General features: G+C 37.4%; 50 protein-coding genes and 1 pseudogene (2 of these 51 only partly in view). 19 read left to right on the forward strand and 32 right to left on the reverse strand.

What is annotated here, in order from left to right; all coding sequences use genetic code 11:
• The 4 genes in view from pilB to coaE are tightly spaced (at most 41 nt apart) and all read left to right on the forward strand, a layout consistent with a single transcriptional unit that may run on beyond the window.
• Window positions 1-19: the 3' end of a type IV-A pilus assembly ATPase PilB gene (gene pilB / locus B9T35_RS01405; RefSeq protein ID WP_086189343.1), read on the forward strand. 1697 nt of this gene lie to the left of the window's left edge; 19 of the gene's 1716 nt are visible here — the last part of the coding sequence; the start codon falls outside the window, past its left edge; its stop codon occupies window positions 17-19.
• Window positions 20-45: 26 nt separating this feature from the next.
• A complete protein-coding gene (locus B9T35_RS01410) occupies window positions 46-1272 on the forward strand; it encodes a type II secretion system F family protein (protein ID WP_086189344.1) in 1227 nt (408 codons plus the stop codon).
• A complete protein-coding gene (locus B9T35_RS01415) occupies window positions 1272-2132 on the forward strand; it encodes a prepilin peptidase (RefSeq protein ID WP_086189345.1) in 861 nt (286 codons plus the stop codon). The genes B9T35_RS01410 and B9T35_RS01415 overlap by 1 nt, the downstream gene beginning before the upstream one ends.
• A 41-nt stretch (window positions 2133-2173) precedes the next feature.
• A complete protein-coding gene (gene coaE / locus B9T35_RS01420) occupies window positions 2174-2776 on the forward strand; it encodes a dephospho-CoA kinase (protein ID WP_086189346.1) in 603 nt (200 codons plus the stop codon).
• 91 nt (window positions 2777-2867) lie between these two features.
• Here coaE and B9T35_RS01425 read toward each other — a convergent pair whose 3' ends face one another.
• The 4 genes from B9T35_RS01425 to B9T35_RS01440 all read right to left on the reverse strand — a co-directional run bounded on the left by B9T35_RS01425 (window position 2868) and on the right by B9T35_RS01440 (window position 6578).
• Window positions 2868-3785, reverse strand: a complete 918-nt coding sequence (locus B9T35_RS01425) for a DMT family transporter (protein WP_086189347.1) — start codon at window positions 3783-3785, stop codon at window positions 2868-2870.
• A 204-nt stretch (window positions 3786-3989) separates the two neighbouring features.
• Window positions 3990-4739: a 23S rRNA (guanosine(2251)-2'-O)-methyltransferase RlmB gene (gene rlmB / locus B9T35_RS01430; protein ID WP_086189348.1), complete on the reverse strand. Its 750-nt coding sequence runs from the start codon at window positions 4737-4739 to the stop codon at window positions 3990-3992.
• A gap of 130 nt (window positions 4740-4869) precedes the next feature.
• On the reverse strand, window positions 4870-5193 hold the full coding sequence (locus B9T35_RS01435) for a pyrimidine/purine nucleoside phosphorylase (RefSeq protein WP_086189349.1): 324 nt from the start codon (window positions 5191-5193) through the stop codon (window positions 4870-4872).
• A gap of 71 nt (window positions 5194-5264) precedes the next feature.
• A complete protein-coding gene (locus tag B9T35_RS01440; RefSeq protein WP_086189350.1) occupies window positions 5265-6578 on the reverse strand; it encodes a tetratricopeptide repeat protein in 1314 nt (437 codons plus the stop codon).
• A gap of 114 nt (window positions 6579-6692) precedes the next feature.
• Here B9T35_RS01440 and recN point away from each other — a divergent pair, with 114 nt between their 5' ends.
• The 3 genes from recN to ruvX all read left to right on the forward strand — a co-directional run bounded on the left by recN (window position 6693) and on the right by ruvX (window position 9459).
• Window positions 6693-8354, forward strand: a complete 1662-nt coding sequence (recN, locus tag B9T35_RS01445) for a DNA repair protein RecN (protein WP_086189351.1) — start codon at window positions 6693-6695, stop codon at window positions 8352-8354.
• A gap of 114 nt (window positions 8355-8468) precedes the next feature.
• Complete coding sequence (locus B9T35_RS01450; RefSeq protein WP_086189352.1) at window positions 8469-9023, forward strand: YqgE/AlgH family protein; 555 nt, start codon at window positions 8469-8471, stop codon at window positions 9021-9023.
• A complete protein-coding gene (gene ruvX / locus B9T35_RS01455) occupies window positions 9016-9459 on the forward strand; it encodes a Holliday junction resolvase RuvX (RefSeq protein ID WP_086189353.1) in 444 nt (147 codons plus the stop codon). Before B9T35_RS01450 ends, ruvX begins: the two co-directional genes overlap by 8 nt.
• 156 nt (window positions 9460-9615) lie before the next feature.
• Here ruvX and B9T35_RS01460 read toward each other — a convergent pair whose 3' ends face one another.
• Genes B9T35_RS01460 through B9T35_RS01470 form a run of 3 tightly spaced genes read right to left on the reverse strand, consistent with a single transcriptional unit; the run spans window position 9616 to window position 12980 of the window.
• Complete coding sequence (locus B9T35_RS01460; protein WP_086189354.1) at window positions 9616-10626, reverse strand: HlyD family secretion protein; 1011 nt, start codon at window positions 10624-10626, stop codon at window positions 9616-9618.
• Window positions 10627-10686: 60 nt separating this feature from the next.
• Window positions 10687-10893, reverse strand: coding sequence for a DUF1656 domain-containing protein (locus B9T35_RS01465; protein ID WP_086189355.1), 207 nt, complete (start codon window positions 10891-10893; stop codon window positions 10687-10689).
• A gap of 2 nt (window positions 10894-10895) precedes the next feature.
• Entirely contained in the window at window positions 10896-12980 is a 2085-nt protein-coding gene (locus tag B9T35_RS01470) for an FUSC family protein (RefSeq protein ID WP_086189356.1), read from the reverse strand.
• A 578-nt stretch (window positions 12981-13558) separates the two neighbouring features.
• Between B9T35_RS01470 and B9T35_RS01475 the strand changes: the two genes are divergently transcribed.
• Together B9T35_RS01475 and B9T35_RS01480 are read left to right on the forward strand one after the other, a co-directional pair.
• Window positions 13559-14359 (forward strand): IclR family transcriptional regulator, encoded by an 801-nt coding sequence (locus tag B9T35_RS01475; protein WP_086189357.1) that lies wholly within the window; start codon window positions 13559-13561, stop codon window positions 14357-14359.
• Window positions 14360-14713: 354 nt separating this feature from the next.
• A complete protein-coding gene (locus B9T35_RS01480) occupies window positions 14714-15415 on the forward strand; it encodes an NAD(P)H-dependent oxidoreductase (protein WP_086189358.1) in 702 nt (233 codons plus the stop codon).
• Between the two features lie 27 nt (window positions 15416-15442).
• On the opposite strand, the gene B9T35_RS01485 is transcribed toward B9T35_RS01480, so the two are convergent.
• The gene (locus tag B9T35_RS01485) at window positions 15443-16069 is read right to left on the reverse strand and encodes an alpha-ketoglutarate-dependent dioxygenase AlkB family protein (RefSeq protein ID WP_086189359.1); all 627 of its coding nucleotides are present in this window, start codon (window positions 16067-16069) and stop codon (window positions 15443-15445) included.
• 147 nt (window positions 16070-16216) lie between these two features.
• On the opposite strand from B9T35_RS01485, the gene B9T35_RS01490 reads away from it, so the two are divergent.
• On the forward strand, window positions 16217-18019 hold the full coding sequence (locus tag B9T35_RS01490; RefSeq protein WP_086189360.1) for an ABC transporter ATP-binding protein: 1803 nt from the start codon (window positions 16217-16219) through the stop codon (window positions 18017-18019).
• A 182-nt stretch (window positions 18020-18201) separates the two neighbouring features.
• Here the strand turns inward: B9T35_RS01490 and B9T35_RS01495 are convergent, their stop codons facing one another.
• From B9T35_RS01495 to B9T35_RS18755, 6 genes are all read right to left on the reverse strand, one after another.
• Entirely contained in the window at window positions 18202-19365 is a 1164-nt protein-coding gene (locus tag B9T35_RS01495; RefSeq protein ID WP_086189361.1) for a hypothetical protein, read from the reverse strand.
• A gap of 248 nt (window positions 19366-19613) precedes the next feature.
• A complete protein-coding gene (pgsA, locus tag B9T35_RS01500) occupies window positions 19614-20201 on the reverse strand; it encodes a CDP-diacylglycerol--glycerol-3-phosphate 3-phosphatidyltransferase (RefSeq protein ID WP_086189362.1) in 588 nt (195 codons plus the stop codon).
• Window positions 20202-20308: 107 nt separating this feature from the next.
• Window positions 20309-21103 (reverse strand): thioesterase family protein, encoded by a 795-nt coding sequence (locus tag B9T35_RS01505; protein WP_086189363.1) that lies wholly within the window; start codon window positions 21101-21103, stop codon window positions 20309-20311.
• Window positions 21104-21291: 188 nt separating this feature from the next.
• Window positions 21292-23091, reverse strand: coding sequence for an excinuclease ABC subunit UvrC (gene uvrC / locus B9T35_RS01510; RefSeq protein WP_086189530.1), 1800 nt, complete (start codon window positions 23089-23091; stop codon window positions 21292-21294).
• A gap of 173 nt (window positions 23092-23264) precedes the next feature.
• Complete coding sequence (locus B9T35_RS01515) at window positions 23265-24242, reverse strand: hypothetical protein (RefSeq protein ID WP_086189364.1); 978 nt, start codon at window positions 24240-24242, stop codon at window positions 23265-23267.
• A gap of 209 nt (window positions 24243-24451) precedes the next feature.
• The gene (locus B9T35_RS18755) at window positions 24452-24586 is read right to left on the reverse strand and encodes a hypothetical protein (protein WP_265733433.1); all 135 of its coding nucleotides are present in this window, start codon (window positions 24584-24586) and stop codon (window positions 24452-24454) included.
• Window positions 24587-25101: 515 nt separating this feature from the next.
• Here B9T35_RS18755 and fadB point away from each other — a divergent pair.
• Together fadB and fadA are read left to right on the forward strand one after the other, a co-directional pair.
• The gene (gene fadB, locus B9T35_RS01520) at window positions 25102-27255 is read left to right on the forward strand and encodes a fatty acid oxidation complex subunit alpha FadB (protein ID WP_086189365.1); all 2154 of its coding nucleotides are present in this window, start codon (window positions 25102-25104) and stop codon (window positions 27253-27255) included.
• Window positions 27256-27267: 12 nt separating this feature from the next.
• Window positions 27268-28440, forward strand: a complete 1173-nt coding sequence (fadA, locus tag B9T35_RS01525) for an acetyl-CoA C-acyltransferase FadA (RefSeq protein ID WP_086189366.1) — start codon at window positions 27268-27270, stop codon at window positions 28438-28440.
• Between the two features lie 47 nt (window positions 28441-28487).
• Here the strand turns inward: fadA and B9T35_RS01530 are convergent, their stop codons facing one another.
• From B9T35_RS01530 to B9T35_RS01540, 3 genes are all read right to left on the reverse strand, one after another.
• Window positions 28488-31490 (reverse strand): ATP-binding protein, encoded by a 3003-nt coding sequence (locus tag B9T35_RS01530; RefSeq protein WP_086189367.1) that lies wholly within the window; start codon window positions 31488-31490, stop codon window positions 28488-28490.
• Between the two features lie 216 nt (window positions 31491-31706).
• A complete protein-coding gene (locus B9T35_RS01535) occupies window positions 31707-32195 on the reverse strand; it encodes a hypothetical protein (RefSeq protein ID WP_086189368.1) in 489 nt (162 codons plus the stop codon).
• A 110-nt stretch (window positions 32196-32305) separates the two neighbouring features.
• The gene (locus B9T35_RS01540) at window positions 32306-32587 is read right to left on the reverse strand and encodes a DKNYY domain-containing protein (RefSeq protein WP_086189369.1); all 282 of its coding nucleotides are present in this window, start codon (window positions 32585-32587) and stop codon (window positions 32306-32308) included.
• Window positions 32588-32842: 255 nt separating this feature from the next.
• Between B9T35_RS01540 and B9T35_RS01545 the strand changes: the two genes are divergently transcribed.
• Window positions 32843-33427, forward strand: a complete 585-nt coding sequence (locus B9T35_RS01545) for an ester cyclase (RefSeq protein ID WP_086189370.1) — start codon at window positions 32843-32845, stop codon at window positions 33425-33427.
• A 92-nt stretch (window positions 33428-33519) separates the two neighbouring features.
• On the opposite strand, the gene B9T35_RS01550 is transcribed toward B9T35_RS01545, so the two are convergent.
• Window positions 33520-34278, reverse strand: coding sequence for a hypothetical protein (locus B9T35_RS01550; protein WP_086189371.1), 759 nt, complete (start codon window positions 34276-34278; stop codon window positions 33520-33522).
• A 196-nt stretch (window positions 34279-34474) separates the two neighbouring features.
• Between B9T35_RS01550 and B9T35_RS01555 the strand changes: the two genes are divergently transcribed.
• Window positions 34475-35176: a DsbA family oxidoreductase gene (locus tag B9T35_RS01555; RefSeq protein WP_086189372.1), complete on the forward strand. Its 702-nt coding sequence runs from the start codon at window positions 34475-34477 to the stop codon at window positions 35174-35176.
• 104 nt (window positions 35177-35280) lie between these two features.
• Here B9T35_RS01555 and B9T35_RS01560 read toward each other — a convergent pair whose 3' ends face one another.
• Complete coding sequence (locus B9T35_RS01560) at window positions 35281-35481, reverse strand: dodecin family protein (RefSeq protein WP_086189373.1); 201 nt, start codon at window positions 35479-35481, stop codon at window positions 35281-35283.
• A 347-nt stretch (window positions 35482-35828) separates the two neighbouring features.
• Window positions 35829-36230: an RNA-binding protein gene (locus tag B9T35_RS01565; RefSeq protein ID WP_086189374.1), complete on the reverse strand. Its 402-nt coding sequence runs from the start codon at window positions 36228-36230 to the stop codon at window positions 35829-35831.
• Between the two features lie 207 nt (window positions 36231-36437).
• On the opposite strand from B9T35_RS01565, the gene B9T35_RS01570 reads away from it, so the two are divergent.
• The 4 genes and pseudogenes from B9T35_RS01570 (at window position 36438) to B9T35_RS01585 (ending at window position 39888) form a co-directional block, all read left to right on the forward strand.
• Window positions 36438-36653 carry a hypothetical protein gene (locus B9T35_RS01570; RefSeq protein WP_086189375.1) on the forward strand — a complete coding sequence of 72 codons (216 nt, stop codon included), beginning with the start codon at window positions 36438-36440 and terminating at the stop codon, window positions 36651-36653.
• Between the two features lie 272 nt (window positions 36654-36925).
• Window positions 36926-37495, forward strand: a complete 570-nt coding sequence (locus B9T35_RS01575; protein ID WP_086189376.1) for a hypothetical protein — start codon at window positions 36926-36928, stop codon at window positions 37493-37495.
• Window positions 37496-37866: 371 nt separating this feature from the next.
• A pseudogene (locus B9T35_RS18525) lies at window positions 37867-38853 on the forward strand (hypothetical protein); the annotation flags it as partial.
• Window positions 38854-38919: 66 nt separating this feature from the next.
• Window positions 38920-39888: a hypothetical protein gene (locus tag B9T35_RS01585; RefSeq protein WP_086189377.1), complete on the forward strand. Its 969-nt coding sequence runs from the start codon at window positions 38920-38922 to the stop codon at window positions 39886-39888.
• A gap of 59 nt (window positions 39889-39947) precedes the next feature.
• Here B9T35_RS01585 and B9T35_RS18360 read toward each other — a convergent pair whose 3' ends face one another.
• From B9T35_RS18360 to B9T35_RS01615, 6 genes are all read right to left on the reverse strand, one after another.
• Complete coding sequence (locus B9T35_RS18360; protein WP_086189378.1) at window positions 39948-40298, reverse strand: hypothetical protein; 351 nt, start codon at window positions 40296-40298, stop codon at window positions 39948-39950.
• A gap of 76 nt (window positions 40299-40374) precedes the next feature.
• Window positions 40375-42294: a molecular chaperone HtpG gene (gene htpG, locus B9T35_RS01595; protein WP_086189379.1), complete on the reverse strand. Its 1920-nt coding sequence runs from the start codon at window positions 42292-42294 to the stop codon at window positions 40375-40377.
• A 93-nt stretch (window positions 42295-42387) separates the two neighbouring features.
• Window positions 42388-42735 (reverse strand): lysozyme inhibitor LprI family protein, encoded by a 348-nt coding sequence (locus tag B9T35_RS01600; RefSeq protein WP_086189380.1) that lies wholly within the window; start codon window positions 42733-42735, stop codon window positions 42388-42390.
• Between the two features lie 251 nt (window positions 42736-42986).
• Window positions 42987-43574 (reverse strand): OmpW/AlkL family protein, encoded by a 588-nt coding sequence (locus tag B9T35_RS01605; RefSeq protein ID WP_086189381.1) that lies wholly within the window; start codon window positions 43572-43574, stop codon window positions 42987-42989.
• Window positions 43575-43814: 240 nt separating this feature from the next.
• Window positions 43815-45185 carry a Na+/H+ antiporter family protein gene (locus tag B9T35_RS01610; RefSeq protein ID WP_086189382.1) on the reverse strand — a complete coding sequence of 457 codons (1371 nt, stop codon included), beginning with the start codon at window positions 45183-45185 and terminating at the stop codon, window positions 43815-43817.
• A 119-nt stretch (window positions 45186-45304) separates the two neighbouring features.
• A complete protein-coding gene (locus B9T35_RS01615; RefSeq protein ID WP_086189383.1) occupies window positions 45305-46177 on the reverse strand; it encodes an alpha/beta fold hydrolase in 873 nt (290 codons plus the stop codon).
• Window positions 46178-46295: 118 nt separating this feature from the next.
• On the opposite strand from B9T35_RS01615, the gene B9T35_RS01620 reads away from it, so the two are divergent.
• Complete coding sequence (locus B9T35_RS01620; RefSeq protein WP_086189384.1) at window positions 46296-46784, forward strand: DUF4442 domain-containing protein; 489 nt, start codon at window positions 46296-46298, stop codon at window positions 46782-46784.
• An 85-nt stretch (window positions 46785-46869) separates the two neighbouring features.
• Here B9T35_RS01620 and B9T35_RS01625 read toward each other — a convergent pair whose 3' ends face one another.
• The 6 genes from B9T35_RS01625 to rplJ form a co-directional block, all read right to left on the reverse strand.
• Window positions 46870-47226 carry a DNA transfer protein p32 gene (locus B9T35_RS01625; RefSeq protein WP_086189385.1) on the reverse strand — a complete coding sequence of 119 codons (357 nt, stop codon included), beginning with the start codon at window positions 47224-47226 and terminating at the stop codon, window positions 46870-46872.
• A gap of 331 nt (window positions 47227-47557) precedes the next feature.
• Complete coding sequence (locus B9T35_RS01630; RefSeq protein ID WP_086189386.1) at window positions 47558-48091, reverse strand: hypothetical protein; 534 nt, start codon at window positions 48089-48091, stop codon at window positions 47558-47560.
• A gap of 232 nt (window positions 48092-48323) precedes the next feature.
• Window positions 48324-52517, reverse strand: a complete 4194-nt coding sequence (rpoC, locus tag B9T35_RS01635) for a DNA-directed RNA polymerase subunit beta' (RefSeq protein ID WP_086189387.1) — start codon at window positions 52515-52517, stop codon at window positions 48324-48326.
• A 118-nt stretch (window positions 52518-52635) separates the two neighbouring features.
• Window positions 52636-56724 (reverse strand): DNA-directed RNA polymerase subunit beta, encoded by a 4089-nt coding sequence (gene rpoB / locus B9T35_RS01640; RefSeq protein ID WP_086189388.1) that lies wholly within the window; start codon window positions 56722-56724, stop codon window positions 52636-52638.
• A 304-nt stretch (window positions 56725-57028) separates the two neighbouring features.
• On the reverse strand, window positions 57029-57394 hold the full coding sequence (gene rplL / locus B9T35_RS01645; protein WP_086189389.1) for a 50S ribosomal protein L7/L12: 366 nt from the start codon (window positions 57392-57394) through the stop codon (window positions 57029-57031).
• Window positions 57395-57436: 42 nt separating this feature from the next.
• Window positions 57437-57671, reverse strand: partial view of a 50S ribosomal protein L10 gene (rplJ, locus tag B9T35_RS01650; RefSeq protein WP_086189390.1) — the 3' portion only. It continues 281 nt past the right edge of the window; the window shows 235 of its 516 coding nt (coding positions 282-516); its start codon lies off the right edge, out of view; the stop codon is at window positions 57437-57439.

The following is a 57671-nucleotide window of genomic DNA, read 5'->3' on the forward strand; positions in this document are numbered from 1 at the left end:
CCGCGTGACCAGTGAATAAAGAAAATACAAAAAAGGATTAAGGTTATGGCAATCAAAAAAGCTCAAATGATGCCGACATTTGCTTATGACGGGGTAGATCGTAAAGGGGTTAAAATTAAAGGTGAAATGCCAGCACGTAATATGGCTTTGGCGAAGGTATCTTTAAGAAAGCAAGGCATTACCATTAACAGCATTCGAGAAAAGCGTAAAAACATTCTTGAAGGCTTAATGAAAAAGAAAGTGTCCACATTAGACATTACTATTTTTACGCGTCAATTAGCCACAATGATGAAAGCAGGTGTTCCTTTAGTACAAAGCTTTGAAATTGTTGCAGAAGGTTTAGATAATCCATCAATGCGTGAAGTCGTTTTAGGTATTAAAGGTGAAGTCGAAGGGGGGAATACCTTTGCCGGTGCACTGAAAAAATATCCCCAGCATTTTGATAATCTTTTTTGTTCATTGGTTGAATCAGGTGAACAATCAGGTGCACTTGAAACCATGCTCGATCGTGTTGCAATTTATAAAGAAAAAAGTGAAATTTTAAGACAAAAGATTAAAAAAGCCATGAAATATCCGATGGCAGTAATAGCAGTGGCACTTATTGTAACAATTATTTTAATGGTCAAAGTTGTTCCAGTGTTTGAAAGTGTTTTTAGCTCCTTTGGTGCAGAGCTGCCTGCTTTCACCAAAATGGTCGTGAATATGTCTACTTGGATGCAAAAATATTGGTTTATTCTCATTTTAGTCATTGGAATTATTATTACTGCTTTTATGGAAGCAAAAAAACGTAGTAAAAAATTTAGAGATACTTTGGATAAATTGGCATTAAAACTGCCTATTTTTGGTGATCTTGTTTATAAAGCCATTATTGCGCGGTATAGCCGAACCCTTGCGACGACTTTTGCTGCGGGTGTTCCACTTATTGATGCGCTTGAATCTACGGCTGGCGCAACCAATAATGTGGTGTATGAAACTGCTGTGATGAAAATTCGTGATGATGTTGCAACAGGTCAACAATTACAGTTTGCGATGCGTGCAACCAATAAATTCCCTTCAATGGCTGTGCAAATGGTGGCTATTGGTGAAGAGTCTGGCTCACTGGATGCCATGTTGGATAAAGTTGCTACTCACTTTGAAAGTGAAGTGGACAATGCAGTTGATGGCCTAACATCAATGATGGAGCCTTTGATCATGGCTGTATTAGGTGTTCTCGTGGGTGGTCTTGTTATTGCCATGTATCTTCCAATCTTCCAAATGGGTTCCGTTGTTTAATGCACGATCTTATTTCATATTTTATCGATTCCCCTACCGCACTTTATTTCGCAGTAGGTATGATCAGTTTATGTATTGGTAGCTTCCTCAATGTTGTGATTTTTAGAACACCCAAAATGATGGAACAAGAATGGCAACAAGAATGCCAATTCCTACTCCATCCTGAACAAGCCATTATTGATCAGGAAAAACTCAGCTTAAGCCGACCTGTTTCAACGTGTCCCAAATGTAAAGAGCCTATTCGTTGGTATCAGAATATCCCTGTCATCAGTTGGTTATCTTTAAAAGGGAAATGTGGGACATGCCAAAACCCAATTAGTTTCCGCTACCCGTTTATTGAAATACTGACAACCCTCTGTTCTTTAGTGATAGTGGCAACTTTTGGCGCAACTGTTCAAATGCTCTTTGGGCTAATTCTGACTTGGATGCTCATTGCACTCACCTTTATTGATTTTGATACACAGCTTTTACCAGATCGTTTTACACTGACCCTCGCAGCTATTGGTTTAGCTGTGAATACATTCAGTGTCTATACGTCACCTGTATCTGCAATTTGGGGCTATGTGATTGGCTTCCTTTGCCTATGGATTGTGTATTACCTTTTTAAGATTGTTACAGGTAAAGAAGGCATGGGCTATGGCGACTTTAAGTTGCTCGCTGCCCTCGGTGCTTGGATGGGACCACTAATGCTTCCGTTGATTGTGTTACTTTCTTCTTTAGTTGGTGCAATCATTGGTATTATTTTACTCAAAATACGTAAAGAAAATCAGCCCTTTGCATTTGGTCCTTATATTGCCATTGCAGGATGGATTGCTTTTATTTGGGGTGAAAAAATCATGAAAGTATATTTGGGCGGTTAAAACATTTATCACAATTTTTCTGCAACAACTTGGATATCAATATGACATTTATTTTAGGTTTAACAGGCGGTATTGGCAGTGGTAAATCTGCTGCGAGCCAATGGTTTGAAAACCAAGGAATTCAAGTTGTTGATGCTGATATTGTTGCAAGAGAAGTTGTAGAAAAAGGACAACCTGCTTTAACACAAATTAGGAATACTTTTGGTGATTGGGTTTTACTCGAAAATGGCGAACTCAATCGTTCCGCTTTACGTGAACAGATATTCAAAGATCCATCTGCCCGAAAACAGCTTGAAGATATTACCCACCCTACTATTCGCACATCAATTGTTGCGCAATTAAACGCTTCAACAAGCCCTTATGTGATTTTGGTTTCACCGTTATTATTTGAAACCAATCAACATGAGCTCACCAATCGCACTCTCCTGATCGATGCTTCAGAAGAATTACAAATACATCGCGCATCTAAACGTGATGGGCAAAATATAGAACAGATTCAAAAAATTATTTTAGCTCAAATGTCACGCTCAAAAAAACAAGCTTTGGCCAATGATACACTACTCAATGATGGTCACTTAGATCATCTTTATGAACAGCTTAAGGCTTTACATTTAAAATATTTAGCGCAAAGTGAATTAAGTTAATTACTATTTAATTAAGCATTTTCCATAAGTAAAACGCTTTATTTGTCTTTGAAAAATATAAATTTAGAAGGATTTTTAAAAAATTAAATATTCAATTTTTCTTTTGTTGATCTAGACTCGCTTGAAGTGGATCTTTACGACCAAACCAACGCCAAGGCTGTAAAGCACCTATCGCCATGCCAACCAAACCACATACAATTGCAAGGCTTAGTGGCTCACCCAATAGTGGCACTGCAATAATGGCAGCAATAAAGGGCGCTAAAGTCACAATACTCCCTGTCTTAAATGCACCTAAACGTTTAATTGCCTCGATATAAGCCAGTGTCGCAATAATGACGACAAATACACCATGGAAGATGGTCTGCATCACTAAATGGGGCATGGTGACTTGATCTAAATGTTTAGGTAAAAATAGTAGATAAAACGGCACATAAATCATGGCTGACCAAATCGCAACCCCTGCCATAGAATGCCAAGCCGACAATTTCCATTGTTTCAATAATACGGTAAAAATCCCCCACCACATCGCACTGATAAAAAATAACAGATCACCAAAACCAAAGGCCACACCTGTTGCCTGATACATGAGATAGCTCATCACAGCAATTGAACTGAGCATAATGCTTAAGCTTAACCATGTATGCTTATCAAAAGGTTGCTTAAATAAGAAAAAGCCTGCAAGCGCAGTACACAGTGGGATACAACCATTCAAAAAAATAGCCGCATGAGCAGCAGGAACATAATGGAATGCACTATAGGACGTTAGACAATATGCGATACCACCAATCATTGCCAAAATAAAAGGTTGTTTAGCCCATAAAAATGCCGTGTCTTTTTTATAAATCAGAATCGGCATTAAAATACAGAATGCCAATGTAAAACGTAATGCTGTAATGTCCCATGCGCTAATATGCCATAATGCATTTAAACGCGATGTAATCGTGAAACCTCCCCAGATACACATGGTAATTGCTATATAAACATAGCCTTGCGTGCGGGAGGTCATCATGATCATTCTCAGGTACTAATTAAACTTTAATGTATAAATTAACATTTTATATATCATCTACATCATTTGATTATCTAATCAAAATAGAAATCATACACTTCTTGCCTAAAGCGACTTTATTTTCCTTAGCAGAAAAAATAAAGTGGTCGTTAATCCTTATGCAAGATGTCTATGGTCACTCATATAAAAAGCTTTGAAATAGGATTAGTGACTATTACGTTGACGACATGCTTCATACAACGTCATACCTGCAGCTACACTTACATTTAAGCTTTGTAAATTTCCAGCCATTGGAATATAAACCGTTTGGTCGCATTTAGACTGCGTAATTGGACGTAAGCCAGTGTCTTCCGCACCCATCACAATCATAATCGGCCCAGTGAAATCACATTCCTGTAAAGGCAATGCTTTTTCATCTAGCATCGTACCAATCACACGGACATTAAAGTTATCTTGAATTTGACCCAATGTACGCGCCAAATTGGTCACTTGGATAAATTTAACTTTTTCAGCACCACCCGCCGCAACTTTACGTGCAGTTGGAGTCAAACCTGCAGCACGGTCGCGAGGTACAACCACAGCATCCACACCCATCGCTGCGGCTGTACGAATACAAGCACCTAGATTATGTGGATCTGTCACTTGATCAAGTGCCAATAAAAACACATTATCTTTACTGCTGATCAAATCATCTAAATCTTTTTCACTTAGAACGGGATGTGCACGCACTGCGGCAACCACTCCTTGGTGAAACGGTAAACCTGCCAATTTTTCTAAGCTATCACGACTTGCTTGTTGCACACTAATACCAAATGGTGCAGACAACTCTAAAATACGTTTTAAACGCTGATCTTCGCGACCTTTTAAAGTAAATAAAGTCAGTACACGTTCAGGTTCTAGCTCCAATAATGACTCAACTGAATGAACGCCATAATAATATTCGGGTTTAGCCATGAACGACCTCTGTTCTTAATTTCATGATAGAAAAGAAAAATCCTGCAAAGCCAACTTTACAGGATTTCATTAGTACTTTAGTTTAACTGATTTAGGTTAAAAATTCTTTGCCTAAATCAATTCAAGCCGATTAACCTTCTAAATGGCAAACATAGTCTAAAACGTCATCGGTTTCGATTTTAAACTTGCTGTTACCAGGGACATAGAATGATTGCCCTGCACGAAACAATTCAGCTTCTTCACTATCTGCAATTTTTACACGGCATTCACCTGAAATAATTTCCATACGTTCAGGTACATGCGTTTCAAATGTTAATGCTTGTTCCGTTGGAAGAATTACCCCTAAGGTTTTTTTCGTTCCATCTTCAAATTGAACAGTATGACTAATGCATGAACCGCCAAAATAGACATTCGATTTTTTTATCACTGATACATGATCAAACTGTGATGACATGCGTATTCTCCAGATAATGCGCATTTATAGGAATTATGTTTGCAGTAGTTTAATTGCGCTCGGCGAACTAATCAATCTATGTTTTCAATTGGATTGACTTGTATTTTCCATGTTTTTTGTTTCAGATATTCTGCATATTTCCGAGGCATATCAATCTGTAGTTGACCTGCGTCATTTACGACTTGCTCATATTTACAAACTTCCTGCCCTTGCTCATCGACCAAAGTCCAATGCGCTTTTTGGTTTGGATGCGATTTAACTTCTGCAACAATCATCGAAGAACCTTCATTCATCCCCACATGAAATTGAGCATAGTGTTCATGCTCCATTTTTTGCTGATAATCAGGAAAATCTTGAGCGTCTACATCGAAGCCCTGACTGTCATGCAATAAAACACTTTGCCTCACCGTTGGCCAAATACAAAAGCGAAGAAAATGCTGATCAGCAACACGTGTATTTAAATAGTTTCCTGCTTTAAGGTATTGATCAATCATCGGCTCAAGTAAATGAAATACACCATGACAACCGCCCCACATGCCTGCCAAAATCAGCTCGGTATGTGAATAATAGTCATGCATGGTATGAAACCATTTATCACTCTTTAGCCACTCATCTACAGCTGCTTTTTCACGATAAGATACCAATGAATCCGCATCGCGAATTAAAAAGCGTTTCACCGATGCATCATCCATCACAAAAAAACGCCAAAATAAACCTGAAATTTTCTTTTGCTCTTCATTCACCAAAATTACTTGTGCCCCTTTGTCTTGCAAACGAGTACGCACAGATTGTGGAACACTTTCATCCACATAAAAGCGACAAATCCATTCAGGATAAATTTCTTTCGCCAAATCTACATTAATCACAGAGGTTTCACAGTAACGTGGATTTGCCCCAAACAAAGAAAAGGCAATAATATTTTCTGATGGATTCTCAGGATTAAAATGTGGTGGCTGCTCAGTAATGATTTTTAAAATGATTTGGCTTTCAACTTGCTGTTTTTTACTGTTGAGTGCAGCAGCGCCATATTGTCTTAATTCATCTTTTTTACCCAAATAATGGCAGACCTCAGCCAATCCATCATAAACATTGGTATCAGTTGCTTTCGGATTGAGTTTAATCACCTGATGATAGTGCTTATAGGCATCGTCATAACGTCCTAAACGCAGTTCTGTATAAGCCAAGTCCATCATTGCAACAACATGGTTGGGTACTAGTTTTAACACTTGAGATACAGCCTTATGTGCCTCTTCAAATGCACCTTTTGCTGTTGCAGCTTTAAACTGTCCTGAGAGTTGGTTTAACTTTTGGTTCAGTTGTGCAATATTTTTCTGATTAATTTGATTATTTATAGGAGGTTTAGGTAAAGGAAGTTTCATTTTCATATTAAAATTATTTAGAATGCTAAAAATAACTTCATATTAGAATATTTTCTGACTTGAGACAAAAACAAAACTTCACTATCTTAGAACCTCACTGTTCGCGGCTTGGATGCATTTATGCTGACACACTTAAATCTGATCAATTTTGCTTTAGCCGATAACCTAGCCATCGACATTGAACAAGGCTTTAATGTCCTCACAGGTGAGACAGGTGCAGGTAAATCATTGCTTCTAGATGCACTGTCAGCTTGCTTAGGAGAACGTACGGATACCAACTATGTTCGCTATGGTTCTGAAAAAGCAGATATCACCGCTATATTTAGTTACAAAGAAAAAAGTGCCGAAGCTGAATGGTTGAAAAACCATGAACTAGATGATGAATCAGGTGAAATCCATTTACGTCGTGTTATTTTTGCTACAGGTCGTAGCAAAGCCTGGATTAATGGTCGTCCAAGCAGCCTTTCTGAACTGAAAGAAATTGGCCGTTTACTGGTTCAACTGTATAGCCAACACAGTCAACAACAACTGTTAGAACCGCCTTATCCTAAACATTGGTTAGATCGTTATAGTAATTTTGCCCAGCCTGCACAAGATGTTCGAGATGCTTATAGCACGTGGCAAAAAAATATTCGGATGCATCAAGCCGCGATTGATGCTCAAACCAATCGTATCCAACGCATCGATACGCTTAAATTACAATTAGAAGAGCTTGAGGATATTGTTCGGATTGATTATAAAGACATTGAGCAAGAGTTTGATCGTTTAAGCCATCATGAACATATCATGCAAGACTGTAGTTATAGCATCAATGCTTTGGATGAATCAGAACAAAATATTTCCCAAGAAATTGCGTCTATTATCCGTCGTTTAGAGTCACACGCAGGTCGAAGTGATCTACTTTCTGAAATTTATACGTCATTATTGAATGCACAAAGTGAATTAGAAGACGCAACAGCAAATTTACGCCAATTTATTGATCGTCAAAGTTTCGATCCAGATCGTATGGATGAGTTAAATTCACAACTCGAAATTTTTCATCGTCTAGCACGCAAATATCGTAGCCAACCTGAATTATTAAAAGAACAATATGAATTGTGGCAACAAGAATTAGAACAGTTACATCAACTTGAAGATCCAGAAACGCTGGCTGAACAAGTTGAACTTTCACATCAAGTCTTTTTAGAAAAAGCACAACATTTAGATAATATTCGACGTGAAGCTGCTATTCCTTTGGCAACTCAACTCACAGAACAAGTGAAAATGCTTGCACTACCTGAGGCATATTTTGAATTTAAATTTGAACCTTTAGAACAGGTTTCAGCAGAAGGCTTTAGCTTTATTCAACTGCTATTCACAGCCAATAAAGGTATTCCTGCACAACCGTTAGCACGTGTGGCATCGGGTGGTGAGTTATCGCGAATTGCATTAGTTATGCAAGTGATGAATGCTGAAAAAACTGAATCTGAAGTTTTGGTCTTTGATGAAATTGACGTTGGCATCAGTGGTGGAACTGCTGAAATTGTCGGTCGATTACTCACAGGCTTAGGTCAGCACGTCCAAATTTTATGTATTACCCATCAAGCCCAAGTTGCAGCACAATCTGATCAGCATCTCTTGGTGAAGAAACAGCAAACAGATCCAGCAAGCAGTACGATTTTGAACTTAGAAGAAGATCAACGAATTTTAGAGCTGGCGCGTATGACAGGGGGTGTCGAAATTAGTGAAACGACATTGCAACATGCCAAACAATTACGACAACTCAAATTTCAGCATAATTAAAATATGTATTGAATTTTAAAAAACATTTGGTGAATTTCATTTCGTCCAGTATGTTGATAAACAGATGCTAAATTTAATTAGCAGACGGATATGTATTTTAGGAGAAGTGCCTAGGTGACCAAACAATACTTGATGCATCGTTGTCTCATTGCCCCACCCGATTTGGCGGATGATTTTTTTGCCAATAGTCTTATCTATTTGGCACGACATGATGCGGATGGTGCGCAAGGGATTATTATTAATCGTCCTTCAGGTTTGCAAATCAAAGAACTACTAAATGATTTAGACATTGAAGCGGACAATGTGAATCCGCATGATGTTTTACAAGGTGGACCTCTCCGTCCTGAAGCAGGCTTTGTATTGCATACAGGTCAACCAACATGGCATTCCTCTATTGCAATTGGTGAAAATGTCTGTATCACCACCAGTAAAGACATTCTCGATGCGATTGCCCAAAATCAAGGTGTGGGTCGCTATCAAGTTGCGTTGGGTTATGCAAGTTGGAGCAAAAACCAATTAGAACAAGAAATTTCTCGGGGTGATTGGCTCATCTGTGACTCAGATATGGATTTAATTTTTAATTTGCCTTATGACGACCGTTGGGATGCTGCATATCGTAAAATAGGGGTTGATCGCACTTGGTTATCTTCTGAGATTGGACATGCCTGATTTATCACAACCACAACTTATTCTTGCTTTTGACTTTGGTACACAAAAAATGGGGATGGCTGTAGGCTCTTCACTCATTGAAAGTGCAACGCCTTTAGCACTTTTCCCAATGAAAGATGGGATTCCCAATTGGGATGAGCTGTTAAAAATAGTCAAACAACATCAGCCTAATTTATTTTTAATTGGCCTGCCGCTGAATATGGATGATTCTGAATCTGAACTATCAACACGTTCACGTAAATTTGCACGACGCTTGCGCCATCAGACCAACATAGAAACATTAATGGTGGATGAGCGTTTGACCACTCGTGAAGCTCGTGATGAATTAGATCATTATCAAGCGCAAGGCAGAGCTAAAAAACTATCTGCTGATAGTATTGCTGCTGCTTTATTTATTGAAAGTTGGTATCGTAACCCTGAAGGTTTAACCCCTTAAAGACTAATGCAAAAATCAAAGATATACCCCTTATCTTGCATCAATGTTCATAATTTCTTTATTTTTTCCTTTACGAATCAATAAAAACTTTATACAACGTGCCATTAAAAAAGCTCATTTTTCAATGAGCTTTTTTGTTTGATGAAGAGAATAAATTTACTTTTTATCAGATTCCAAAATATGCACGGTCACAGTACGACCCGCAACAAAAGCCAATTCATTATGTGGCATTTCATCCAAAACAATTTTAACAGGCACACGTTGTGCTAAACGCACCCAACTAAATGTTGGATTAACATTCGCCAGCAAACCTGAAGATGAAGTACGTTCACGGTCTTCAATTCCTGATGCGACGCCTTGTACATGACCTTTTATTTTTTCAGAATCGCCCATCAATTGAATAGATGCAGGATCTCCTACATGAATTTTATTGAGTTTGGTTTCTTCAAAATAACCGACCACATAAAGTTGTTTACGGTCTAATAACGCAGCAACAGCTTGTCCAACTTTGACATAATTACCCACACGCATATCAAAATTAGATAATGTACCATCTGCAGGGGCAATCACTTCTGCACGATTCATATTCAGCATTGCCAAATGCACTTGGCTATTTGCCGCTTCAATCAATGCTTTCTGTTGCTTAATATTGGCTTGTGCTTGTTCTATTGCTGCTTCAAGTTGTACATGTTCTGCATGCGATTGATCACGTGTTGCAAACATTTGATCTTGCTCTTGCTTAGAAATTGCACCATCCATTAAGTCTGCATAACGATTGGCATTTTTATCAGCAAGTTTAATATTGGCTTGAGACTTCACCACATTGGCTTTGGCTTGGGCTAAACCTGCTTCAGCTTCTGCAAGCCCAGATTTTGCTTTGGCTAAATCGGATTTCGCTTGCTCTACATCTAATGCTTGACGTGCCAAATCAATTTTAAAAAGTACCTGCCCTTTTTTGACAGATTGGTTGTCTTGCACTAAAACTTCAGTCACTAAGCCTGAAATATCTGAAGAGACTTGAATCACGTCACCACGGACACGACCATCACGTGTCCATGGCTCTGCATTGTAGTAGTTCCAAATATGCACCACACAAAACAAAGCGATTACTGCAACCACTAACAAAGCCACGGGTCGAATAACTTTCCGTGCATCAAAAGTTTTCATTTTTTAACCTATTCAATCATCAAACCATCAAATAAACACTTCAACTTAACGTCAAGTGAACTACCCAAAATACACAATACTCAGCCAATGAATCAGCCCTAACAAAATAACGTAAAGACATAAGTTAAAAGCGCCAGGCAATGCAATCCAACCTTTGGCAATCAGCCGATCTGTCCCCAAACTCACAATATTCAGTAAGATATATGCCAAAATGGCTTGTATTAAAAAAATGGGAACATAGACACCATAAAGATTAAGTTCACCCATATTTATGCTCCCACCAACAACGTCATATCATCGGGTGTATCTATGCCATCATGACAAATACTGTTGCGAATATTATTTACAGAGATTTCTAAACGATGACGTATATCTTCATCACCAATTTGTAGTGCTGCTTGGTCAACATGATCCAATTGCAAAATTAAATTGTGTAATTGCGCTGTCGTTGTTTTATTTTTTTCTTTTGCTTGAAACCATTCAGCTAATAATTGTTGCAATTGTGCAATAGCTTTCACAACGTCAGATTCAGGTGCCAGTTTATTCCGTAATTCTTGTAAGCGTGTTAAATCAACAACTGTACTGGATTCAATTAAAGCTTTATTCATTTCTAAGCCTAAAGCTTTAGATTGCACTTGTTTGGTATTCAGCACACCTATTCGATCTAACATGCCACGTAAATGGATGCGAAATTCAGTCCCGTAGCTCATATATATTGCTTGTTCCATATCTTTATAATGTGCTGCTAAAATTCTTTGTGCACTCATATCGGGTGACATTGCTCGGACGAAGTGAATCACACAGACCGCAATAATCGGCCCCAAGATTGAACCAATAGAACCATCAAAAAACATGATTTGATCGAGCGAATATTGATTATGTAAATTTAGTCCCATGACTGTACTCATAACCAACGGTAAACCCAAACCCACCAACGGTTGATGTGTAAACATGGTTAGGAGGTAAATTATAAGGGGAGCTAATACCACAACCAATTGCCAGAAAGTCGTTACATGCGGAAAGATGCCATAAGCATAGATAAAAACAAAAAAGGCTGAATAAATTGTACCGCGTATAAAAATTTTTAAAGCAGGTACTGGATTATCCATTGCTGTCAAAATACATGCACAAATGGCGGCAAGTTGCGCCATCATAAATCCTGTTTTCCAACCACTTAAAATCCAAAATGCGGTTGCAACCAAGATCGTAATAAATGCTGAAATTCCGCCTCGTAGTGCTACACCATAATCACGATGTAAACTTGGATACTTTGTTGTTAAAGGTGTAATCACCTCTGGTAGAGTATTATCACCCTGTTGAATGCGTTGCCAAATCAATTTTACTGCACGTACATTTTGGATGAAATGACGAACATCCATTTTTACACTACCTAAAATGACTGACTGCTCAGGGCGCGCATCTTTAAAAATGAGTTCGAAATCTGCATCAAAGGTTGCAGGTAGATGTCTTAACTCATCTTCATGAATCGGATGTTCATCATTTAAAAACTCAGCTACATGATCATGTAATTTTCTTAAATTATGACGATAAGTAGCATCAATTTGATCGAGTTGTTTCAAGCGCTCTGACATGGCAACCAAATTAGCAACCAACATAGTGACTTGATGCAATAATTCTTGTAATGATTTGGTCATACCTTTAAATTTTGATTTTTCATAACTTAAATGTACCGCCAGTGCATGAATGTCGGAGGTATCACGAGTAATATTTGCCAATAGCGCGGTGTAATTATCTTGGTGCTTTTCATCCAATAAAATACTGTCAAATAATGCATTTGTATCAAGCATCGTTTTAGCAACACGTGTTTGTAATACTGGTCCTAAATGCAGTGGAAAAAGTGTACTCGACACTACAGCACTACAAACCACACCCAAGGTGATTTCTAAGAAACGCCCAATGGCCATATCAAAAATAGAAACGGTATCAATATAAGCAATTGAGTTAAAACAAATGATCACAGCGGTATAACCTGCAAGCATAAATAAATAGCTACGCGGTGTCCGATCTAACAAGGAAACATACAGACAAATACTGACCCAAGTCGCTAAAACCAAAGTAAATAAATACGGGGTATTAATCAAAAAAGACGTTACTGCAACCGCAAATATTGCACCGACCATCGTGCCTAAAACACGATATAAGCTTTTGGATGAAGTCATCCCTGCATAAGGGTTTGCGATAACAAACACTGTACCCAAAGCCCACATCGGATAAGCCAAATTCAAAGCAAAGGCAATATAAAGCGCAAACATCCCTGCGATAAATGTTTTAGTCGCAAAAAGAAGGTCAACTTTATTGGGACGAAATGCCACAACCTGTTTGAATAAAAACATGGACAAGATCCAATTGAATACAGAAAAATAGAGCTCTCTTCATGGCATGCCGATCTTTTTGATCAGCGCTAGAAAAAAGACATCTACTTAGACACAGAGTGTTTCACGATTTTCATACTGTTAAAATATGCGGATACAACATCTTTCAAATCTACTTTCACTTTGTTCAATAACGATGAATTCAGAGCTTTTTCATTCATGATGATGAAAGACCTCTCTTCAATACTGAATCAGTGCTTTTAATTTATTTGAGAAGATTTGTTCAACCGAACAATAAATTTGATGAATTTTAAAGCACAATTGCACAATTAAACTTTCATCATTAGATATTTATATTTTAATTTTTGCAAAAAAACACCAATTAGTCAACATAAAATATCTTATATTGATAATTTAAACAAAATTAAGTGTTATTTATTCATCAATTTCTTGTATATTGATCATTCTAAGATAAAGTTATAAAAAATCTTAAATGCTGATTCAGTGAAATAAATTGCTCGGCAATTCGGCGTGTTTTTGTTATAAAGTAACATTGATGTTTTTTATTTTTTTGCATCCACTGATTTAGCAGGTTCGAAATGGCACTTTCAAGTTTTGGGAAAATTCTTACAGTTCTCGATTTATTTTCGGTGTCACGGCCTGTTATTAATGTAGATGTGATTTGCGAAGAACTTGGACTGTCTAAACCGACCAGTTATCGCTATTTAAAAGAACTGGTTTCTGCTGATATTTTACAACGTTTAAGCGGAACTTCTGGGGATTATACCCTAGGACCAAAAATTGCGGTCATGGATTATATTTCTCGTACCACAGATCCATTGGTTCAAATCAGCATTCCCTTTATGCAGGAAATTTCTGAAAAAACAGAATTATGTTGTTTGCTGACCCATCTTAATAAAGATTATTGCATTGATATTCACCATGAAGTGTTCAATGAAATTAGCTTGCTTTCTTATGGTCGTGGTTGCCCTCGCCCTGTGTTTATGGGTTCTTCGCCAAAAGTGATTATGGCGCATTTATCCAAACAAAAAATTCATGAGTATTATCAACAGTTTTCTCACGAGCTCGATGAAGTCGGATTTGCTGAGAGTGAAGACGCTTTTATTGCGAAAATGAAAAAAATTAAGAAGCAAGGCTACTATTTATCTCGCGGTGAGCTTGATCCTAATATTTCAGGTTTATCTGTACCTGTAAAATTCTCAAGTAAAGAAGCACCTCTAGCCTTAACTGTTCTCGCATCTAAAAACCGTTTTGAATTTATTAATACAGATAAATTGATTGAGATTTTAAAAGAACATGCTGAACAAATTGAAAAACGCTTTTTAGCATTATCTGAAAACCATCAATTAACCGAATATCGTCACAATGAAGACCATTGATAATTTAAGAAAAATTTATATTTTTATCACTTGTAATATTAAATAAATTCTCATAATATGATTTTGTTCTTCAGTATTTAAATCATGCCGTTTCATGCATGTTAAAGTTTGTTTTTACGAAAACAAACTTTCCTCAGAGATAGAAAAGCTCATGTTATGACTATGGGCTTTTTTATTGTCGATCAAAATCTCAAGCGCTTCTATTTTCTCATATTTCCTTTTCAGACAAAACTCATCTCCATTTTGTCATTGGATGACAATCTCATTCTCTGAATAATATGAGATATTCTCATGCAAGATAAAACCACAACAATTGAAAAATAGCTTAGATTAAAAAACACTCAGGATAAATTGATGAAAATTCTTATTGTACATGTGCACCCAGAACCACAATCTTTTACAACGACCCTCAAAGATACAGCTATCGAAACGCTACAGAATTTGGGGCATCTCGTTGAGGTTTCAGACTTGTATGCAATGAATTTCAATCCAGTGGCTTCAAGAAATGACTTTACGGAACTGGGCAATCCTGATTATTTAAGCTATGCACTCGAACAACGTCATGCCAGTAAAAATCAACTGTTAGCCTCAGATATTCAGACCGAAGTTGAAAAAATTCAGAATGCAGATTTACTGATTCTCAATTTCCCAATGTATTGGATGTCAATGCCTGCCTTGTTAAAAGGTTGGATTGATCGTGTTTTTGTTTCAGGCATTTTTTACGGCGGAAAGCGTTTTTATAACCACGGTGGCATGGCAGGTAAAAAAGCCATGTTATGTTTTACCTTAGGTGGTCGTGAGCATATGTTTGGTGAGAATGCTATTCATGGTTCTATGCAATCCATTCTCGCGCCGATTCAGCGCGGTACATTGGCTTACGCAGGCTTTGAAGTTTTCCCCCCTTTTATTGCTTACCATGTTCCTTATATTTCACAAGAAGCACGTCAGAAAATGATTGCAGATTACCAAGAGTATTTAGAAAATTTAGAATCCTTACAGCCTTTAGATTTTCCGAAACTAGAACAATTTGATGACAAGCTCTATCCACTGAATTAGAACATGATATATATGATTTCATGTTGATTAATCATCTGGATAAAAATAACGAAAGGTTAAATTCACACGGGGTTCAATCACTCGTGTCGATTTTGCTAAAGCATGTTTCCAATACCCTTGTGTCGCACCACGCATCACAATAAGTTGACCCGCCTGTAAAAGTAAATCCACTTTTTCAGCTTTGAATTTATGTTTAAAGCTGAACTTACGCGTTGCACCTAAACTTAAAGAAGCAATCACTGTTTCCTTTCCAGTTTTAGAAATTAAAGACGGCTCATCATCGCTATGCCAACCGACTGCTTGGGTACCATTTTCATATAGATTTGCCAAACAAGAATTAAATTGCTGTCCTGTTAATTGTTCAATATGTTGTTTTAATCTGAACAATGCAGGATTCCAAACATGTGCTTGTTTTGCCATCCCTGAATAATGATATTGATAATTTTCATCGCCATACCACACCACTTTACGTTCAGTTTTGTAGTACTGACCATGTAAAATCACTTCATCCTGTTGCCATGACAAATGTTGTAGAAAATAGTTCAAATATTTCTGACTTTGTTCAGCATCTAAAATTGATCCAAAATCTTCTACTACTCCATCATACGGCAGTATATTTTCATTCGCTTCAGGTTCAAATAATTCTAAATTCATTGTTAATCAAGTCAGATTGTAATAGGTATTGATGCATCAATTTTAATCGATTTTGATCATTCACAATTCAAAACATTGTATATGCTTGTGACATTGATCTTTCAGGCATAAACTGAAAATAAGCTTCACAATAATAAACAACAGTATATGAATTTATTGCAACTCTTCCAAAAACTTAAACCCTTTGTGCGTCCTTATCGTTGGCTTGTCATCGCCACATTGCTTTTAACCTTAATTGGCGCTTTAACAGCACAGGTCAATGCACTCACGTTAAAATATGCGGTTGATAGTATTAACAAGTTAGTCGAAGCTGGGCAAGGTTTAGCGCAAGGTTGGCATATTCTCATTACCATTACTGCAATTTTATTGGGTAAAGAAATTATTAATGCCTTTGTACAATTTGGGCAAAAATTTTATGGGGAACGTTTGCGGATTTTTGTATCTCAAGATCTTGCACAAGGCATCATCGAAAAATTTCTGACTTATCGTTTAGCATTCTTCAATGAAGATAATAACCAAGCAGGTAAATTACAAACCCGTATCGATCGCGGCATCGGCTCACTTACACGCTTAGTTCAAATCTTTTTTATTGATATTTTGCCGTTATTTACCAGTGCAATTGTGGCACTTGGCTTAATGTACTATGCCAATTTTTATGTCGGTTTAGTTGCGACCATTATTGTTCCGATTTACTTTTGGCTGACCTACCAACAAGCACAGAAACTCGGAGGATGGCGTCGGAATTTACGTGATGGTCGTGAAAAGAAAAGTCAGGGAATTTTAGGCATTATCAATTCAATTACCGTGATTAAGTCTTTTAACCGTGAATCGATAGAAGCTGAAAAACAGCTCAAACTGCAAAGAGAACTGACTGATAACCAAATGCATACCCGTCAAATCAGCTTTATATTTGATGGATTAAAGACCTTTATTGAACAAATTGGTGTCGTGCTGATCATCATTCTCACGGCTTATTTTGTCTTAGATGGACAGATGAGTATTGGTATGATTATGTACCATGTACTTCTATTTAATAATGTTTCTGCACCGATTCGCTCATTACATCGCATCTATGATGAAATTAATGATGCCATGATTTATTCCGAAAGCTTTTTTACTATTTTAGAGGCTGACAATGAAATTGAATCAAGTGGCTCGTTAAAGCCTGAAATTCATGGCAAATTTGAACTACAAAATGTCGATTTTTCTTATCCCAATGGTTATCAAGCTTTACAACGCATCAATATGACTATTCAACCGAATAAAATCACAGCTTTGGTCGGTTTATCGGGTGCAGGGAAATCCACCCTGATCAGTTTATTGGATAAATTTTACTTGCCTGATTCAGGTCAAATTCTATTGGATGGGGTCAATATTGAAGATATAGATACCCAATATTTACGTGAGCACATTGGTTTAGTTCTACAAAAAAATCATATTTTCCAAGGTTCAATTTTTGAAAATATCCGTTATGGTAAAACCGATGCTTCACTTGAAGATGTCATGCATGCAGCAAAAAAAGCGTCTATTCATGATCAGATTTTAAAACTTCCTCATGCCTATGAAGCGGATGCACTGATGCTTTCAGGGGGGCAACAACAGCGTATTGCAATTGCGCGGATGTTCCTGAAAAACCCCCCGATTATTTTTTTAGATGAACCGACAGCCAGTTTAGATGCAATTGCCTCTGAACAAATTAAGCAAAGTTTAGATGAGATTAAACAAGGGCGAACCGTAATTATGATTTCGCATAGTTTGTCGCAAATTATTGATGCGGATTATACCTATGTGATGAAAGAAGGAAAAATAGTCGAACACGGCGAACATGATGCTTTATATCATCAAGATGGAACGTATAAAGAGATTTTTGATGCAATGGCAAAGAGTTTAAACATTGAAAAAATTGCCAAGACATTTGAAGATGATGCAGAGGAAGAAACGCATAGTTAGACAACACAATCTATAGACCTGTTGCGTAAGTCGAGAAATGAACAAATATTAATTAAAAACTAACTTATGTAAGAGATCTTATGAACTGATATTGCTCAGCAATCCATAATCTGAAAAATATTCAAATCTAAACTGGAATCTTGATACTCGACAAGATTCCAGCATCTTTATGACAAATCCAATCAACAAATAATCTTAGAAATCAGCTTATCTTCTATCAATAGCTTTTCAGTTTGATCTGGTAAAAGCTCAACCAAATACTTACCATTTGAATAGAAAATAGAATCATCTTTTAAAGCAAAGCTCATGACACCTTTTTTCAAAATGCTTAAATCACCTGAAGGTGAACGCTTGACCAACTCCCAAGTATTGGGAATCATTCCCGGATATTTTTCACCTGCTTTTTGATTACGCTCTAAATTCTGCTGAGCCTTAATTAAATTACCTTCCACAAAAAGCTCTTCTTCAGATTTTTGCTGTTTTTTTGCAGGATTATTACCTGATGTCGTTTTTAAAGATTCACCTGTATAACGCTGAGTAAAGAAATCTAGCCAACCGACAATGGCTCGAATAATTTTAAAAGGCGCAATCAGAATATCTTTGAGGGATGTAATGGGTGAACTACTATGTCCTGATGCGGTATAAGGTCGTTTCAGGAAGTAAAGATTACCCAAGCTGTCCATCTTCGGTTTAAAGAAATCAAACTTTACATTCGAAATGATTGTTTCTAAATCGCCTGTTTGCATATTTAAATGACAGATTTCTTTAGGGCCATATGCCACGCCATGATCACCATATGCCAATCCACAGGTATCATAATACAGTTGGTCACTGTCCCGAGGATCAAACATTGGATGACTATCGACACAATCACCTTCGGTTAAATACTGCGTTCGATTGGCATCCAACGGTAAAATACAAATATGTCGTTCATAACCAGACTGTCCATTCACAGATAAAGCCAATCTACGTTTTGTTTCGTCATAAGCCATATCATGCACAATAAAATCATTCTTACGTAGAATCAGACCTTCTGTTTCCTGCAAGTTATCCAATGATTTCAAATTAATAGAAGTACCTTCCTGCAAATATGCGGTATAAATCAATTTATGGTCAGATGTGATCACGGCATCGGCAGGGAAAATAAAATTTAGATCGGTATCTTCCTGTTCTGCACGCATCCCCATAAACTGAGCACCTGTGCCTTTCGACTTCCATTCTTTGCGTTGCTGAATTTCAACTAAATTCTTTTTATATTGATCAATCGCCTGACAAGGAACGGTGATGGATTTATTGTCTTGTAATAAATTTAATTTTTGATTGGATAAATACAATAACGATGACATGCAGGCTTTTCCTATTTTTTTATTTCGATGCGATGAAAACAGTATCTTCAAGACATCTTTTTTTAATTTATTTTGTGCAATATAACATCAAAGCAATGTCAAAAGTGCATTCCAATATGAACTGAGTTTTTCTATTTTTTAATTTCCGATTATCCTGAATCTTTATTTGTCATAAAAATACAAAATCTCTGATTTACACCCAATAAAAAGCCCTTCATCGAAGAAAGGCTATTCAATATCTATATGTATTAAGGCTGTTTTAAATATGGCCATGCTGCTTTTAAATAGATAATCATTGACCATAAAGTCAAGATCACAGCAGTATAAAGTAAGCCATACGCCAACATTTCAAGTGGCTTCCAATTCAACAGGAATACAGTCACTGCTATCATCTGAAAAGCAGTTTTATATTTACCTACGGTTGAAACAGCGACATTGGTTCTCGCACCCAGTTCAGCCATCCATTCACGTAAAGCAGAGACTGTAATTTCACGTGAAATAATCACAATTGCAGCAAAAGCCATGGCAATATTTGGTTGCCATTGTACCAATACAATCAGTGCCGCAGCGACCATCAACTTATCTGCAACAGGATCTAAAAACCGTCCAAAAGCAGAAGTCTGATTCAATGTTCTTGCTAAATAACCATCAAACCAATCTGTAATTGCAGCAACCACGAAAACTGCAGTCAAAATAATATGACGGGTCATACTACCTTCATGCCCACCCACACCAATTGCAGGAGGCCAATATGCGATGATCAGAAAAACAGGAATTAACGCAATACGAGCCAGCGTCAGGATATTTGGAATATTCAGGATTCGACCTGTAGTCATAGACACCGCCAATTTGTCCCCTCATTTATCTGCTAATACAGACAAAAATATGCAGAGATATACTCTATTTTGAACAATACTTTATACGATTCACATGAAACTGTCGACTAGGCAAATACAGTAACCGTCTGTCTATAGATTGCGATCAATCGGTTATTGCTGTCCCAAATATGTGCATATTCAGTGGAATAGCCATTTTCAGCATGATCTGTCACCACTTTATATTTAAACCAATCATGTAATTGATATTGTGTTGAACCAATAAACGTGACTTGCCAAGTCAATGAACTTGCAGGTAAAAAAGTCTTAAACATCGGCAATACACCTGGTGGCCACACATCAAACAGCGTCATAAAATCTGCTGTAGACATCTCACGGTTCTCATGCAAATTTGGATCAAAACGAAACCATCCACCAAAATCAGGTTTTTTACTGGCTGTACATGGATAATTCCCTTCAGCCCATGCCAATTCAAACTGCTGGAAACATTGTGGTGCAATCGCATTTTTAGGCAGAACATTTAATTGTTCTACAGGCGGATAGTCTGGTGCTGCTGTTTCATTACTGACCTGAATCGTTGATTCACGTAAGGTGCCAAAACTTGCCAATAAAATACTTTGTACAGCATTATCCTGCCAAATCCGTACTTCAATGGTTGTAACTGATTTACCCTGTCGCAAAATCTCAGCAGTTAATTTAACTTTGCTTTCCTGTACAGGGCCTACAAAAGTCACACTGGTATTTAAAAGTTGTTTTGATGGATCGTTAATCGTCAGTAATGCCTTATGCATCATCATGCCAGCAGCTAAACCACCGTAAATTGTGCGCCCTTGTAGCCATCCTTGCGGAATATCAACCCATTCATTTTGTTCAATGCTTTTAAATAATTGTGCTAATGACATGGTTTTCCTCAACCTAATGCTTTGTCCATTACTCTTTCATATTTAACATGTTGTTGTGAATGATCAGTGACTGTTGCGTCAATGAACATTTTGGCAAGTCTTCGTGATGATTAATATTTATACGACACGTTTATCATCACAAGCGAATAAGTATACTTTTTCTTTAAAAAATATAAGAGATTTTTCGATTACTCATGCAAAATTTTATAAATCGTTCGAGCCATCACATCACCTAAGCCCGGCACTAATTTTAAATCATTCTCAGAAGCTTTCAGCACACCCTGAATCCCACCAAAATGGGTTAATAAATCACGGCGACGCTTGGGTCCTAAGCCCGGAATGGCTTCCAATACCGAGCCACCTCGGCGTTTATCACGTTTGGCACGATGCTTGGTAATCGCAAAGCGATGTGCTTCATCACGCACCTGTTGAATCAAATGCAAAGCTTTATTGTCTTCAGGCAACTGAATTTTTGTGCCATCGGTAAAGTGCAAGGTTTCCAGTCCTGGCTTACGCCCTTCACCTTTTGAGACACCAATCATAAAGGCATCTAGCCCAAGTTCTTGCATCACATCCATCGCCATATGCAATTGCCCTTTACCACCATCAATCAGCAGTAAATCAGGCAACGGGGCTTTTTTATAACGACGAATTAACGCTTGGCGCATGGCAGCGTAATCATCGCCACCCGTAATATCTTCAATAGAGAATTGACGATAATCACGCTTGCGTGCACCACCTGCATCAAACACCACACAAGATGCAATGGTAGCTTCACCCATAGTATGTGAAATATCAAAGCACTCAATACTGTCAATCGGACGATCAACCACTTGTTCCAGTTGATGAAAGCGTTCATTCAACTCTAAATGATTGGCCAATTTCCCCTTAATCGCATGTTGCACATTCATCTGCGCAAGTTCGAGCCATTCCGCACGAGTTTCACGGACATTCGGCTTAATCTGAATTTTCTTTCCAAAATGTTGATGAAGTGCCTCCTCCATCTCTTTACGATCTGGAATATCGACATTAATAATCAACTCTGTTGGAATTTCATCGGCAACTTGAAAGTAAAAATTTGCCATAAAGTCAGAGAGCATTTGTCCTAAATCATCGCCTAACATATCTGGAAAATAGCTTTTCCCACCGAGCATTTTTCCGTTACGCACATGCATAATCTGCACGCACGTCACCCCTGCTTGATAAGCAATGGCAAGAATATCGGCTTCGCCTTTGAGTTTATAAATCGCCTGTTGTGACTGTACATCACGTAATAAAGCCATACGATCCCGATAGAACACTGCTTTTTCAAACTCTAATTGTTCGGCAGCTTGTTCCATTTTTTGGATCAATTCCTGATTCAATTCTTTGGTATCCCCCTTTAAGAATCGAATCGAATTTTCTACATCTTCGTTATATTCTTCAGGTGAAATCAGACCAACACATGGCGCAGTGCAACGCTTAATCTGATACTGTAAACACGGACGTTTACGCTGTGAAAAAAAACTATTTTCACACTGGCGCACATTAAATAGTTTTTGCAGAACAAGTAAGGTATCTCTTGCATTATAGGCACTTGGGTAGGGTCCAAAGAACTTACCGACTTGATGTTTACCTTTACCTCGCCCCGAAGCAATTCGTGGATATGGTTTATCTGCGGAAACAAATATATATACATAAGATTTATCATCCCGCAGCATAATATTGTACTGAGGACGATGTAATTTAATCAGGTTTTGTTCGAGTAATAAGGCTTCTGTTTCAGAACGAACGATTAGTGTTTCAATATCATAAATACGAGCCACTAAAGCCTGCGTTTTAGGATGTTCAATGGTTTTAACAAAGTAGCTTGATACACGATTTTTTAGATTTTTGGCTTTCCCGACATATAAAAGTTCACCGTCTTTCCCAAGCATTTTATACACGCCGGGAAGTTGGGTCATATTGGTTAAAATCTTTTCAATATTTTCACGTGCGTTTTCGTTCACAGTCGACTTTTTAAATTTAGAATATAAATAGATGATGTCGCTTGCTTCGTTGTTTTTCAAGTCTACTATTGATTCAATTTTAAATATTATCCTCTGCCACTCGTTTGATGAGTTATCCGCCTTCATTAATATTCCGATTGAAAGAATTTCAATCGGAATATTTTATTTATAAGTTAATCTTTTAAATAAAACTCAGGCCATTTATCCCAAACCTCTAGTCTTCTTAATTCAGTTATTGCATCTGGTCTGAACATAGCAGCCTTAAAAGCGGTTTCATTCATATAATCACAGGTCAATTGATTTGGTTCAATTGTAAATATTTCATTTAGCGGATGATAAAATCCCCAATAAATTTTATCATTAATACTGAGTTTTAGATTTGCTCTCTCTGGCTCATTATTATCTTTTTTATATTGTACCCAACTTACTTTACTCCATTGACCTGATTTATCTATTTCTGAATCCTCACCCACATGGCGGATAATCTTTTCTGGATAAAATTCAATATACTCTTGATTGGTTTGGGCGGATTGCTTTTGCCAACAAATCGATCCTTGAGGAAATAGCTTATTCGATTCAGGATAACCTATACCTAAGATTGCTGCCATAATTTCAGCATTTGGACTTTTCTTTATTGCATGCATTGGATTATTTTGATCACTTTCAATGGCCTTACCTGAAACATCTATTTTCTTATATTTCCAGGACAAAGCTAAAGGTCTTGATGTAACATAATTACTTACTGTATATTGCAGGTTTTCTCCATCAAAGTTGGCTTTTTCTCCTACTAAGTACTGAAAATGTTCTAATTGAGGTGGCATAATTGTCGAAATACCTTCCTCTGTAATGTAATGTTGCAATATTTCTGTTTTAAAAATAGGTCTATCACTATATTCTACAAAAAAATTATTATTTGAATCAAAATGATATGTTTTATAATTAAAATAAACTGCTGAAAAAACAAATAATGATGTTAAATCATATTCACCACTAAAAGTATCAGTACTATATATTGGCGTTGGCGTTGGCGTTGGCGTTGGCGTTGGCGTTGGCGTTGGCGTTGGCGGATGATAAACCGATGGCTCATCCGAACCGCTACCACACGCAGATAAAACTAGCGCACACATTGAGAAAATAATCGCATTTTTCATTCTGTAATTTCTTTTTGATTATATTTCACTATTATTAAAGAATAATGATTTAATATTCAAGTACTAACATATAAAGTTTTACTAACTTCTAAAATTTTTAAATACTATAAGTTAAACCCAATTATTTTAAATAGTTAGAGTTATTCCGAGCTTTACTCAACCCTTGATTAAAACCATGTAAAAGTGCCATAGATAATTCTTCAGCACTATTAATCCAAACCACCGCTATGTGATTGTTCTTGGATATGTAAACCTTTTTTATTTAGAAACTGTTGGATGCCTTCATGATCAGCATCAGCAATATCATTATTTTCAGTACGCATAAACATTAATGAAAAATCCATTTTACCTACTCCAACTCATTGAACTGATTCGTATCAGATTCACGCTTATGATCTTGTATGATGATGACCACCGACTTTATTTAGAATATAAATCCTTATTTTGTATAGAACCTAAAAGCCGAATACCTATATTTCAGCCTGTTTTGACTCATAGATATAACAATGTATTTTTAACATTTATGCTATCTATTGACCATTTTGACCAAACAACAACAATTGCTAAAGCCAAATTCCATTTCCTAAAATGCTTAAAAAATAAAAACTGTAGAATAAAAATATGAATTTAAACAAAAACTTCATCCTACTTTTTATGTTAAGTTCTATAGCAAAGCCATAAAGCACAAGGTATTGCTACAAAAAAATTCATGACCCTTGCGTCACGGCTTGATACAACTTGTTATGTTCTTTTTAGATATAGTTATCGTAAGATTAGTGAAGTAGAAATTGTGTGCGGGAAATGCATACATACTTCAAAACATCAACTTAGAAGTCCTCCAAAAAAAGGAGATCAGGGCATGATCCACGCTGGCAATGCCATTACCGTCCAAATGCTTTCGGACGGAATCGCAGAATTCCGCTTTGACTTACAAGGTGAGTCGGTTAACAAATTCAACCGTACAACGATTGAAGACTTTAAAGCCGCTATTGCAGCCGTTAAAGCTGATAGTTCAATCAAAGGTTTAATCGTAACGTCTGCTAAATCTACTTTTATTGTAGGTGCTGACATCACTGAGTTTGGTGAAAACTTCGCTCAAGGTGAAAAAGCAATTGTGGACTGGGCAATGCCTGTTCATGAGATTTTTAACAGTTTTGAAGATTTAGATATTCCTAAAGTCGCTGCGATCAATGGTATTGCATTGGGCGGTGGTTTTGAGATGTGCCTTGTATGTGACTACCGTGTCATGTCTGAAGCTGCTCAAGTGGGTTTACCAGAAGTTAAACTTGGGATCATCCCAGGCTTCGGTGGTACAGTTCGTTTAAGCCGTGTTATTGGTATTGATAATGCTGTTGAGTGGATTGCAACTTCTGCAAGCAAACGCCCTGCTGATGCACTGAAAGATGGTGCTGTAGATGCAGTTGTTGCTGCTGATAAACTACAAGATGCTGCTGTTGATTTGGTTAAACAAGCACTTTCTGGTCGTTTAGATTGGAAAGCAAAACGTCAAGAAAAATTAGAGCCTGTTAAATTAGACATGCTTGAACAAATGATGGCGTTTAACTCATCTAAAGGTGTGGTTCTTGCGAAAGCAAATCCTGCTCAATACCCTGCGCCAAAACTTCTTCTTGATTCACTTCAAGCAGGTGTTAGCCAGAAGCGTGATGAAGCATTAAAAATTGAAGCTGAAGCATTTGCTAAAGCTGCAGTAACACCACAAGCAGGTGCATTGATTGGCTTATTCATCAATGACCAAATTGTGAAAAAGGCATCTAAAAAACATGAAAAAGGTGCTCACCCTGTTAACCAAGCTGCTGTATTGGGTGCGGGTATTATGGGTGGCGGTATTGCTTACCAAGCAGCAAGCAAAGGCACACCAATTATCATGAAAGATATTGGTAATCCACAACTTGCATTGGGTATGTCTGAAGCGAATGGCTTGTTAACCAAACAGGTTGAACGTAAGCGTATGACCCCTGCGAAAATGGGTGAAACCCTTGCTCGCATCCGTCCAACTTTAAGCTATGACGAATTCAAAGAAGTCGATATCGTCATTGAAGCTGTGACTGAAAATCCAAAAATTAAAGAAGCAGTATTGAAAGATACGGAAAGCAGAGTTCGTGACAACACGATTATTGCTTCGAATACTTCTACAATTTCAATTACTCGTCTTGCAAAAGCTTTAGCGCGTCCTGAAAACTTTGTGGGTATGCACTTCTTTAACCCAGTTCACATGATGCCTTTGGTTGAAGTGATCCGTGGTGAGAAAACATCTGAAGAAGCAATTGCAACGACTGTTGTACTTGCTCAGAAAATGGGTAAAACACCAATCGTTGTAAATGACTGCCCGGGCTTCCTTGTGAACCGTGTATTGTTCCCTTACTTTGGTGCATTTGACCTTCTTCTGAAAGATGGTGCTGACTTCCAACAAGTCGACAAAGTGATGGAAAAATTCGGCTGGCCGATGGGTCCTGCTTATCTTATTGACGTTGTCGGTATTGATACAGGTGTTCATGGTGCTGAAGTGATGGCTGAAGGTTTCCCAGACCGCATGAAGCCTAGCTACAAAGGCGCGATTGAAATCATGTATGAAAACAAACGTCTTGGTCAAAAAAATGACGTTGGTTTCTATAAATATGAGCTTGATCGTAAAGGCAAAAAAGCAAAAAATGTTGATCCAACAGCGTATGAGCTTGTTGCTTCTATGGCGACAACTGAAAAACACGAATTTGATGCTCAAGAAATCATTGATCGTATGATGCTGACTTTCTGTAACGAAACTGTTCGTTGCTTAGAAGACAACATCGTTGCGACTGCTTCTGAAGCAGATATGGCGATGATTATGGGTGTTGGTTTCCCTCCATTCCGTGGTGGTCCATGTCGTTACATCGATCAAACAGGTGTAGCTGAGTATGTTGCTCTTTGCGACAAGTATGCACATTTAGGCAAGGCTTATGAAGCGCCACAAATGTTGCGTGATATGGCTACTAACAACAAAAAATTCTACGGTTAAGGAGCAACGTGAATGGCTACTTTAAATCCGCGTGACGTTGTCATCGTTGATGGCGTACGTTCTGCAATGGGTAAAACCAAAAACGGTATGTTCCGCAATGTACGTGCTGACAGCTTATCTGCTGAATTGGTTCGTGCTTTGGTTGCTCGTAACCAGTTTGATACCAACGAAGTTGAAGACTTAATCTGGGGTTGTGTTAACCAAACTTTAGAACAAGGCATGAACATTGGTCGTAACATTGCGTTATTGGCTGATTTACCAAAAACTGTTGCAGGTCAAACTGTAAACCGTCTTTGTGGTTCTTCTATGCAGTCTATTCATACTGCTGCGGCTCAAATTGCAACGAACCAAGGTGATGTTTTCATTATCGGTGGTGTTGAGCATATGGGTCACGTCGGCATGATGCACGGCATCGACTTAAACCCTGAAGCGTCTAAGCATTATGCGAAAGCATCGAATATGATGGGCTTAACTGCTGAAATGTTAGGTCGCATGAATGGTATTACTCGTGAAGAGCAAGATGAGTTTGGTGTGAAATCACATCAACGTGCTTGGGCTGCGACGCAAGAAGGTCGTTTCAAAAATGAAATCGTAGGTGTTGAAGGTCATGATCAAAATGGCTTCAAAATCTTATGTGACGTTGATGAAGTGATTCGTCCTGATGCAAACATTGAAGCATTCCGTTCGTTACGCCCTGTGTTTGACCCTAAAGGTGGTACGGTCACTGCTGCAACGTCATCTGCTTTGTCTGATGGTGCTTCTGCAATGTTATTGATGTCTGCTGAACGTGCTCAAGCTTTAGGTCTTAAGCCACGTGCTGTGATTCGCTCTATGGCGGTTGCAGGTTGTGATGCTGCGATTATGGGTTATGGTCCTGTACCTGCAACTCAGAAAGCGCTTAAACGTGCTGGCTTGAGCATGGCTGATATTCAAACAATTGAATTGAATGAAGCATTTGCAGCTCAAGGCTTGTCTGTAATGAAAGGCTTAGGCATTTATGACAAACAAGACATCATTAACTTAAATGGTGGCGCGATTGCATTGGGTCACCCATTGGGTTGCTCTGGTGCACGTATCACGACCACATTACTTAACGTAATGGAGCAACAAGATACGCAAATTGGTCTTGCGACCATGTGTATCGGTCTTGGTCAAGGTATTGCAACGATTATCGAACGTGTTTAATTTTTAAACACTAAGATAAAGAAACCCCGCTTATTGCGGGGTTTTTTTTATTTTTGAATCCAATCAGGATAAACAGCTTCAACAAGTTCTATTATTTTTTCCTCTAATCCTTGATATAGTTTTTGATAAGATTCTAAAGTTTTATCTTCATATTCCTCTGTCCTAGCCTTCCAAGTAAAGTTCACTAAGTCATTATTATCTAAATAGTCTATTCTAAGATTTGGCTTTTTTTCGAGATCTTTGGAAAAAATATAGAATGGCAATATTAGATGCCTAACATTTAAATGTTTTAGTCCAACTAACCTTTCTACTAAAATAGATTTAGTAAATAATGGTTCATATTCTTTGAAAAATTTTTCATCCAACCATTCATCATTAAAATTGATTCTTTTTCTATCACTTTGAATAGCATTTTTTATTTGATTGATTATTCTCATTTTATTTTCATCAGCACCCTCATATGCTTCTTTTGTGTATCTAATAATCTCAGCCCCTTTTACTTTTTCATTAAATACAAACCCACCTTTATCAATCCATTCTTGATCAAAAATTTGCTTAAACCAACCATTAAATGAATTAGGATAGACCAAGTCATTTTTTGATAACTTTGACATATCAAAATCAGGATTCAAGAACTGATCTACGCAATAAAAATTAAATTTTTTTAATTTTGTTAGTTCGGTAAAGCTTTTATCATAAATATTACATTTATTATTTTTATATTTATAATTTATCAAACTTTCTGTACCAAAAATTTTCATATTTTTCCATAAGATTTTGCTTTTATCATTATTATAATAAAACTCAAATAGCTCAACTAAACTATCATCTTTTAAAATATTACTTAATGGAATTTTATATTTTTCTAAGATATGTCTACATAACTCATGCAAGAATTTATCATCAATAAATTTATTTTCAAAACCCTTGCTCCACTCATTTCGATTTGTTTGTAGCGTATTTTTGGCATCAAAACCAAAAAACATCAGATATATACTAAATACCTGCTGATAATATCTAATAGAACCAACATCTTGCCCTTTGAAGCCTCCATTTAAACTACCATAAAATTCATTTAAATTTGATCTATTCGATCCACTAATTACAAAATAGAGGCTGTACTTCTCAACCCATATAGCATTTCTAAAACTTTCCTCATTTGGAGGAAAAATAACATTCAACTTCGTTTGCCAATTTTCATTAAATTCATAAGGAAAACATATTTTTTCCAACACATCATTTTTGATACTCTCTATTTGAGTAGCTATGTTAAAGATATCAAACATTTCTTCTTTTAGTGGATCATGATCAGCATACAAAAACTGATATAATTTTGATGAATTAAAGGAATAACTTCTCGCTCTTCTTTTCTTCTTGAGTTTTAAAATTATAGTTGTACCTATATCTTTTTTTACATCTTTTTGTTCTTCGATAAAACAATAACCTCTTTTCGCATTTAGAGGGGAATTTAGCTCAATTTTATATGTTTTATAATCCGATGAATTCGTACTAATAATCGTAATTTTTTGATCATCTTCCTCTATATCTTTTAAAAGCAAAAAAGCACTATGCAATCCTATTCCAAACTGTCCCGATGGTCTCATCCATTTTGGCATTCTGTTAATTATTTTTTGACGCTCTATGTTTCGACTTGAGCCTGCTACTTTTTGCATATAATTTAAATCATGTAAACTAATACCAGTCCCTCTATCTTCAAGCTTAAACTCCCACCAAGCATCATCACTTCCATCAATTATTTCTATTCTTTCAAAAGACAATTTAATTGCATAATCCCTTAATATGCTTTGTATTTTTTTATCAAAAGGATGTGATTCTTTAGGTAACTTTATTTTTCCCTTTTCAAAATCACACCATACTTGTATTAACGTCGCATCAATTGCATTTTGAATTAACTCCCTAAAAATGTTTGTATCATTTTTATATAACCCACTTCCTTCTAAGATTTCCAAAGCAGTACTTTCATCAATGGAAAATTTCATCGGTCTATTACTTAATAGAACCTTATTTCCTTGCATTTTCACATCTAATTGTTCAATAGTTGGTAGTGAACCAAATTTTAAATTAGGTACAATTAAGTTCCATTGTGACATTTGATTTTGAAATTCTTCACGCATCCATCCAAACCAATTTTGAGTTTCAACATAAGACATTTCATCAGGACACTCAGCGACAAGCTTTACAGTTCGCTCATCAAGTTGAAATTCACGCAAAGATAAATGCTTATCATGATGATGCTTACTGACTGAAGGCATATTGCTGACATGCTTTGCCATTACAGGACAAAAACGATTGTCATCTAAATCAAATAGATCACCTAAGCGGAGTAAGCATCCTATAAAACGAGGATGACAATCTTCTGTTCCCAAACCTGTTTGTTTATAAGGAAGGGTTTCCATCAAAGTATCAAAACTCATACCATGAGAAACACAAATTTGCCCTAAATAGCGATAAATGCGATTGGGTAAAAGTTCAGTTCTAGGTGAAGTTATTCCTAAATCCTTAAATGGATCTTCGACGATTTTACCAACACGTTTGTCATGTCCACGTCTAAACCACTCAGCTACTAATTGACGATATTGTTCAATACCATCAAAAGGATGATCTACAGTCCCTATTGCTGATAACCAATTTTGTTCAACATAGGCTTGGCAAAATTTTTGAAGATCATGTCCTTTTTCATTTGCGATTGTTTGAATCATGAAATTAAAGTCAGGATTAGAATGTACTTCTTTAGCATTTTTAGCATCGACTAACATTCCAACATCATGCCAATACGCTGCTTCAAGAATCAGCCAAGTATCTATAGCACTTAATAAATCTATATCGTTTCCAAGAATCCGTTCAATATTGACTAAAATTTGCTGTGAATGTGAAGCATTATGATTACTAAAATGTGGATAAAAACCACCAATATTTTCTAATGCCTTACCTACAAGTTTTTGATCAAACTCCCATTGTGCAAATAAAATTGCTACGTTGCCATCTTCTTCACATTTTTTCTTCAAATGGGCGATTAAATTCGTGCTCATAGGTAATTATCAATTATTTTAAAGTTATCGATATGTTAACAAATATTTAATTTTAATCACTACCTAACGGTTTTCTATCATCTAAATAAAAGGCTAGATCGAATCTTTATTACACTACTTTTAAAATCTTATCTAATAAGTATAAAAAAGCCAATCAACTCTAAACTGATTGGCTTACTTAAAATAAAAGTTTTATATCATTTATAAGCCTTACACTTATCTCATCTGCCATTTATTATCTTTTAATTGTTGCAATAAATTCGGATCGATATTCAATTTCACTGTTCCACCACGAATGCCATCTACATTACTACGGTCAATACCAAACTGCTTCAGCAATGTAAATAAACCCGTGGTTGGGTCAGATGATTGTAAACCTGAAGCTACGGCTAATACATACTGCTGTAAAGCAGGAGAAAGCTGACTCATATCAGGCTCAGTGAGTTTCGGTTGCAGGTTAATCTCAGTAAAACTATCATCCACAACAAAATTTTGTATGTCACGCTCATTTTTAAGCATAAAACGCTGTAAAGCTTGGCGTACAGGTTTATCTTCCTGATATGGTACAAAACCCACTTCATCACGTAATTCAGATTCTGCCAAAACCGTTAAAGTCGGCAATTTAACTGCATCTTCAGCTTGGGCTATTGGCATCCCAAGATAAGCAATTACAGCAATAAACATCGGGAATTTTATAAAGTTCATACGCTTAAACCCGCAAAATTAACCATCATATAAAGACAATAAAATGATTTGGTAAAATTGAATGCTACATGAAATAGACTATAACAAATGCTCTATAGATTCACTAGACCTTAGATAAACGGTTTTCTAAGACCTTCATTCAGCCAATGCCTTTGCCCATTTTTTAATTCATTATCATGAATGGGATCGTTTAAATCTTCCCGATTTCCCCAAAACCAATTGCCCTTCTTATCTCTTCCAATACAACCAAGATCAAACTTGGTTTTAAAACTGACGTCATCTACACCTTCAAATTTGCCTGAACGTTCCTCATAAATATTGTATTTATCTTTGGCATAACAATCTCCAATTATTTCAAAAATCTGCGCATCAGCATCTTCAAAAATACTCAAACTGCTGCCATATTTTTAATTTTATGGATGAATAAACTTTAACTTATTTTTATAAGAATGATTAAAACAACTTCTTACTAAAACAAAACAATCCTTATAAATTTCCAAAATTCAAGCCCTGCTATGCTGATGATGAAAAAGCTTTATTTAAAGAACGCTCTGTTCTCATTAAGCTATTTAATGATGCTGTGTAAGAGCAAATAATAATCAATGCATTACAGAACAATACTTTTACATTACCCAAGGAATTTAATGATGAAAAAACAACAAATACGCTTCGCCCTCCCTGTAAGTCTTCTTTTAAGTGCAATCACAATTTCAAGCCCTTCTTTTGCAGCAGAGCAAAGTCCTTGGATTGGGACAAAAGCAGGAGAAAATACACCGCAAGTCAAAATCCCCAAAGAACTTGCAAAAAACTTAGCAACTTTTGACGAGTTAGATTTCAAAGTTTATAGCAATCGGGATTGGGCAAACCTACATAAAAGCCATGCTAAAAATATTGTTGTACATTACCCAGATGGTCATACCACCACAGGCTTGCCTGACCATATTAAAGAATTGGAATATATGTGGACATTTGCCCCTGACAATCGCATCGAAGAGCATCCTGTGCGTTTTGGTACAGCAGATGCAGAATGGACAGCCGTTATCGGTGCAACGAAGGGAACATTTATCAAACCGATGGTTTTAGCGGATGGGACAAAGATCCAACCCACAGGAAAAACCTATAACTTACCCATGGCAACTATTGGACATTGGAACAAGCAAGGGCAAATGGATGAAGAATATCTATTCTGGGACAACGCTGCATTCATGAAACAATTGGGTGTCACTCAATAGACATTCAGATAGGCAAAATGAAAAGGCTTTATATATAAAGCCTTTTCAAAAATTAATCCTTTGCAGATTTTATTCAGTAGAGAAAACGCTATTTATATTTCATCTTCCAACATCTCTGCATTTTGCTCTTTCTTCAATTCAATCTCTGCATTAAGTTTTAAAATATCCTGATATAAATCATTAAATTGTTTTACTTGTTCATCTTTAGGAAAGAGAATTTTGCCATCCTTCTTTTGCCACGGATAATTTTTTAACATTTCAAACATCGCATCGGCTTTATTCAAAATTTGTAGCTCCAGTAAGATTAAAGAATTTTCTTTATCCACTTTTAAATTTTGTTCTAGTTTTGCCTGTAATGAATGACGCAGACTTGAATCAATTGACAATGATTTTAATTTCGCCAACGCTTCTTTTTTATTTTGCAAATTTTGTTGCTGATATTGTGCGGTTACTTGATGTGCAACTTTCAGCATATGTTCAGTTTCTTTATAGCTATTCTTACGATCTGCATCTAAACGATCCACATCCAAAAACTGATCCCATTTCACCGCTTTTAATTCACGTAAATAACGATTTCTCGTTTCGATATTACCCATCCAATAGTTCAGTAAGAACTCGGATAAAACCTTATAATCCCCTTTTAAGCGGTCATCATGTACATTCAATTGGACAGGCTTGGACCAATCTTGAGCCTGTTCATAAAGTTGGCTCATTTTGTCTGTCATCACCACATCAAACATTTGCCGATTGGCTTCTTCATTTTTTACAGATTGATGCTGATAAAAAAGAACACCTGCAATACTTGCAAGAACAACAATGACGATCCCTAAAACTAAAAAGATGCGACGCATACACACCTCAACACTCTGACTGAGTTCATTATTTAATCAAACTTCAGTATAAATCATTTCCAATCTGAGAAAAGATAGATCTAGACTTATAGATGATCGGTAAAGCGGTCACCAGCTTATATTTACATGTCGGTACTTTAAAATCACACCTTACGCCCCTATCATTAGAGGTTAAGACAATGAATAGAGAACTCCCATGCGCGTAGATATTTGGTCAGACGTAGTTTGCCCTTTTTGCTATATCGGTAAAAAACGCTTAGAAAATGTAGCAGCAGAAGCTGGGATCGATTTAGAAATTATTTGGCATAGTTTTGAGTTAGATCAAAATGCGCCTGCAAAACATGATACTTCCAATACTGAACGTTTAGCGAAAAAGTATGGTCGTACCCTTGAGCAAACTAAAGAAATGGAACGCAATATTGCTGAAGTTGCAGCCAGCGAAGGTATTACCTTTAATTGGGAACAAGCCAATTCTGGAAATACGTTTAATGCACATCGTATTATTCATCTTGCACAAAGCAAAGGTTTGGGGAATGAAGCAGAAGAAGCGTTTTTCCATGCCTATATGACTGAAGGTATGCCAATTGGTGAACGTGAAACAGTTGAAGATGTCGCTTCACGTATTGGTTTAGACCATACCGAAGTTGAATATGTCTTAGACTCGGAAGAGTTTGCAGATTTTGTTCGTCATGATGAAAAAATTGCCCATGAACAATTACAAGTTACAGGTGTACCGTTCTTTGTATTTGATCAGCGACTTTCTCTTTCAGGCGCGCAACCACGTGAAGTATTTTTACAAGCAATGCAACAAGCACTTTCTACTGCTGAAAAATTAGACGTAGACCAAGAAGATGCTGCCGTTTGTAATGATGAATCATGTGAAGTACCGAATAAATAATGAGTCGGTTATTTTAAACACTTAAAATTTGATTCAATAAGAACCCGCATAATTGCGGGTTTTTATTCTAAGAAATATCTAATCATGTCTATAAAAACAAAACATTATTCAACCAGAAAACTGATTTTTAAATTCACCCGATACTCAGTAATATTATTATCTTTCACAATCACTTTTTGTTCATTGATCCAAGCACCTTGCACATTTTTAACTGTTTCGGTGACTTTGGCAATTCCAGTTTGAATCGCATCTTCAAAACTTTTAGCACTGCTTGAATTTACTTCTACAATTTTTGCAATCGACATCCTTGATTCTCGCTTTTTATATTGAATGGAAATTCATCTTAGAACAAATGAAAAGGCTTTTGCAGTAGATTAAAAAATAAACAATGTAATATTACATGATCATTACAAAGCCCTTTGAGCAAATAGCTCCAATGAAAAGAATATTTATAGAATATGTATACGTTTTTGCAACACTGCATTGCAAAAATGGGACTGTTCAAGCTCAAATGAAAGTCTTAATATAGTCATTAGAATTTACGTTCCCACGTACTTCAAGGCTGTAGTTTTCTTTTTTATACTGAAATTTTTATTTTAGTTTTTCTTATTTTATAAGACGAAAATCCTCCTTTTAGGAGGATTTTTTGTTTTCAAAATTCAAACCCTAGTTCAAAGCTTAAAGTATAAATTTTTCTTTTTGCAGCAACCTTTTCTATTGACTGAATCGGACGTACATTGCTGATTGTCCAAGCCCAATATCCAGCTTTCCAATCACTGCCACAAGCGATTTCTAGCTCATCTTCTCGCCATTCATGTACGTCATCAAAATCGACCATCGCTACAATTTGCCCAAAACCTTCATCACCGTCTTCTAATAAATAGCGATGGTTTTCTATCAAGAGTACATTTTTTAAAGGCAACTGATCAGGAATCCATGAACGGACTTCTATGGTTTTCAAACCTAAAGCAATATTTTTGCCATGCGGAGCCACAATAGAAATGGCTGGATAAATCACTAAGTTATCCGTAGATTTTATATTTTCGTATTCCATGTTATCTCTATGATTCAACATTATATCTTTTAGCTTATCTGATCATCAAAATCTTAAATGTTTATTCGAAAATAACTCAAAATAATTTTTACTTACTCAAAAACATTCTGATGTAACAGGCTAACGACAACTGTTCGCTTCCAAACGCTTAGGATAAAGATAGCTTCTAATGAGCTATTTTCTTATTTTAAAGATGAGGGAAAATTAATGACTAATTCAATGCAAGCTACAGATATTGAGCATGATTCATCTTCAACAAAAGTAAAAAAAACTTACTTTTCTACTACAGTGAAAGGTGTACTCATTGGTGCTGTCGCAGGCAGTATATTACCCGTATTTGGTACTGTTAGTGGTGCAATTATTGGAGGAATTGCTGGTAAAATCTATGAAAAGAAATGCTGTTCAAAATCAACTTCTGTTTAAAATCTCAAATGTAAAATCGCTCTATACCTCCTCGGTAAATTAGGCAATTTTTTTCACTAGATATAAATAAACCTCTTTTATAATCAAAAGAGGTTTATTTGCTGCCTAAAAAAATTCTCTTTGATTTTGAAAACTTTGTTTAACTCTTGTTAATATCGTTTAACTTTAGGGCGCTTAATAACGTGCGCTTATTTGGCAAACAGCTTTTGTTTAATGATGGGCATACAATCCCCCTGCTTATATTTACACTCAATACACAGCAGGACATTATTATGAAGCTTATTCAAACAGCAGTATCTATCGCAATAATTGCAACAACTTCACATGCAATGGCAAATGTTAGCGCAACAACAGTAACACCTGCTGAAAAAGTTGAAATGGCTAAAACACAAACTCAAAACACTGTAAATGCGGTGAAAAGCAAAGTAGCAACAGTTAATAGCAATGCTATTGTTGCTAAAGATAAAATGATTCATTCATCTAAAGATAAAGTTGTTGCAACAAAAGTCAATCTTCAAACTAGCATTAAAGCTGTTGAAACAAAATCAGTGCTTGCTCAACAAGAGGCTCTTGTGACAAAGGATCAAACAGTAAAAGCAACCCAAGAGAAAGTCGTTGCTCAAGCTCAAAATATGACTGAAACTAAAGTAAAAGCTGAACAGGCTGCTGAAACTAAAGTTGAAGATATAAAAGAAACTGTTGAAGCTCAAAAACAAACTGTACAAGCAATTCCAGCTCAAGTTCAAGAAACAGTCGAAACTCAAATTGAAGAAAAAACAACTGTTGCACCTAAAACTGAGAAAAAAGGCTTTTTTAACTGGTTCAAAAAATCTGCTGCTTAACTTAGTAAAACCACTTTATCCAATTTAGTGAAAAAAAAGACCAATATAGATTGGTCTTTTTTTGTATTCATTTACCTGATAAAAATCGATTGGGCTTTATTTTCTAGGCTAAATTTGATAAAACTAAAATCATATGATCGATACAAGAATGTTTTAATCTCATTCATTTTTAAAGTTTTTATCCGAAGAGCAAGATAACTGAACAATAGAAGTGATCGCGAATGAATAAATTTAAACGAAATAATATCAGAACATCTTTTTACCTATTTTTACTTTGTAATCTTTACAGCACCTACGGTCATGCACAAAATCATGAAATTACAGCTGAACCAGTCGATAAACCTTATGTGATTCCATCGCTTAAAGACCCCGACTTTAACTGGTTAGATTATATTCCGCGCATGATTGATGCGTCACCAACACTTTTGCCTGAACAATCAGATCTTCCAATTGTTCCAAAAACAGAAGAAACGGAAAATAATACTTGGGCAGATCGTAAGCAAAAAACCATTCGCAACTGGGCAGATCAAACAGCGGTTAAAATAGATCATTGGTTTGGTACAACCAATCCTAATAAGCCTGCAACAGCAAGTTTAAGGCTGATTTTAGATAACCAATGGGATAAATATGACCAATTCGAAGTCAGCCCACGTATTCGTGGTCGTATTAAATTACCCACTTTAGAAAAAAAACTCAGTATCGTATTTGGTGATGATTCACTGGACAATGAAATTCAAAACAATGTCGCGATTACCAATGAGAATTCAAGTGGTAGAGTAGACAAAACTATCGATGGCAAACGTATTCGAGATGACAATGGCTCGATTGCACTGCGTTGGTCTGAATTCTCAAAAAAACTACCTTTTGATGTCGATGCTGATCTCGGTATCCGTTCTGGAAACGATATCTATGCCCGTTTAAAAGCAGAAAAAGATTGGCGCTTAAAAAATGATTTTTCATTCCATGCTGAACAAATTTATCGCTATGGGATTGATAGTGAAAACTATCTCAGAACAAATTTAGAGCTTACTCATGCACGCCCCAATCAAGCCTTTTTATCCAATCAATTTAGCCTCACTTATGCCGATGATCAGGATGATGATTTAGTTTGGGACAACCGTGCCTATCGTCAGCATCAATTTTTCCAAGGCAATCGATTTAATTATGGTATTTACACAGGTGGTTATTACAATAATGATGACCTGCGTTTAAACAGCTGGGGACCTTTCATATCATGGCGACAACCCGTATGGCGTGAATGGTTTTATGTACAAAGTGACTTAAATTACTTTAACGATCATCGCGAAGATCGCAGTCACTATCCAAGTGCATTGGTCCGTTTAGAAGCTTTATTTTAATTTTAAAAATTCTTTAAGAAAGCATAGATATACTGCTTAAATATTGGATCACTTTCATTGATCTAAATGAGACATTACAAAAATCATGCTCAAGCAATACTTATTCTGCTCAGTGCCTCATTGAGTGGAGTAGGTCTGTTATTTCTAATTTTCGCTCAAGCATCACACCAGCAAAATATTAAGCAATATTTTTACGTATTTGAAAATAAAATACGATTAGACCTGTTAGAACAACGTTTGTTTTTTTTCAATCAAAACACATGTAAAATCAGAAAGAGACAAAAAGTAAAAAAAATCCTAAATGATGATATTCCTCTTATCGTAGAGGAAAATACTCCACCGACAGAAGAATATATTCAATCGCTTCTGAGCGTGTTTGGCAATGATTCACTCCGTCAACGAACTCAACATACCGAAGCACTCAATCCAAAACCTAAGCATGTATTTGGAGTTAAAAAATCTAAAAGGAACAGTCCTGCTCAGAAAAAGAGTTCTGAGGATCTCATCGCCGAAAGCTTAGCAACCTTGTCACAACTTTTGCCTTTTAAAAATGATATGCGCTTAGGTTCAGATTCCAATCAAGATATTTACGTACAACTTAATGCTTCACAAAATTGGACAATTGATCACAACTTAAAACTAGATACATCGCAGACTTATCGTTATGGCGTAGATCACCGAAATTATTTCAATACCCATCTCAAGTTGAGCCACACACAATCCCCAATCGCTTCTGCTTATAGCCAATTTAATTTGACCTATATCAATCATGATGAAGAAAATTTTGTTTGGGAAGATCGAACCTATCAAAAATATCAATTTTTAAAAAATCATGCACTTATTTTAGGTCTATACAGCAGTGGTTATTATGATGGTGCAGTTACCTTGAATAGTTGGGGGCCCTACATTTCTTGGAAACGCCCTATTTGGCGAACTTGGTTATTCATTCAAAGTGATTTGAGCTATTACAATGATTATCGTGAAGAACTAAACCATTATCCAAGTGCATTGATACGACTAGAAGCGCTTTTTTAAATAAGACGCTTCAACACAATGTCATTGTGGATAAGTTCGGACTTATCCACTCAACTGAATCATTCATATATGCGTTCAATCCTCGTCACGTTTAAGAGAATAATAGAGGCTATTTTACGCTGATTTTTCTGTTCATTAGACCATTCCTGCCTCAATATCCCCTCAACATGAACTTTTTTATTCAGCAGACTTTCATCTAAATGATCAAGCTGAGCGAACTTTAAGCGCATACAATCATGCTGTTTTTCATCTTCCAGACAATAAATATCATTGTTCTTTACATTTTGTCTGAGGATACCAACATGCCCTGAAATCTCTGAATGATAGCCCTCAGCTGCATACGATGCTGTTATTACAAACAACGATATTGAACTAAATAAAATATAAATCCATATCCTTAATTTTATCATCTTAAAGTTCTTATCAAAAAAATTTATAAAAAAAAGCCTATCATTAAGACAGGCTTTTTTTTAAATAAAATATGACTTATTTCAGTAATAAGTTGTTAATGCGTTTTACATATTCAGCAGGATTTTCTGGTAAACCACCTTCAGCAATCACAGCTTGATCAAAAATAACATTGGCTAAATCATCAAATTGTGCTGAACTTTCCAATTTTTTCACCAAAGGATGTTCTGGATTAATTTCCAAAACAGGCTTAGATTCAGGTACAGCTTGCCCAGCCTGTTTCAACATACGAATTAACTGTGGTGAAAGCTCACCTTCACTCGTCACCAAACATGCAGGTGAATCGACCAAACGCGTTGTTACACGTACTTGGGATGTTTTCGCTTTCAATGCATCAGAAAGTTTATCAACCACAGGTTTGAATTGTTCAGCGGCTTCTTCAAGTGCTTTCTTCTCTTCGGCATCTTGTAAGTCACCCAGATCAACCGCACCTTTTGCCACATTCTGCATAGGTGTGCCATCAAATTCTTGTACAAATTCCATCGACCATTCATCGACACGGTCTGACATCAACAGGACTTCAATATCTTTTTTCTTAAATAATTCAAGTTGTGGCGAATTTTTCGCTGCACTTAGACTATCTGCAGTCACGTAATAAATGGCTTTTTGCCCTTCTTTCATACGTCCTTTGTAATCTGCCAATGACGTTGAAACATCATCATTGGTTGACGTTGAGAAACGAAGCAGTTTTAAGATACGATCACGGTTGCCCATGTCTTCACCCAAACCTTCTTTAATCACTGAACCAAATTCAGCATAGAACTGTTTGAATTTCTCTTGATCTTTTTCATCTTCAGATTTTGCCAAACCATCTAACATGGTCAGAACACGACGTGTATTCCCTTCACGAATGGTTTTTACATCACGGCTTTCTTGCAACAATTCACGGCTGACATTCAGAGGTAAATCTGCACTGTCTACGACACCTTGAACAAAACGTAGATAGTTTGGAATCAGATTATCTGCTTCATCCATAATAAACACACGTTTCACATACAGCTTAATTCCTGCTTTTGCTTCACGTGTAAAAATATTGCTTGCTGCTTTGCTTGGTACATAAAGCAACTGAGTATACTCAGTGCTACCTTCCACACGGTTATGTGCCCATGCCAATGGTGCTTCATAGTCATGCGTCAAGTTCTTATAGAACTCAATGTATTGCTCTTCAGTCACTTCATTTTTGTTGCGTGTCCAAAGGGCACTTGCAGAGTTAATCGCCTCCCATTCATCAGTTTTCACCATCTGACCGGGTTTTGGATCTTCACCTTCAGCAACGTCTTCTTGTTGCCAAACTTCTTTTTGCATTTCAATTGGTAAACTGATGTGATCAGAGTATTTATTGATGATCGTTTTTATTTTATGAGCATCTAAATAATCAAGTGAGTCATCACGTAAATGTAGAATAATGTCTGTTCCACGTGAAGCTTTGTTGATTTGTTCAACTTCAAAGTCACCTGTACCACCACTGATCCAACGTACTCCATCAGCTTCAGGCAAGCCAGCGCGACGTGATTCAACCGTAATTTTTTCAGCAACAATAAAACCTGAATAGAAACCTACACCAAATTGACCAATCAATTGTGCATCAGATTTTTGATCACCCGATAGCTTCGACATAAAGTCCTTAGTACCAGATTTTGCAATCGTCCCTAAATTATCAATCGCTTCTTGAACCGTTAAACCAATACCATTGTCTGAAATCGTAATGGTTTTATTGTCTTTATCTAAGCTCACACGAACGCGTAGGTCTGGATCATTTTCATAAAATTCAGGATGATTAATTCCTTCAAAGCGCAATTTATCGCAGGCATCTGAAGCATTTGAAATCAATTCACGGAGAAAGATTTCAGGATTAGAATAGAGAGAATGCGTCACCAAATGTAAAAGCTGTGCCACTTCTGCTTGGAAACTATGTTTTTGTGCGCTTTGCTCACTCATAAATCACTCCTTCAACTGAATGTAAAATTTTTCTTGAATGCTTTATGAATGGAGTGAGTTCTTGATTTTTCAATGGTGAGTTGCAAATTTTTCTTAAAATGGTCCTTGTCGATAGACTTGATTCATATAGATATCTAATTTTTGTTGACGCATTTTATAAACATCATTTAAACAGCTGACATTATCCTGACACTGATCTCTAAGTTGTAACCATTTCACCTGTTGGTCTTGAATTACGCCTCGTGTACCCATGGGCACCAGTTTACGGATAATATTATAGGTGGTTGCCATTTTGACGTCTGCATCATTCAATTGAAGATGTTTACAAACAGCATGCTCTGTCTTAGTCACTGCTTTTTCACAATTAAAACTCGCTGCATGTACAACACTGTATAAAGAAGCATTACTGAATATTAAGATACTAAAAATCAATTTTTTCATATTTTAAAACCACATCATTTAGGTTGTAAGTTAAAAAAACCAATATGATTTTTTATAGAAGATTATTCATCATTTATTATCAGTGATTTAAAACTAAATATTCAATGAAAATAAACTTTTACATAAAACCTTTAAATTTCTCATTTGAAAATAAAAATAAAAAAACTTTAAATACTGATGTAGGTCTCTAATACAATCAATATAAAAAGCCCCAGCATTACTGAGGCTTTTTATAACAATCAATTCTTAAATTAGAATTTATAGCTATAACCCAATGTATAAACAATTGGATCAATATCTAAATCAAATTTAGCATTTCCTAATTCATCAATTAGAGTTACTTCTGGACTTATTTGTGCATAACGTACATCTACAAAGACGCCCCAGTTCTTCGCATCAGCAGGTTGGAAGTTAAAACCAAGCTGACCCGCAACACCAAAAGCTTCTTTAACGTCTTTCGCTACGCCTTGTTCATCCCAAGCAATAAATGCTGTACCACCTACACCGATATATGGTGTAAAGCGAGTAGAATTTTTAAAGTTATATTTAGCTGTAATTGTCGGTGGTAAATGTTTGATTCTTGCTACTTTATTACCATCAAGCAAAACATCATGGTTAACTGGCGCTGCTAATAATAGCTCTGCAGAAAATGGTGTATCACCAAAAAAATATTCTACAGAAGGCGTAAAAGCAATTTCACTATCAGCTTTAACAACACCTAACGCTGTTGTTGTATCTGTTGTTGATGCAATTGCAGAAGCACCTACTTTCACTTGCCAATCTGCAAATGATGCTGTTGAAATCCCCATTAATGCAATAAGAGCAACTTGTTTTAACATTTTTTAAATACCCTACTGTTGTTTTACACATATTAAACACACTAATGAAAAGTGATGCAATACGCATTAATTAATATTTTGAAATATTATTTTCAAACCACTGATATTCAATATTTTATATTTATTCTTATCAATCAGGTTGGTTTTTAAATCCAACCTGATTAATAAGGTTTATTTTTAAATTATTTTATTAAGATATAATAAATCACAAACACTTTATATTAAGTTTTTATAAAGATATTATAAAACCATTGCTGCAATCCAACCAAAAATTAATAATGGAATATTAAAGTGCAAGAATGTTGGAATAACACTATCTTTCATGTGATCATGTTGACCATCCATATTTAAACCAGAAGTTGGTCCCAAAGTTGAGTCAGAGGCGGGTGAACCTGCATCACCTAAAGCAGCAGCAGTACCAATAATGGCAATAGTCGCCATTGGGCTAAATCCAAACTGAATACAAAGTGGTACATAAATAATGGCTAAAATTGGTACAGTAGAGAAAGAAGATCCGATTCCTAACGTAATCAACAAACCAATCAGTAGCATTAAAAATGCGGCCAATGCTTTGCTATTTCCAATCCAATGAACGGATGCTTCAACCAAAGCAGGTACTTGATTTGTCGCTTCAATAACTGAAGCAAAACCTTGCGCTGCAATCATAATAAAACCAACCAACGCCATCATTCGCATACCAGCAATAATGACATCATCCGCTTCTCGCCACTTAAAGATTCCAGCACAACTGAGAATAGCAACACCGACTAAACCTGCCAAAATCATCGAGTCAGAATAAAGCTGTACAGCCAGCGTTGCGATTACTGCAAATGCTGCCATAAATAAAGTGAATTTTGCAATTTGTGGTGCTTGATGTTGCTCAGTCGTTGCCATTTCATCAGAAATGCTTTGCGTCTTATCTTCAATTTCAATGTCTTGATAATAACGTGGCTTTCTATAACTGATGAATAATGCAATCAATAAGCCCACAAACATGCCTGATACAGGAATCAGCATCGCATGTGGAATTTGTTCATTGCTCACAGAGAAGCCATAAGGCTTACCAAAGGTATTAATGTTCTGTGCCAAAATATCATTTAAGAAAATTGCACCGAAACCCACTGGAATCAGCATATAGGTTGCACATAAACCAAAAGTCAGTAAGCACACCACAGCTCGACGATCTAGATTCAAGTGATTGAACACACCAATCAATGGTGGGATTAAAACTGGAATGAAAGCAATATGGACTGGAATCAAGTTCTGTGATGAGACTGCAGCCAATGCAATAGTTGCAAAGATAATATATTTAACTTTGTTCTGTGATTTAGTATCGGCATCACCTTTCAAAATTCGAATCAGTTTATATGCCAATAAATCAGGTAAACCTGAACGCGCCAATGCCAAAGCAAAAGCACCTAATACCCCGTAAGCTAAAGCAATCTTTGCTCCGCCACCTAAACCATTATTGAAGGCTTCTAAAGTACCGTGTAAGCCTAAACCTGCCAATAAACCACCTGTAACAGCACCAATAATTAGTGCAAAAACCACAGGGACACGAGCTAAAGATAGTCCAAACATGACTACGATAGCAGCTATAATTGCAATCATAAGAAACGGATTTGAGAAAAACAGGCATTCTATCAGAGAATGATCATGTTATTTACGCCATTTATCTCATTCTAAAGTCATAAAAAAGTGATCTTTCATCACTTTTTTATGAAGCAAAATCAAACTGACTTTTTCTGCGCAAAGGTTTTGATATATTCTGCGATTTCTTGTGGACGACTCAACACAGCCCAGTGATTCGCATCAACCTCGACTCGTTCAAAATCATCTGCCCATTTCGGCATTTCATCAATCAGCTCAGGACTTACAAAATTATCTCGCTTCAAAACCACAGCCTGTACAGGGCATTGTGCAAAACGCTGACGAGGCCGTGTTAAACGAGGAATAAAATTAGCACGATACAAGCCAATACCATGCTCACCATCTGCTGTAATATTCTGATTTAGTGGTAAACCTTTGGTTTTCTCTAATTGGTTTAATACCATCCCCCATCGTTCAGGGCTAAAGAAATGCCAAACGGTTGGAGCCAATATCGGTAATTGAAAAGCAACGATATACCATGACTTCACCAACTGTTTAAAAAACTTACTTTTCTCATGCTTGAACTGATCACGCATCCAAAATGCAGCATGATCCAAACAAGGACCTGACATTGTGGTATAGGATAAAATACGCCCTTTAAATTTAGGCTCAGTCACCGATTCCCATGTTTGAATGGATCCCCAATCATGCGCTGCTAAATGAAAATTTTGCTTGGGTAATAATGCATTCACCACACATTCTAAATCGAGAGACAGACGCGCTAAGCTATAGTCACGAATCCGTTTTGGAATACTCGATTGCCCTGCGCCACGAACATCATAAGTCACAATATAAAAATCAGATTGTAAGTGTTCAATAATCGGTTCCCAGACTTCCTGATTATCTGGATAACCATGCACCAAAACCATGGCTGGATGACTTGGATTACCCCAAGTTTTAGCACATAATTTTTGATCATCTTGCGTTGTAATCCAATGAGTTTGCGTGTGCATTGAGTCACCTATTGTTGTTTTACATTGACTATTAATTCAACATCTATGGCACTAAGATCAATGCCATATCTCTATTCATTATTTATGATGGTTGAAAAATAGATAAATAGAATTGACCATGAACGATATTATCCGCAAGTTACAGACAATTCCTTTCATCTCAAAATTCATACTCAATCACTATTCCCCATTTAAAGGCGCGGGAATTGAAATTGATGTGTTTGACTTAAAAAATTATTACATTCGAGTCAAAATGCCGTTATTACAGAAAAATCGGAATTTAGTCGGCACTCATTTTGGCGGAAGCTTATATTCAATGGTTGACCCATTTTATATGCTGATTCTGATTCATCATTTAGGACCGAGATATATCGTGTGGGATAAAGCAGCCAATATTAATTTTCTATCACCAGGTCGAAGTACAGTTTATGCCGATATCCGATTAGATAAAGATGAAATTGAGCATATTAAATCTCTTGCTGATAATTTTGCGCCTATCTATCGTAATTATACTTTAGATCTTTATGATGAATCTGGTATCAGAATCGCCGAAATCCAAAAGACCCTTTATATTCGTCGGAAGCATCCACAACCCTTAAAATCATAAAATTGCTTGAGCACAGTTATATTTATCAAATCAAAATAAGCGCAAAAGAGCGCTTATTTTTAAATTATCAATATTAAATTATAACTTAGCGTTTTTCTTCAATTGCCGCGCCTGCACCGCCACCAATTGCACCGCCAATCGCAGCACCAGAATCGCCACCAAAAATACCTTTACCAATAATTGAACCGATACCAGCACCAATGGCACTTGCGCCTGCATTTTGGTTTGAACCATTTTGTGTTTTGCTACCAATAGCAGCACCACCCGCAGCTCCTGCTGCCGCACCTACGCCATTGCCAACACGATTACCTACGCCACCACCCACTGCTCCACCAATTGCTGCAGCACCAATACGCTGATTTGAGGGTGACATGGTGTCACAACCCGCTAACATTAAAGTCGGTAATGCTGCACATATCAGTACCATGATTGATTTTTTCATGAGAATCTTCCCTATATATTGCTAAAGCAAAATCTGCCTATAGAATATCAAATCACTAAATTGTGTTAATTTTCACTATTTCTTGCTACGTTTTGTAATATATGCTAAGTATTTGGCTAATTATTCATAGTTATTTTATTTTTTGATCGAAGCATCTCAATTCACTTAAATAGACTTCGTAAAATTTAGATAAACTCTAGTAAAACGCTATTCAGCATCACTTATCAATTAAATTTACCTATTTTATTAAAGCCATGAAAAAACCCGCATATTCTGCGGGTTTTATTTTTATCGGGACTTGGCATTTTGAAGTTTTCATGCAACTAAATTTTTACTCTTCATCTTCAACCACAGTCACTTCTTTCGTTGCTTTCCCATCCGTAGAAACAACTGCACGAGTTGCACTACCTTCTGCAGTTGCAACAGAACCTACTTTCAATTCTTTTTTAACAGGTGCATGTCCTTTCTTAAATTCAACACCTGTCGCATCTACTTTCTTTGTCTCACCAATAATTTGACCACCTTGCATCAAAACTTTTTTCTCTTCAATTTTAGTGGTCGGAACAATTACAGCTTGCTCTTTAACATGTGGCACCGATAATTGTTTTTTTGAAAACTCAGCTTTGTTATCTACTTTGACAATATCATGCGCAACAATATCTTTACCTTGGTTTTTCACTTCGAGTACAGTTGCTTCTGTCGTACGTATTGGCTCTTGACCATCAACCGTGGTAATCACTTCTGTTTTTGTTACTGGAACAATCGCTTTCTTCTCTTTAATAATTGCCGCCGGCATTTCTGCAAAAACACTGCCCGCAACAGAAGATAAAAGAAGAACACTTAACACTTTTTTATTAAATTTCATGTAATTATTCCTAATGTGATTATTAATATATCTTTGGCTATTAGCACTTAACTCAGCCTTTGCCTTTTGAGTATAGTGCTAATTGAGTATAGTGCTAAAAATTTCTTTTTATTCAAAGCTCTTGGATATAAGTACAAAAAATAAACCTAAAATTACATTCTTTTTCACATATTATTTTCTCTAATGATAAAAAAGACGCCCTAAGGCGCCTTCTTTATTTCAAACGTTAAACTTAGAAAGAATCTTCGTTTAATGCTTGAGAAAATGCTTGGTCTACATCAGAGAAGTCATTTACAAGCTCATGCTCTGCAGCTTCAGCTTCTTGACGACGACGCTCTAAATGGTAAGCAAGACCTGTACCCGCTGGGATCAGACGACCTACAACGACGTTCTCTTTCAAGCCACGTAATTCATCTTCTTTACCTGTTACAGCAGCTTCAGTTAACACACGAGTTGTTTCCTGGAACGATGCAGCAGAGATGAATGAGTCAGTAGAAAGCGATGCTTTCGTAATACCCATCAATAGACGTTCAAATTTTGCAGGGAACTTATTCTGTGCATTTACAGCTTGGTTCTCTTGAACTACACGAATGTAATCCACTTGCTCGCCTTTAATGAAACTCGTATCACCACCATCAGTGATATCAACTTTACGCAACATTTGACGTACGATAACTTCAATGTGCTTATCGTTGATTTTTACACCTTGTAGACGGTAAACGTCTTGCACTTCATTTACAACGTAGTTTGTAAGCGCAACTTCACCTTTCAAACGTAAAATGTCATGCGGATTTTGTGGACCATCAGAAACAGTTTCACCACGGTTTACATGCTCGCCTTCGAACACGTTCATGGTACGCCATTTCGGAATTAACTCTTCGTAGATCTCAGAGCCATCATCCGGAGTAATCACAAGACGGTTCTTACCTTTGGTCTCTTTACCGAAGCTTACAACACCTGAAACTTCTGCAAGAATCGCGTGTTCTTTTGGCTTACGTGCTTCGAACAAATCCGCTACACGTGGTAGACCACCGGTAATATCACGCGTACGTGAAGTTTCTTGTGGTACACGACCAATTACGTCACCCACACCAATTGTTTCGCCATCACGAACAGTTACAATTGTGTTTTGTGGTAAGAAGTAGAACTGTTCGCTGCCATCTGTTGTATCCAACACGATTGCAGGACGCAAATCTTTACCAGAAGCAGGACGAGCTGTTACAGGTAAAATTTCAGTCGACGTCATACCCGTTGCATCATCAGTTTTCGATGTTGCAGTTACGCCATCAGAAATCTGGCTGAAACGTGCTTTACCTGCGACTTCTGTTACCAATGGATGTGTATGTGGATCCCAAGTCGCTACGATACCACCGCCTTCTACCGCTTCACCATCTTTCAACAAGATAGATGCACCGTATGGCAATTTGTAACGTTCACGTTCACGACCTAAATCATCCGCAATACCAATTTCACCTGAACGAGAAACAGATACCAAGTGACCTTTGGCATGTTGTACAGTTTTCACATTATGGAAACGTACAGTACCTTTATTACGTACTTGAACACTGTTTGCAGCAGACGTTCGGCTTGCAGCACCACCCACGTGGAATGTACGCATGGTTAACTGTGTACCAGGTTCACCAATGGATTGTGCAGCCATAACACCAACAGACTCACCAGGATTGACCTGATGACCGCGAGCCAAGTCACGACCGTAACATTTTGCACATACACCGAATGTAGACGCACAGTTTACAACTGAACGTACTTTAATTTCGTCGACACCCGCATTTTCAATAAATGCAGCAAGTTTCTCGTCAATTAAAGTATTACGTGGAAGAAGAACTTCGTCAGAACCTACTTTCTTCACATCTTCAGCAACAACACGACCAAGAACTCGTGCACCCAAGTTTTCGATTACATCGCCACCTTGAATGAATGGCGTCATCACTAGGCCTTCTAGCGTGCCACAATCAGGTTCAGTAATTACTAAATCCTGTGCAACGTCTACTAGACGACGAGTCAAGTAACCTGAGTTTGCTGTTTTAAGTGCTGTATCGGCCAAACCTTTACGTGCACCATGTGTTGAAATGAAGTACTGAAGTACTGTCAAACCTTCACGGAAGTTTGCTTTAATTGGTGTTTCAATGATCGAACCATCTGGTTTCGCCATCAAACCACGCATACCTGCAAGCTGACGAATCTGAGCTGCCGAACCACGGGCACCAGAGTCAGACATCATGTAGATACTGTTGAATGATTTTTGCTTCTCGTCTTCACCCTGTTTGTTTTTAACAGTTGTGAAAGACAAGTTGTCCATCATCGCTTTCGCGACTTGGTCATTGGTACGTGCCCAAATATCGACAACTTTGTTATAACGCTCACCAGCAGTTACGAAACCTTGATCAAACTGTTGTTCAATTTCACGAACTTCAGCTTCAGCTTTTTCAATAATTGCTTGTTTTTGTGGCGGAATAAGCATGTCTTCCATACCAACAGAAACACCTGAGCGCGTCGCTTGACGGAAGCCCAAGTACATCAATTGATCCGCGAAGATAACAGTATCTTTCAAGCCAAGTTTACGGTAGCAAGAGTTAATTAACTTAGAGATGTTCTTTTTCGTCATCTCAAGGTTAATTTGTTGGAAGTCCATACCTTCAGGAACGATTTCCCAAAGTAAGCAACGACCTGGTGTCGTGTCAACAATAATCGTTTGTTGTTCACGGTTACCATTTTCATCAATTACGGTTTGATGAACACGTGCTTTTACACGCGCATGTAAATTGACTTGACCTGTTGCCAACGCACGGTTTACTTCGTGCGTATCCGCAAACACCATGCCTTCACCTTTGGCATTGATCGCATCACGTGTGATGTAATACAAGCCCAAGACAACGTCTTGAGAAGGTACGATGATTGGTTCACCATTCGCAGGAGACAAGATGTTATTTGTTGACATCATTAACGCACGAGCTTCTAACTGAGCTTCGATTGTTAAAGGTACGTGTACCGCCATTTGGTCACCGTCGAAGTCGGCGTTGAACGCAGCACATACGAGTGGGTGTAAACGGATCGCTTTACCTTCAATCAGAATAGGTTCAAATGCTTGAAGACCTAAACGGTGAAGCGTTGGCGCACGGTTCAACATCACTGGATGTTGACGAATAACAGAGGCAAGAACGTCCCAAACTTCTGGAGTCTCACGTTCAACCATTTTCTTCGCAGCTTTAATGGTTGTTGCTTGACCTGAAGCTTGTAGTTTTGCAAAGATGAATGGTTTGAATAATTCAAGTGCCATTTTCTTTGGAAGACCACATTGGTGTAAACGTAAAGTAGGACCAACGGTAATGACCGAACGACCTGAATAATCGACACGTTTACCCAACAAGTTTTGACGGAAACGACCTTGTTTACCTTTGATCATATCTGCCAAAGATTTAAGAGGACGTTTGTTCGAACCTGTAATCGCACGACCACGACGACCGTTGTCTAACAATGCATCTACAGACTCTTGTAGCATACGTTTTTCGTTACGTACGATAATGTCTGGAGCAGCAAGGTCTAAAAGACGTTTTAAACGGTTGTTACGGTTAATCACACGACGATAAAGATCGTTCAAATCAGAAGTCGCGAAACGACCACCTTCAAGTGGAACCAACGGACGAAGATCTGGTGGAAGTACTGGAAGTACTGTTAACACCATCCATTCAGGCTTGTTGTTCGAATCGTTGAATGCTTCCATCAACTTCAAACGCTTAGATGCTTTTTTAAGCTTCGTTTCTGATGTTGTTACAGGAATTTCTTCACGTAAACGCGCGATTTCAGCTTCAAGATCGATGTCTTTCAACAAATCTTGAATCGCTTCTGCACCCATTTTCGCGCTGAATTCATCACCGTGTTCTTCTAATGCAGTGAAGTATTCTTCATCATTAAGAAGTTGATATTTCTCCATTGGAGTCATACCCGGATCAGTAACAACGTATGATTCGAAATACAATACACGTTCAATATCACGTAAAGTCATGTCTAATAATAGACCGATACGGGATGGTAATGATTTCAAGAACCAAATATGCGCGACTGGAGATGCAAGATCAATATGACCCATGCGCTCACGACGAACTTTTGCAGTTGTTACTTCAACGCCACATTTTTCACAAATGACGCCTTTGTATTTCATACGCTTGTATTTACCACACAAGCATTCATAATCTTTTACTGGACCAAAAATTTTGGCACAGAATAAACCATCACGTTCTGGTTTGAACGTACGATAGTTAATGGTTTCAGGCTTTTTTACTTCGCCGTGAGACCATGACTTAATCATTTCTGGTGATGCAAGACCAATACGGATGCGATCAAACTCTACTGGAGCATGACCGTCTGAATCCGTCTTTTTGCGCATGATATCGAGCAAGTCTTTCAATTTTTTTCTCCGTGTGTCAGAAAGGTTTTCACTCTCCGACTGGGTCACAAATATTGTTTTTTACCTGAAAAATCCATTGTCTCCCCCCTTCTACAAAGGGGGAATCCAAGGGGGATTATTAGTCACCATTTTTCAGTTCAATGTTGATACCTAAAGAACGGATCTCTTTGGTCAATACGTTGAACGATTCAGGCATGCCCGGATCCATATAATGGTTACCATCTACAATGTTCTTATAGATGCGAGTACGGCCTTCAACGTCATCCGATTTCACTGTAAGCATTTCTTGCAGTGTATAAGCAGCACCATATGCTTCAAGTGCCCAGACTTCCATCTCACCGAAACGCTGACCACCGAACTGAGCTTTACCACCCAATGGCTGTTGCGTTACAAGTGAATAAGAACCTGTAGAACGTGCATGCATCTTGTCATCAACCAAGTGATTCAGTTTCAGCATGTACATGTAACCTACAGTTACAGGACGGTCAAAACGCTCACCCGTACGTCCGTCATACAACACTGTCTGACCTGTACGTGGAATATCAGCAAGTTCAAGTAACTCTTTGATTTGATGTTCATCAGCACCATCAAATACTGGTGTTGCTAAAGGAACACCTTTACGCAAGTTACCTGAAAGAATCATTACTTCATCATCAGTTAAGCTATCAAGATCTTCTTGCTCGCCACCAACTTTGTTATAAATCTTGTCTAAGAAGAGACGTAATTCAGCAACCGTACGTTGTTCTTGCAACATCTTGTCGATTTTCTCGCCAAGACCTTTTGCTGCCATACCCAAGTGAGTCTCTAGAATCTGACCCACGTTCATACGTGATGGTACACCCAGTGGGTTAAGTACGATATCAACTGGAACACCGTGGATGTCATGCGGCATGTCTTCTACTGGTAAGATGTTAGATACAACACCTTTATTACCATGACGACCCGCCATTTTATCACCCGGTTGGATACGACGTTTTACAGCTAAGTAAACTTTAACAACTTTCAATACGCCAGTTGTAAGTTCATCACCTGTAGAAAGTTTGCGTTTTTTCTCAGCAAATTTCTCATCAATTTCAATACCTTTCTCTTTTAAGAAGACTTGAATTTGAGTTAAACGTTCAGCAATTGCTTCATCAACTGGTTGAATTTCAAGAAGATCAACCATTTCTAAAGTAGATAACATATCTTCAGAAAGTTTGTCGCCACGTTTCGTTGTGCCGCCACCGTTTGATTCTTGGCCAGTCAACAAGCGGACAATACGTTCACGCGCTGCTTCTTCGAAGATTTTGTATTCTTCTTTTAAATCTTTACGGTATGAATCAAGTTGAGCTTTCTCAATTGCTTGAGCACGATCATCTTTCTCAATACCATCACGTGTAAATACTTGTACATCAATAACTGTACCTTTAACACCTGACGAAACACGTAAAGATGAATCTTTAACGTCAGCTGCTTTTTCACCAAAGATTGCGCGAAGCAATTTTTCTTCTGGTGTTAACTGCGTTTCACCTTTAGGCGTTACTTTACCAACAAGAATGTCACCAGCAGTTACTTCAGCACCGATATAAACGATACCTGATTCATCAAGCTTAGACAGCGCAGCTTCACCCACATTAGGAATATCTGCAGTAATTTCTTCTGCGCCCAACTTGGTATCACGTGCTACACATGACAATTCTTGAATGTGAATCGACGTTAAACGATCTTCTTGAAGAACACGTTCAGAAAGTAAAATCGAGTCTTCGTAGTTATAACCGTTCCAAGTCATGAACGCGACACGCATGTTCTGACCGAGTGCTAATTCACCACCATCTGTAGATGGACCATCAGCCAATACATCACCACGACCCACATGATCACCTAAATTCACAAGAATTTTTTGGTTAATACATGTATTTTGGTTCGAACGTGTGTATTTGATCAGGTTATAGATATCTACACCAGCTTCACCCGCGATCATCTCGTCTTCGTTTACACGAATAACCACACGAGAAGCATCAACAAACTCGATACGTCCACCACGTTTCGCAATGACACATACACCTGAGTCACGCGCTACGTTTGCTTCCATACCTGTACCAACAAGCGGTTTGTCCGCAAGTAATGTAGGTACAGCCTGACGTTGCATGTTTGAACCCATCAATGCACGGTTGGCATCATCGTGTTCAAGGAATGGAATAAGTGATGCAGCAACAGATACAACCTGTTGAGCAGATACATCCATATGCGTCACTTTTTCAGGTGGCATACGAACGAAATCACCTTGGTGACGTACAGAAACGAATTCTTCAGTCAAGTTACCATCAGCATCTAATGTTGAATCGGCCTGTGCAATTACAGTACCTACTTCTTCAATTGCAGATAAGTATTCAACTTCTTCCGTTACACGACCATCCACAATTTTGCGGTAAGGCGTCTCAAGGAAACCAAAGTTATTCGCTTTTGCATAAACAGAAAGCGAGTTGATCAAACCAATATTTGGTCCCTCTGGTGTTTCAATTGGACATACACGACCGTAGTGAGTTTGATGTACGTCACGTACTTCAAAGCCTGCACGTTCACGTGTCAAACCGCCGGGTCCAAGTGCTGATACACGACGTTTGTGTGTAATTTCAGACAATGGATTATTTTGGTCCATGAACTGAGACAACTGGCTTGAACCAAAGAATTCTTTGATTGCAGCAGCAACAGGCTTCGCATTGATTAAATCTTGCGGAGACAAGTTATCTGTTTCAGCTTGGCTTAAACGTTCTTTAACAGCACGTTCAACACGAACAAGACCTACACGGAATTGGTTTTCTGTCATTTCACCAACAGAACGTACGCGACGGTTACCCAAGTGATCGATATCATCGACTTCACCTTTACCGTTACGAATTTCAACCAATGTTTTCAATACATCGATAATGTCAGCATTTGAAAGAATACCTTCAACTTCACGTGACTTTTGATCTGTACCGACTTCGTATGGACGACCCAAACGACGGTTGAACTTCATACGACCTACTGGAGATAAGTCATAACGTTCTGAAGAGAAGAATAAGTTGTTGAATAAGTTTTCAGCAGCTTCTTTTGTTGGCGGCTCGCCTGGACGCATTACTTTGTAGATTTCTACAAGTGCTTGCTCACGACCATCAGTCGTATCTGCACGTAAAGAGTCAGCAACAAATGAACCACGGTCGATGTCATTGGTATAAAGTAGGTTAAATTGTTTAACACCACCTTCAGCCAATTTCACCATAATTTCATGGCTGAGTACTGTATTTGCAGGCAGTACATCGCCACCGCGTAATAGAATATCTTCTGCAGTGATACGCTCATAAAGGTATTCATCAGGCACAGAAAGCTTAGTTAAACCAGAAGCTTCCATTTGACGTACATGACGTGCATTAATACGTTTACCTTGTTCTACAATCACTTTGCCATCGTTATCAGCGATGTCAAATTGAGCCATCTCACCACGTAGACGCTCTGGAACGAGGTCAATTTGGTAGCTGCCCATGTCTAGGTATACAGGTACTTTTTCATAGAACATGTCTAAGACTTGTTCATTGTTATAACCTAGAGCACGTAAAACAACAGTCGCAAGTAATTTACGACGACGGTCAATACGAACGTAAAGAAGATCTTTAGCGTCAAATTCAAAATCTAACCATGAACCACGGTAAGGAATGATACGTGCTGAATACAACACTTTACCACTTGAATGCGTCTTACCTTTATCGTGGTCAAAGAATACGCCTGGTGAACGGTGTAACTGAGATACAATTACACGCTCAGTACCATTGATGACAAAAGTACCATTTTCAGTCATGAGTGGCATTTCACCCATGTATACTTCTTGTTCACGAACGTCTTTGATTGTTTTCGTTTCACGATCTTTAATGATCAAACGAATTTTTACGCGCATTGGTGCTGCAAAAGTCGAACCGCGGAGAATACACTCACGCACATCAAACTCTGGCTTACCAAGACTATACTCAACGAATTCTAAAGCTGCATTGCCAGAATAACTTTCAATTGGAAATACTGAACGAAATGCGGCTTGGAGACCGATATCCCCGCGATTTTTTGGAGTTTTACCGTCTTGCAGGAATGTTCTGTACGAGTCGACTTGAATCGAGAGCAGGTACGGAGCTTCCATTACTTGGGGCAATTTACCAAAATTCTTACGGATCCGTTTCTTTTCGGTATATGAGTATGCCATCTGGAGTCCTCGGAAAGTAAACCGAACTCGCCTGCAGAACGAGTTCAGAAGGAATTACGCAGGTCGATATGACCACCACCTTTACAAATGCTGCAATTTTTCGGTGGTATTAAAACGCTTAACAATATTTTCAACACTGAAAAACATTGTTAAGCGTTTGAATTTACTTATTTATTTTGTAAATCGTCGATTTTTACATCAAGCAATCTAAAATCGAGCCGATTATTGTAACGCAAAAAGGCTGATGACCCAAGAGCCATCAGCCAAATTTCGGGGTCAATTTAAAATTAGACCCCTAGCCAAATTACTTAACAGTAATTGTAGCACCAGTAGTTTCAAGCTTAGCTTTAAGTTCAGCAGCTTCTTCTTTAGAAACGCCTTCTTTAAGAACTTGTGGAGCGCCTTCAACTAAATCTTTAGCTTCTTTCAAGCCAAGACCAGTAACTTCACGAACTGCTTTAATTACAGCTACTTTGTTAGCGCCAAAAGAAGTCAATTCAACATTGAATTCTGATTGCTCTTCAACAACAGCAGCAGCAGCAGCAGGACCTGCAGCAACAGCAGCAGCTGATACATTGAATTTTTCTTCAAAAGCAGAAATAAGTTCAACAAGTTCAAGAACAGTTTTTTCAGCAACTGCGTTTAGGATTTCTTCGTTTGTTAAAGCCATGAGAGTAACTCCAAATGGGTATTGAGTGGTGTGAAAAGGTATTTAAGCTTCTGTTGCTTCTGGAGCTTCGTTTTTCTCTTGAAGCGCTGTAAGTAAGCGACCCAATTTCGAAATCGGAGCTTGAAGAACAGATGCAAGCATAGTAAGCGCTTTTTCTTGGTTCGGAAGATTTGCGATAACGCTAACATCAGCACCTTGATAAAGTTTGCCGTCAAATGCAGCAGCCTTTAATTCAAATGCTTTGTTAGTTTTAGCGAATTCTTCGAACAAGCGTGCA

This window comes from Acinetobacter sp. ANC 3832, from assembly GCF_002135415.1.
Taxonomy (GTDB): Bacteria; Pseudomonadota; Gammaproteobacteria; order Pseudomonadales; family Moraxellaceae; genus Acinetobacter.

Coding starts and splice junctions, on each gene's coding strand:
- B9T35_RS01410 (WP_086189344.1), top strand. CDS start 46: ATGGCAATCAAAAAAGCTCAAATGATGCCGACATTTGCTTATGACGGG.
- B9T35_RS01415 (WP_086189345.1), top strand. CDS start 1,272: ATGCACGATCTTATTTCATATTTTATCGATTCCCCTACCGCACTTTAT.
- coaE (WP_086189346.1), top strand. CDS start 2,174: ATGACATTTATTTTAGGTTTAACAGGCGGTATTGGCAGTGGTAAATCT.
- B9T35_RS01425 (WP_086189347.1), bottom strand. CDS start 3,785: ATGATGACCTCCCGCACGCAAGGCTATGTTTATATAGCAATTACCATG.
- rlmB (WP_086189348.1), bottom strand. CDS start 4,739: ATGGCTAAACCCGAATATTATTATGGCGTTCATTCAGTTGAGTCATTA.
- B9T35_RS01435 (WP_086189349.1), bottom strand. CDS start 5,193: ATGTCATCACAGTTTGATCATGTATCAGTGATAAAAAAATCGAATGTC.
- B9T35_RS01440 (WP_086189350.1), bottom strand. CDS start 6,578: ATGAAAATGAAACTTCCTTTACCTAAACCTCCTATAAATAATCAAATT.
- recN (WP_086189351.1), top strand. CDS start 6,693: ATGCTGACACACTTAAATCTGATCAATTTTGCTTTAGCCGATAACCTA.
- ruvX (WP_086189353.1), top strand. CDS start 9,016: ATGCCTGATTTATCACAACCACAACTTATTCTTGCTTTTGACTTTGGT.
- B9T35_RS01460 (WP_086189354.1), bottom strand. CDS start 10,626: ATGAAAACTTTTGATGCACGGAAAGTTATTCGACCCGTGGCTTTGTTA.
- B9T35_RS01465 (WP_086189355.1), bottom strand. CDS start 10,893: ATGGGTGAACTTAATCTTTATGGTGTCTATGTTCCCATTTTTTTAATA.
- B9T35_RS01470 (WP_086189356.1), bottom strand. CDS start 12,980: ATGTTTTTATTCAAACAGGTTGTGGCATTTCGTCCCAATAAAGTTGAC.
- B9T35_RS01475 (WP_086189357.1), top strand. CDS start 13,559: ATGGCACTTTCAAGTTTTGGGAAAATTCTTACAGTTCTCGATTTATTT.
- B9T35_RS01480 (WP_086189358.1), top strand. CDS start 14,714: ATGAAAATTCTTATTGTACATGTGCACCCAGAACCACAATCTTTTACA.
- B9T35_RS01485 (WP_086189359.1), bottom strand. CDS start 16,069: ATGAATTTAGAATTATTTGAACCTGAAGCGAATGAAAATATACTGCCG.
- B9T35_RS01490 (WP_086189360.1), top strand. CDS start 16,217: ATGAATTTATTGCAACTCTTCCAAAAACTTAAACCCTTTGTGCGTCCT.
- B9T35_RS01495 (WP_086189361.1), bottom strand. CDS start 19,365: ATGTCATCGTTATTGTATTTATCCAATCAAAAATTAAATTTATTACAA.
- pgsA (WP_086189362.1), bottom strand. CDS start 20,201: ATGACTACAGGTCGAATCCTGAATATTCCAAATATCCTGACGCTGGCT.
- B9T35_RS01505 (WP_086189363.1), bottom strand. CDS start 21,103: ATGTCATTAGCACAATTATTTAAAAGCATTGAACAAAATGAATGGGTT.
- B9T35_RS01515 (WP_086189364.1), bottom strand. CDS start 24,242: ATGAAAAATGCGATTATTTTCTCAATGTGTGCGCTAGTTTTATCTGCG.
- B9T35_RS18755 (WP_265733433.1), bottom strand. CDS start 24,586: ATGGATTTTTCATTAATGTTTATGCGTACTGAAAATAATGATATTGCT.
- fadB (WP_086189365.1), top strand. CDS start 25,102: ATGATCCACGCTGGCAATGCCATTACCGTCCAAATGCTTTCGGACGGA.
- fadA (WP_086189366.1), top strand. CDS start 27,268: ATGGCTACTTTAAATCCGCGTGACGTTGTCATCGTTGATGGCGTACGT.
- B9T35_RS01530 (WP_086189367.1), bottom strand. CDS start 31,490: ATGAGCACGAATTTAATCGCCCATTTGAAGAAAAAATGTGAAGAAGAT.
- B9T35_RS01535 (WP_086189368.1), bottom strand. CDS start 32,195: ATGAACTTTATAAAATTCCCGATGTTTATTGCTGTAATTGCTTATCTT.
- B9T35_RS01545 (WP_086189370.1), top strand. CDS start 32,843: ATGAAAAAACAACAAATACGCTTCGCCCTCCCTGTAAGTCTTCTTTTA.
- B9T35_RS01550 (WP_086189371.1), bottom strand. CDS start 34,278: ATGCGTCGCATCTTTTTAGTTTTAGGGATCGTCATTGTTGTTCTTGCA.
- B9T35_RS01555 (WP_086189372.1), top strand. CDS start 34,475: ATGCGCGTAGATATTTGGTCAGACGTAGTTTGCCCTTTTTGCTATATC.
- B9T35_RS01560 (WP_086189373.1), bottom strand. CDS start 35,481: ATGTCGATTGCAAAAATTGTAGAAGTAAATTCAAGCAGTGCTAAAAGT.
- B9T35_RS01565 (WP_086189374.1), bottom strand. CDS start 36,230: ATGGAATACGAAAATATAAAATCTACGGATAACTTAGTGATTTATCCA.
- B9T35_RS01570 (WP_086189375.1), top strand. CDS start 36,438: ATGACTAATTCAATGCAAGCTACAGATATTGAGCATGATTCATCTTCA.
- B9T35_RS01575 (WP_086189376.1), top strand. CDS start 36,926: ATGAAGCTTATTCAAACAGCAGTATCTATCGCAATAATTGCAACAACT.
- B9T35_RS01585 (WP_086189377.1), top strand. CDS start 38,920: ATGAGACATTACAAAAATCATGCTCAAGCAATACTTATTCTGCTCAGT.
- B9T35_RS18360 (WP_086189378.1), bottom strand. CDS start 40,298: ATGATAAAATTAAGGATATGGATTTATATTTTATTTAGTTCAATATCG.
- htpG (WP_086189379.1), bottom strand. CDS start 42,294: ATGAGTGAGCAAAGCGCACAAAAACATAGTTTCCAAGCAGAAGTGGCA.
- B9T35_RS01600 (WP_086189380.1), bottom strand. CDS start 42,735: ATGAAAAAATTGATTTTTAGTATCTTAATATTCAGTAATGCTTCTTTA.
- B9T35_RS01605 (WP_086189381.1), bottom strand. CDS start 43,574: ATGTTAAAACAAGTTGCTCTTATTGCATTAATGGGGATTTCAACAGCA.
- B9T35_RS01610 (WP_086189382.1), bottom strand. CDS start 45,185: ATGATTGCAATTATAGCTGCTATCGTAGTCATGTTTGGACTATCTTTA.
- B9T35_RS01615 (WP_086189383.1), bottom strand. CDS start 46,177: ATGCACACGCAAACTCATTGGATTACAACGCAAGATGATCAAAAATTA.
- B9T35_RS01620 (WP_086189384.1), top strand. CDS start 46,296: ATGAACGATATTATCCGCAAGTTACAGACAATTCCTTTCATCTCAAAA.
- B9T35_RS01625 (WP_086189385.1), bottom strand. CDS start 47,226: ATGAAAAAATCAATCATGGTACTGATATGTGCAGCATTACCGACTTTA.
- B9T35_RS01630 (WP_086189386.1), bottom strand. CDS start 48,091: ATGAAATTTAATAAAAAAGTGTTAAGTGTTCTTCTTTTATCTTCTGTT.
- rpoB (WP_086189388.1), bottom strand. CDS start 56,724: ATGGCATACTCATATACCGAAAAGAAACGGATCCGTAAGAATTTTGGT.
- rplL (WP_086189389.1), bottom strand. CDS start 57,394: ATGGCTTTAACAAACGAAGAAATCCTAAACGCAGTTGCTGAAAAAACT.